The organism is Roseateles chitinivorans, assembly GCF_002761755.1.
GTDB classification, from domain to species: Bacteria; Pseudomonadota; Gammaproteobacteria; order Burkholderiales; family Burkholderiaceae_C; genus Roseateles; species Roseateles chitinivorans.
In genome coordinates this window covers 1-51,444 of record NZ_PEOG01000041.1, presented here as the reverse complement: position 1 = coordinate 51,444, position 51,444 = coordinate 1, and the positions used below count along the sequence as shown (strand labels likewise).

General features: G+C 68.8%; 39 protein-coding genes. 18 read left to right on the top strand and 21 right to left on the bottom strand.

Translation table 11 applies throughout. From position 1 onward, the window contains the following. The coding region (locus CS062_RS15610) for a glucokinase (protein WP_099862521.1) at positions 1-1,837 on the bottom strand (1,837 nt) is incomplete at its 3' end. A gap of 422 nt (positions 1,838-2,259) precedes the next feature. Between CS062_RS15610 and glk the strand changes: the two genes are divergently transcribed. Then, a complete protein-coding gene (gene glk / locus CS062_RS15605; RefSeq protein WP_233218084.1) occupies positions 2,260-3,270 on the top strand; it encodes a glucokinase in 1,011 nt (336 codons plus the stop codon). Positions 3,271-3,600: 330 nt separating this feature from the next. Further along, on the top strand, positions 3,601-6,396 hold the full coding sequence (locus CS062_RS15600) for a TonB-dependent receptor (protein ID WP_199174256.1): 2,796 nt from the start codon (positions 3,601-3,603) through the stop codon (positions 6,394-6,396). Between the two features lie 77 nt (positions 6,397-6,473). Here CS062_RS15600 and CS062_RS26225 read toward each other — a convergent pair whose 3' ends face one another. From CS062_RS26225 to CS062_RS15565, 8 genes are all read right to left on the bottom strand, one after another. Next, complete coding sequence (locus tag CS062_RS26225) at positions 6,474-6,623, bottom strand: hypothetical protein (RefSeq protein WP_158238805.1); 150 nt, start codon at positions 6,621-6,623, stop codon at positions 6,474-6,476. Between the two features lie 169 nt (positions 6,624-6,792). Further along, positions 6,793-7,455 carry an SEN1982 family lipoprotein gene (locus CS062_RS15595; protein WP_099862519.1) on the bottom strand — a complete coding sequence of 221 codons (663 nt, stop codon included), beginning with the start codon at positions 7,453-7,455 and terminating at the stop codon, positions 6,793-6,795. 61 nt (positions 7,456-7,516) lie between these two features. After that, positions 7,517-8,923: a cytochrome-c peroxidase gene (locus CS062_RS15590; protein ID WP_099862518.1), complete on the bottom strand. Its 1,407-nt coding sequence runs from the start codon at positions 8,921-8,923 to the stop codon at positions 7,517-7,519. A gap of 22 nt (positions 8,924-8,945) precedes the next feature. Further along, on the bottom strand, positions 8,946-11,243 hold the full coding sequence (locus CS062_RS15585) for a phosphoesterase (protein WP_099862517.1): 2,298 nt from the start codon (positions 11,241-11,243) through the stop codon (positions 8,946-8,948). Between the two features lie 407 nt (positions 11,244-11,650). Then, positions 11,651-12,541, bottom strand: a complete 891-nt coding sequence (malG, locus tag CS062_RS15580) for a maltose ABC transporter permease MalG (protein ID WP_099862516.1) — start codon at positions 12,539-12,541, stop codon at positions 11,651-11,653. Between the two features lie 10 nt (positions 12,542-12,551). Beyond that, positions 12,552-14,216, bottom strand: coding sequence for a maltose ABC transporter permease MalF (malF, locus tag CS062_RS15575; RefSeq protein WP_233218083.1), 1,665 nt, complete (start codon positions 14,214-14,216; stop codon positions 12,552-12,554). Beyond that, the gene (malE, locus tag CS062_RS15570) at positions 14,213-15,469 is read right to left on the bottom strand and encodes a maltose/maltodextrin ABC transporter substrate-binding protein MalE (RefSeq protein ID WP_233218082.1); all 1,257 of its coding nucleotides are present in this window, start codon (positions 15,467-15,469) and stop codon (positions 14,213-14,215) included. Before malE ends, malF begins: the two co-directional genes overlap by 4 nt. Beyond that, complete coding sequence (locus tag CS062_RS15565; protein WP_099862515.1) at positions 15,466-16,566, bottom strand: ABC transporter ATP-binding protein; 1,101 nt, start codon at positions 16,564-16,566, stop codon at positions 15,466-15,468. Before CS062_RS15565 ends, malE begins: the two co-directional genes overlap by 4 nt. A gap of 311 nt (positions 16,567-16,877) precedes the next feature. Here CS062_RS15565 and glgX point away from each other — a divergent pair, with 311 nt between their 5' ends. The 3 genes from glgX (at position 16,878) to CS062_RS15550 (ending at position 22,036) form a co-directional block, all read left to right on the top strand. Beyond that, the gene (gene glgX / locus CS062_RS15560) at positions 16,878-19,106 is read left to right on the top strand and encodes a glycogen debranching protein GlgX (protein WP_233218081.1); all 2,229 of its coding nucleotides are present in this window, start codon (positions 16,878-16,880) and stop codon (positions 19,104-19,106) included. 51 nt (positions 19,107-19,157) lie between these two features. Further along, positions 19,158-20,681 carry a 4-alpha-glucanotransferase gene (gene malQ / locus CS062_RS15555; protein ID WP_099862514.1) on the top strand — a complete coding sequence of 508 codons (1,524 nt, stop codon included), beginning with the start codon at positions 19,158-19,160 and terminating at the stop codon, positions 20,679-20,681. Between the two features lie 152 nt (positions 20,682-20,833). Continuing rightward, on the top strand, positions 20,834-22,036 hold the full coding sequence (locus CS062_RS15550; protein WP_099862513.1) for a cation:proton antiporter: 1,203 nt from the start codon (positions 20,834-20,836) through the stop codon (positions 22,034-22,036). Positions 22,037-22,099: 63 nt separating this feature from the next. On the opposite strand, the gene CS062_RS15545 is transcribed toward CS062_RS15550, so the two are convergent. The 5 genes from CS062_RS15545 to aat form a co-directional block, all read right to left on the bottom strand. Continuing rightward, on the bottom strand, positions 22,100-22,615 hold the full coding sequence (locus tag CS062_RS15545; RefSeq protein WP_099862512.1) for a hypothetical protein: 516 nt from the start codon (positions 22,613-22,615) through the stop codon (positions 22,100-22,102). A gap of 182 nt (positions 22,616-22,797) precedes the next feature. Then, positions 22,798-24,837, bottom strand: a complete 2,040-nt coding sequence (locus CS062_RS15540; protein WP_199174255.1) for a glycosyl hydrolase family 18 protein — start codon at positions 24,835-24,837, stop codon at positions 22,798-22,800. 44 nt (positions 24,838-24,881) lie between these two features. Further along, a complete protein-coding gene (locus tag CS062_RS15535; protein WP_099862511.1) occupies positions 24,882-27,488 on the bottom strand; it encodes a chitinase C-terminal domain-containing protein in 2,607 nt (868 codons plus the stop codon). 560 nt (positions 27,489-28,048) lie between these two features. After that, positions 28,049-28,774, bottom strand: coding sequence for an arginyltransferase (locus tag CS062_RS15530; RefSeq protein WP_099862510.1), 726 nt, complete (start codon positions 28,772-28,774; stop codon positions 28,049-28,051). 2 nt (positions 28,775-28,776) lie between these two features. Next, the gene (gene aat / locus CS062_RS15525) at positions 28,777-29,589 is read right to left on the bottom strand and encodes a leucyl/phenylalanyl-tRNA--protein transferase (protein ID WP_099862523.1); all 813 of its coding nucleotides are present in this window, start codon (positions 29,587-29,589) and stop codon (positions 28,777-28,779) included. Positions 29,590-29,647: 58 nt separating this feature from the next. Here aat and CS062_RS15520 point away from each other — a divergent pair, with 58 nt between their 5' ends. The 4 genes from CS062_RS15520 (at position 29,648) to CS062_RS15505 (ending at position 32,590) form a co-directional block, all read left to right on the top strand. Next, a complete protein-coding gene (locus tag CS062_RS15520) occupies positions 29,648-30,001 on the top strand; it encodes an ArsC family reductase (RefSeq protein ID WP_099862509.1) in 354 nt (117 codons plus the stop codon). Positions 30,002-30,014: 13 nt separating this feature from the next. After that, entirely contained in the window at positions 30,015-30,704 is a 690-nt protein-coding gene (locus CS062_RS15515) for a riboflavin synthase subunit alpha (protein ID WP_099862508.1), read from the top strand. Positions 30,705-31,150: 446 nt separating this feature from the next. Next, entirely contained in the window at positions 31,151-31,537 is a 387-nt protein-coding gene (locus CS062_RS15510; protein WP_099862507.1) for a hypothetical protein, read from the top strand. A 102-nt stretch (positions 31,538-31,639) separates the two neighbouring features. Beyond that, a complete protein-coding gene (locus tag CS062_RS15505) occupies positions 31,640-32,590 on the top strand; it encodes a CsgG/HfaB family protein (RefSeq protein WP_099862506.1) in 951 nt (316 codons plus the stop codon). 24 nt (positions 32,591-32,614) lie between these two features. Here CS062_RS15505 and CS062_RS15500 read toward each other — a convergent pair whose 3' ends face one another. Then, complete coding sequence (locus CS062_RS15500; RefSeq protein ID WP_099862505.1) at positions 32,615-33,037, bottom strand: YciI family protein; 423 nt, start codon at positions 33,035-33,037, stop codon at positions 32,615-32,617. Between the two features lie 156 nt (positions 33,038-33,193). Beyond that, a complete protein-coding gene (gene acnA, locus CS062_RS15495) occupies positions 33,194-35,917 on the bottom strand; it encodes an aconitate hydratase AcnA (RefSeq protein ID WP_099862504.1) in 2,724 nt (907 codons plus the stop codon). Positions 35,918-36,252: 335 nt separating this feature from the next. On the opposite strand from acnA, the gene CS062_RS15490 reads away from it, so the two are divergent. The 3 genes from CS062_RS15490 to CS062_RS15480 all read left to right on the top strand — a co-directional run bounded on the left by CS062_RS15490 (position 36,253) and on the right by CS062_RS15480 (position 39,161). After that, positions 36,253-37,593, top strand: coding sequence for a class I SAM-dependent methyltransferase (locus tag CS062_RS15490; protein WP_099862503.1), 1,341 nt, complete (start codon positions 36,253-36,255; stop codon positions 37,591-37,593). 171 nt (positions 37,594-37,764) lie between these two features. After that, the gene (locus CS062_RS15485; RefSeq protein ID WP_099862502.1) at positions 37,765-38,352 is read left to right on the top strand and encodes a PAS domain-containing protein; all 588 of its coding nucleotides are present in this window, start codon (positions 37,765-37,767) and stop codon (positions 38,350-38,352) included. Between the two features lie 71 nt (positions 38,353-38,423). After that, positions 38,424-39,161, top strand: a complete 738-nt coding sequence (locus tag CS062_RS15480) for a GntR family transcriptional regulator (protein WP_099862501.1) — start codon at positions 38,424-38,426, stop codon at positions 39,159-39,161. A gap of 47 nt (positions 39,162-39,208) precedes the next feature. On the opposite strand, the gene CS062_RS15475 is transcribed toward CS062_RS15480, so the two are convergent. After that, positions 39,209-39,952 carry an aspartate/glutamate racemase family protein gene (locus CS062_RS15475; protein ID WP_099862500.1) on the bottom strand — a complete coding sequence of 248 codons (744 nt, stop codon included), beginning with the start codon at positions 39,950-39,952 and terminating at the stop codon, positions 39,209-39,211. A gap of 104 nt (positions 39,953-40,056) precedes the next feature. Here CS062_RS15475 and CS062_RS15470 point away from each other — a divergent pair, with 104 nt between their 5' ends. The 4 genes from CS062_RS15470 (at position 40,057) to CS062_RS15455 (ending at position 44,183) form a co-directional block, all read left to right on the top strand. Further along, positions 40,057-41,085, top strand: a complete 1,029-nt coding sequence (locus CS062_RS15470) for an ABC transporter ATP-binding protein (protein WP_099862499.1) — start codon at positions 40,057-40,059, stop codon at positions 41,083-41,085. A gap of 81 nt (positions 41,086-41,166) precedes the next feature. After that, complete coding sequence (locus CS062_RS15465) at positions 41,167-42,420, top strand: ABC transporter substrate-binding protein (RefSeq protein ID WP_099862498.1); 1,254 nt, start codon at positions 41,167-41,169, stop codon at positions 42,418-42,420. A gap of 7 nt (positions 42,421-42,427) precedes the next feature. Beyond that, positions 42,428-43,297, top strand: a complete 870-nt coding sequence (locus CS062_RS15460) for an ABC transporter permease (RefSeq protein ID WP_099862497.1) — start codon at positions 42,428-42,430, stop codon at positions 43,295-43,297. A 1-nt stretch (position 43,298) separates the two neighbouring features. Beyond that, positions 43,299-44,183, top strand: coding sequence for an ABC transporter permease (locus tag CS062_RS15455; protein ID WP_099862496.1), 885 nt, complete (start codon positions 43,299-43,301; stop codon positions 44,181-44,183). Between the two features lie 15 nt (positions 44,184-44,198). Here the strand turns inward: CS062_RS15455 and garD are convergent, their stop codons facing one another. The 4 genes from garD to kdgD all read right to left on the bottom strand — a co-directional run bounded on the left by garD (position 44,199) and on the right by kdgD (position 49,804). Further along, a complete protein-coding gene (garD, locus tag CS062_RS15450) occupies positions 44,199-45,776 on the bottom strand; it encodes a galactarate dehydratase (protein WP_199174254.1) in 1,578 nt (525 codons plus the stop codon). A 33-nt stretch (positions 45,777-45,809) separates the two neighbouring features. Next, positions 45,810-47,174, bottom strand: a complete 1,365-nt coding sequence (locus CS062_RS15445; protein WP_099862495.1) for an MFS transporter — start codon at positions 47,172-47,174, stop codon at positions 45,810-45,812. A gap of 107 nt (positions 47,175-47,281) precedes the next feature. Then, entirely contained in the window at positions 47,282-48,721 is a 1,440-nt protein-coding gene (locus tag CS062_RS15440; RefSeq protein ID WP_099862494.1) for an aldehyde dehydrogenase family protein, read from the bottom strand. A gap of 168 nt (positions 48,722-48,889) precedes the next feature. Continuing rightward, on the bottom strand, positions 48,890-49,804 hold the full coding sequence (gene kdgD / locus CS062_RS15435) for a 5-dehydro-4-deoxyglucarate dehydratase (protein ID WP_099862493.1): 915 nt from the start codon (positions 49,802-49,804) through the stop codon (positions 48,890-48,892). Between the two features lie 356 nt (positions 49,805-50,160). Here kdgD and CS062_RS15430 point away from each other — a divergent pair, with 356 nt between their 5' ends. After that, positions 50,161-50,391, top strand: coding sequence for a hypothetical protein (locus tag CS062_RS15430; protein ID WP_099862492.1), 231 nt, complete (start codon positions 50,161-50,163; stop codon positions 50,389-50,391). A 4-nt stretch (positions 50,392-50,395) separates the two neighbouring features. Continuing rightward, positions 50,396-51,444: DUF6895 family protein (locus CS062_RS15425; RefSeq protein WP_199174253.1), on the top strand; the 1,049-nt coding region annotated here is incomplete at its 3' end.

The window sequence follows — 51,444 nt, the reverse complement described above, 5'->3', positions numbered from 1 at the left end:
GGCCGTCCTCGTCGGTCTCGTCCAGGTCCGGATGGGCGGCGCCGAGCACCGCGCCGGCCGGACCCGCCGGATCGCGCCGCATCGCCACGCCCACCGCCAGCATGTCGATCACCAGCAGGTGCAGGATGCGGCTGATCATCGGCAGGTGGGTCGCGACGTCCTCGACATGGTCGACGATCAGCGCCGCGTCGGCCTTCTTCGCCAGCGGCGACTGGCTGGCGGTGATCGCCACCACATGCGCGCCCCGTTCGCGCGCGGCGTCGGCCACTGCGATCAGCTCCGGCAGCTTGCCGCTGCTGCTGATCAGCACCGCCACGTCGCCCGGCTTGAGGGTCTGCGCGGCCAGCAGCTGCAGCCGCGGCTCCACATAGGCGTTGCAGGCCACGCCCAGGCGCAGGAACTTGAACTGCGCATCCTGCGCGACCACGCCGTAATGGCCGATCGCGAAGAACTCGATCCGCGAGGCCTTGAGCAGCAGCTCGATGCTGCGGTCGATCATGTCGCGGTTGAGCTGGCTGCGCACCTGCAGGATCGCCGACGCGGTGTTGCCCAGCACCTTCTCGCCGAGCTCCACCATCGAGTCGTCCTGCGTCACCTGCGTGTGGCTGACCGGCACGGTGCCGGTCAGGCCGGACGCCAGCCGCAGCTTGAAGTCGGACAGGCCCTCGCAGCCCAGCGAGCGGCAGAAGCGGATCACCGTCGGCTGGCTGACGTTGGCCGCCTTGGCGATCTCGGCGATCGGATCGTTCAGCACCTTGCGCGAGTGCGCCAGCACATGGTCCGCGACGCGCTGTTCAGCCGGCGACAGGCCGTCGCGGGCCCGCCGGATCTGGCCGACGATCGCCGACGCGCCGCCGCTGGTCTGCAGGCTCCGCAGCTGGGCCTCCAGGATCGCCGACGCGCCCTTGAAGGTCGCGTGCTCGGCGGTGATCACGAAGGTGGGGATCGCGGCGACGTAGTCCGAGAACCGGCCCTTGTCCTCGAAGCGGGCGCGGAAGCGCGAGCGGTCGAAGTACTCGCCCAGCCGCGGCACGATGCCGCCGCCGATGTAGATGCCGCCCAGCGCGCCCAGCGTCACCGCCAGGTTGGCCGCGGCCGTGCCCAGCAGGGTGCAGAAGAGTTCCAGCGTCTCCTCGCAGACGGGGTCGGTGGCCTCCAGCGCGCGGGCGGTGATCTCCGGCGCGCTCAGCGCTTCCGACGGGCGCTTCAGGTAATCCGCCATCGCGCGGTGCATCAACTCCAGGCCGGGCCCGGACAGCAGCCGCTCGAAGGAGACATGCTCGTACTCGTTCCAGGCGAAGCGTAGCAGCGCGATCTCGCGTTCGTCGCGCGGCGCGAAGTTGGTGTGGCCGCCTTCGGAGCCGAGCGAGATCCAGCCCTCGCCGGCCGGAATCAGGCCGGACACGCCCAGGCCCGAGCCCGAACCCAGCAGCCCGATCACGCTGTGGGCGCGCGGCTCGCCGCCGCCGATCTGGCGGATCTCGCCGCCGCGCAGCCGCGGCAGCGCCATCGCCAGCGCGGTGAAGTCGTTGACGACCACCAGCGTGTCCAGGCCGAGGCGCTGGCGGGCTTCCTCGATCGAGAACTGCCAGTGGTAGTTGGTCATCCGGACCTGGTCGCCCTCGACCGGGTTGGCGATCGCGATCGCCGCATGCGCCACTCGCAACTGGCGCGGCAACCGGTCCATGAAGGCCCGCACGGCGGCGTGGAAGTCGGCGTGCTCGGCGCAGCGCAGCAGCGCGATGTGCTCGAACTCTCCCGGGGAGGTCTCCAGGGCGAAGCGGGCGAAGGTGCCGCCGATGTCGGCGATCAGCCGGGGACTGTCGAATTCACGCATGAAGCAGGGGTGATGACCGGGGTCTCGAGCCGGGAGCTGAATCCGCACGGCGTCGAGGCGGCGAAGAAGCGGCGATTATGGCCCCGCCGCCCGGGGCGGCCGGAAGGGTTCGCCCTAGCGGCCGCAATGCGCCGGCAACCGCTGGGATCAAGGCCTCGGGCAGCGATGTACTGTAGTGCGACTACACCACTTTGCGTCGTCGTCAGCTGCGTTCTTAGAAAAGAAAAACCGAGCAATGACAAGCGCTTGCCAGCGGAACCGTAACGACCGCTTCACCACTCCAGACATGAAATCACCGACACGGGGACACTGCTCTTGTGCGATTGCTGTAGTTTTGCTACCTTGCGCCGATTCCGCCCTCGAGGCGGCCTCCGGCGCGCTTGCGGGCGCGCCTCAACAGCCGAACAAGCAGGACAAGCACAGTGCAAGCAGAACAGGGTGTGGCGACGACGGGCGCCGCGGGATATCCGTGGCTGGTGGCGGACATCGGGGGCAGCAATGCCCGCTTCGCATGGGTCGACGGCCCCGGCAAGTCGGTCGAGCACGTGCGCAAGCTGCCGGTCGCGCAGTACGAATCGCTGCGGGCGGCGGCCGAGGCCTATCTGAAGGAACTCGCCGAGCTCGGCGTGCGGGCGCGACCCCGCCGGGCCTCGCTCGCACTGGCCACCGCGATCAAGAGCGACCGCATCGAGCTGACCAACAGCCACTGGACCTTCTCCCGCAGCCAGTTGCAGGCGGACCTGGGTCTGGACGAACTGCGCTTGCTGAACGACTTCGAGGCGCTGGCGCTGTCGCTGCCGGGCCTGCGGCCGGACCAGGTGGCTGCCGTTCCCGGTCCGGCGTTGACGACGCCCCGCGGCACGCTGGCGGTGATCGGGCCTGGCACCGGTCTGGGCGTGGGCGGCGTGATCGAGACCTCGGGCGGCTGGATCGCGCTGCCGGGCGAGGGCGGCCACATGACGCTGGCCGCGACCAATGACTATGAGAGCGAACTGCTGGCCGTCGCGCGCCGCGAGTTCCCCCATGTCTCGGCCGAGCGCTTCCTGTCGGGCATCGGCCTGCCGACGCTCCATGCGGCGGTCGCCACCGTGGCCGGCCAGCCGCCGGCGCAGCGACTGACGGCGGAACAGATCGTCGAGCGGGCGCTCGGCGGCGACGAGATCTGCGCGCGGACGATGACGCAGTTCAGCGCCTTCCTCGGCAGCTTCGCCGGCAGCGTCGCGTTGGCGCTCGGCGCGCGGGGCGGTGTCTATATCGGCGGCGGCATCGTGCCGCGCCTGGGTGACCGCTTCTTCGAGTCGCCGTTCCGCGAGCGCTTCGAGGCCAAGGGGCGCTTCGCCTCCTACCTGGCGGCCGTTCCCTGCGTCTTGATCACCGACACGCTGACGGCGCTGGCCGGCGCGGCCTTCGCGCTGGAACAGTCGGTGCGCTGAGGGCGTTGCGCCCTGTAGTAGAGCTACATATTCAGCCTTCAACGGCGGCCCAGCTGGCCGCCGTTTTTCATTTCTGCCACCCATTTTGCGACTTTCTTGGTAGAAACCCGAGATAACTTCGTCGTTTTTACACCATGAATGGGCTAGTTCGATCGCGCCAGGGTTTGCGAGAGCTTGGTTGCGCATCTAGTTTTAGTACAGAATTCTTTCAAACAAGGGGTTCCGTGGTCCCTGCAACGTGAACCTCCCGGTCGCAGTGCCCCGCAGGGCGAGCCATAGCGAGCGCCACAAGACGCTCGAGCGCAGCCAAAGCTACAGGAGACAAACCCAATGAAGACATCGCACGCCCCTCGCGAGCTGTTCCGTGTGCAGCCGGTCGCCGCCGGCTGCCTGGTGACGCTGGCCTTGATGGCCGGCGCCGCCCACGCCCAGCAGGCGCAGACCGAAGCCGACAAGGAAGCGGCGGCCAAGGCCGCAGCCGACAAGACGCTGGAGACGGTGACCGTCACCGGCATCCGACGCGGCATCGAAGCGGCGATCTCGGTCAAGAAGAATGCCGACGCGATCGTCGAGGCGGTCTCCGCCGAGGACATCGGCAAGCTGCCCGATGTGTCGATCGCCGAGTCGATCGCCCGCCTGCCCGGCCTGTCGGCTCAGCGGGTGGCGGGACGGGCGCAGGTGATCTCGGTCCGCGGCCTGTCGCCCGACTTCGCGACCACGCTGCTCAATGGCCGCGAGCTGGTCTCCACCGGCGACAACCGCAGCGTCGAGTTCGACCAGTACCCATCCGAACTGCTCAGCGCCGTGGTGGTCTACAAGACGCCGGAAGCCGGGCTGGTTGGCCAGGGCCTGTCGGGCACGATCGACATGCAGACGGTCCGCCCGCTGAATTTCAGCGACCGCGTGGTGACGCTGAACGCCCGCGGCCAGCGCAACTCCCTGGGCAAGGCGGCCGACGCCAGCGCCACCGGCAACCGCCTGAGCGCCAGCTACATCGACCAATTCGCCAACCGCAGCGTCGGCGTGTCGCTGGGCTATGCGCACCAGGAGACGCCGGTCCAGGAAGAGCAGGTCGGCTTCTACGAGCCGTGGGACCAGACCGGCCGCACCGGCCTGCCGGCGGGCACCTACAACTCGGGCGGCATCAAGGCGCTGCGACGCACCGGCAAGAGCGAACGCGATGCGCTGATGGGCACGATCGAGTTCCGTCCGAGCCAGAACTGGACCAGCGTCGTCGACGGCTTCTGGACCAAGGCCAAGCAGGTCGACACCGCCAACCAGTTCGAGATGAACCTGGGCTGGAACGGCAACAACCCGCCGGCCGGGCTGAACTGGTCGAACCCCACGGTCAACGGCAACGGCACGCAGACTGGCGGCACGCTGCTGAACGCCTATCCGCTGGTCCGCGGCATGTACAACAAGCGCGACGACAAGATCGTCGCCGCGGGCTGGAACAACAAGCTGAAGTTCGAGAGCGGCCTGTCGCTGATGGCGGACGTGAACTACTCGCGCGCCACCCGCAATGAGCTGAGCCTGGAGAACAACACCCAGCTGGCGCGCGCCTCCGCCACCGACTGGCCCTTGGACAACGTGGGCCTGGCGTTCCGGACGGGCGACTTCTCGCAGATCGTGCCGGGGCTGCGCAGCTACTCGGATCCGACGAAGCTGCTGCTGCAGAACACGATCTACGGTTCCGGCTACGGCAAGGTGCCCAGCGTCAAGGACGAGCTGACGGGCTTCAAGCTGGTGGGCAACCTGCCGGCGCCTGATTTCGCCTCGGGCCTGTTCTCCGACTTCGAAGCGGGCCTGAACTACGCGGATCGTTCGAAGAAGAAGCGCCAGCCGGAAGGCAACATCAATGTCGGCGCGCAGGGCGACACCGCGATCGCGTCGGACCTGCAGTACAGCCCGGTGGACCTGAGCTTCGCCGGCCTGGGCCTGATCCCGGCGTGGAACGTGCCGGGCGCGGTCGGGCGCTACATGACCTTCGCGCCGACGGAGACGGCCAGCTACCTGATCCCCAAGGCCTGGCAGGTCAAGGAGAAGACGACGACCGCCTTCCTGAAGGGCAACCTCGACGCGACGACCTTCGGCGTGCCGATGCGCGGCAACATCGGCCTGCAGATCGTGCACACCGACCAGTCCTCGCAGTCCAACTACTGGGACGCCACGATCAATGGCGGCAATGGCGGGGTGAAGCCGATCGAGGGCGGCAAGACCTACACCGATTACCTGCCGTCGCTGAACCTGTCCTGGAGCCTTCCCGGCGATCAGACGGTGCGCTTCGCGCTGGCCAAGCAGATGGCGCGCCCCCGGGTGGAGCAGCTGAACGCCGGCATCGAGTTCGGCGTGGATGGCGCCACCGGCAAGCCGGGCGCGTCGGGCGGCAATCCGACCCTGAATCCGTGGCGCGCCAACGCGGTGGACCTGTCGTGGGAGAAGTACTTCGGCAACAAGGCCTACGTGGCGGCCGCCGCCTATTACAAGGACCTGCGCAGCTACATCTACAAGCAGACGGTCGACAACTACGACTTCTCGCGCTTCGTCGTCGACTACGTGCCGCAGCCGGGCCAGCCGCCGGCGCTGCTGACCGGCAACTTCACCGCGCCGTACAACGGCCAGGGTGGGCAGCTCAAGGGCCTGGAGCTGACGGCGTCGCTGCCGCTGAACCTGGTGAGCCCGATGCTGAACGGCTTCGGCATCGTCGCCAGCGCGACCTTCAACGACAGCAACATCACGATCCGGGATCCCGACAGCGCGAACAGCGTCGGCAGCGGCCCGATCTCGCTGCCGGGCCTGTCCAAGCGGGTCTACAACCTGACCGCCTACTACGAGGCCAACGGCTTCGAGTTCCGCATCAGCCAGCGCAAGCGCTCCGACTTCATCGGCGAGATCGGCAACTTCAACGGTTCGCGCACGCTGCGCTACGTGGTGGGCGAGAGCATCGTCGACGCGCAGATCGGCTACAACTTCACCGAAGGTCGGCTGAAGGGGCTGGGGCTGCTGGCGCAGGTCAACAACCTGACCGACGAGGCCTACCGCACCTATGCGCAGAGCAAGGATCGCCCGCTGGAATACATCAAGTGGGGCCGCACCTTCCTGATCGGCGCGACCTACAAGTTCTGAGCGCTCGGGGAATCGACCGGCGCAAGCCGGTCGACGAGACGCTGACCCTGGCTTGAAAAGAAGGACGACGCCCTGGATTACCAGGCGTCGTCCTTGTCGCGCTGGACCAGCTCGTCTTCGCTGAGCTTGCGATCCTGCTGCGCCGCGCGGCGCACGCTCAGCGCCAGCAGGCCGATCAAAACGGCGGCCGCGCCACCGGCCACGAGCCACTCACCCCATCCCGACATACGTCCATCCCTCGTCTTTTGTTCTGTATGCGAATGTAGCGGATGCGTGAGGGCGGCGTGATCGCCGACTCAGGGGGAGTCCATCTGTTTCCTGTCAAGAATTCACGTCGGATTCACGGCGGGACCGCCATGGGCACGGGGAAGCGCACGATGGTCGTCATGACGGCGCTCAGAGCAGGTCCACCGCGACCCAGCCGGTCGCGGTCCGCCGGAAGCGCTCCTGCAGCTCCGCGCTGCCGGCCCCCCGGATCACTTGGGCGACGACCGGGAAGACCCGCTGCAGTTCGGCGTCGGAGGTCCAGGGCGCGGCCTTCACCTGGTAGGTGTAGCTGACCGTCGCGAGCCGGTCCTGGCCGTCGCCGGTCAGTTCCCAATGGACGACCCGGTCCAGGCTCAACTTGGCCGCGCAGAAGTCGCGGACCGTCTGCCTGCCGCCGCTCGGCGTGGGCCTCTCCCGCGTCAGGTAGAACTGGCGGCCCGCCTCCGTCAGCGCATAGCGTCGGACCTTCATGGTGTGCGCGACCTCCTGGTCATCCCGGACTTCGACCTCGGCGACTGTCGAGCTCACCAGCCCCAATCGCTCCAGGACCGGCAACTGCAACGCGTTGCGCGCACCGATGTCGATCTCGTGCTGCGTCAGGTCGATGGGCCAGTCGGTCTTGGCCAGGCACAGGTCGCCGCGCTGGGCGAGGTAGTCGGTCAGCCCGGCGGCGAACTGGTCCGCGGAAGCTTCGGTCGAGCGGGCGCATCCGGCCAGCGCGGTGAGGGTGAGCGCGCTCGCGGCCAGGCCGGCGGCCATGGCGATGCGGCGGAAGGAGAAGGCGGGGTTCATGGGCGTGCGAAGCGTGAGCAGGCGAGGCAACGGAGCGCGAGGCGGCGCGAGTAGAGGCGCCTCACGACCTGCAGGCGCCCGGCCTGGGTGCCTCGGCCGGCTGGACGTCCTTGTCGTTGAGCGTGTTGAGGAAGCAGATCAGGTCGGCGATGTCCTGCTCGGACATCGGCGGCTTGCTGTGGGCGGGGCGGCCGTCCAGCGGCATCTGCGTGTCGATGTTCCCGACGAAGCGCGCGGGCAGGTCGTCGAACTTGCGCACCTGGCCGCCGATGTACTGCGTGGTGACCAGGCCATAGGTCGGGAAGTCCGGATCCGGCGAGGCCTTGGCCTGGCCGCCGACGGTCGGGTACCAGAGCTCCGGCATCGTGTCGCGGGTGTTGTAGAAGCGGATCGTCTGCTCCAGCGAATGGAAGACGCCGTTGTGGAAGAAGCTGCGTCGGGAGGCGACGTTGCGTAGCGTGGGCGACTTGAACATGCCGCAGAAGCGGTTGCCCGGGGTCGGCGGGTGATCGGTGCGGGCCGGGCCGCACAGGCCGAGGTCGATGAAGCTCGGGTCCGCATTCGCGGGGACGGCCGGGTTGCGAGGGACGCCGATGGCCTCGTAGGAAAAGTCGGTGAAGATCGCCGTGCTGCCGTTCAGGCCGGCGCCCTGGTAATGGCATGAGGCGCAGTTGCCGCCCTTCGGATCCGCGAAGACCTTCAGCCCCCGGGCCTCGGCCGGTGTGAGCACGCCGCCGATCTTGTTGCCGATGTAGAGGTCGTACTTGCTGGAGTAGGGATGGAAGCTGACGTCCTCGAGCTGGAAGGCCTGCAGCGCCTGTCCGGCGGCGGCGAAGGCGCGGTCCACATCGTCGAAGACCTGCGCGCCGAAGGCCTGGCGGAACAGCGCCGCATACGGCGCGGCCCGCAGCTGCTTCACGACGTCGGCGCGGCTGGCGTTGGCCATCTCGCGCGGATCGAGCAGCGGGAGGCCGGCCTGCTCGGCCAGCGTGGCCGCGCGGCCGTCCCAGGCGAAGCCGCCGCCGGGGCCCGGAACGCTGACGCCATCGGGGTTGTCGAGCAGGTCCGCATAGGGCGGCGTCGCGTCCTTGTAGCGCAGCGACGGCACCGCCCGCGTGCCGGCCAGGTTCATCGCCGGTCCGCCCAGCTGGACGGAGAGGTCGTTCGACGGCGCATAGGCGTGCTTCGGATCGTGGCAGGTGGCGCAGGCCATGCGACCGGAACCCGACAGCGTGGCGTCGAAGAACATCTTCTGCCCGACCTGCGCAGGCAGGCTCAGCGGGGTGGCCGGGTTGAGCGCGGTGCCGACGCTATCGGAGGCGGCCGCGGTCGCGCTGGCGAGAGGGCCGGCCGGCGCCGCCTCGCCGGACGGACCGCAGGCGGCGAGCAGCGCGCCAAGGCCCACGCAGGCGCCGGCGCCCACGAGGGCGACCAGCGAGAGACGTGGGAACGGGAAGAGCGGTCGCATGGGCATCGGCGCGCTGTCGGGCTTACTTCTTCAGCGCCCAGACATTGGTCTGGACCGCGTCCGGGCCGATCTGCGCCGGCGTGTTCACGTCGGCCGACTGCTTCTGCGTATAGCTCGCCGGTGCCTGCCAGGCGTGGTTGATGGCGCGCACCGCATCGAAGTGGGTGTCGGCGCTGCCGGCGTACTCGGGCAGGTTGAGGATGTTGGCCGCGATGAACTTCTCGGTGTACTTCGAGCGGTTCATGTAGGACGCATCCACCGCCGGGTCCGCCAGCTGGAACATGTCCTGCAGGGTGCGGACGAACGAGAAGTGGCTGTAGGCATCGCCATCGGAGACGCCCTTGGGCGCATCCGCCTGGTTGGTCAGGATGCCGAAGATGCTCTGGCCGTGACCGCGGTTGCCCTTGGTGTAGTTGTTGATGCTGGCGTCCACCGTCACCACGCCGGTCTTGGGGTCGACGATCAGCGGCTTGGACACCGCGCTGTTGGAGACGTTCCAGCCGCAGCAGGAGTTGAAGCCGGAGGTGGCGCTGCCTTCATCGAACATCAGCACGATCGCGACGCGCTTGGCCGGGTTCTTCCACAGCGGCGAGGCCTGGATCTTCTTCACCAGCGCGTCGACGTAGTTGTCGCCGCGCGTGATGATGTTGGCGGCCGAGCTCTGCGCCACGTTGTTGGCGACGCTGCCGCAGTCGCTGGCGGTGGCGGTGCCGCCGCCCGCCAGCTTGCCGATGACGCTGATGCCGTGCATGTCGTCGCACTGGTCGGGCACCAGGAAGTTCAGGGTGCCGACCTTGCCGCTGGCCAGGTCGGTGCCGAGCTGGTCGATGTCGTAGTTGGCCGGCATCGCATAGGCGCTGCTGTTCTTGAGGTTGGCATCCCACTGGCCGCCGCCCATGGTGCGGTTGCTGTACCGGAACTCCGGCGCGCTGCGCACGTTCTGGTAGGCCATGCCGGGGTGGTGCTTGGTCTTGTAGAGGCCGGCGGGCATGGGCAGGGTCAGGCCGGCGTTGCCCACGGCGACGGTGTTGCCGTTGAGCGTGCCCGGCGCATAGACGTTGTCGGCGGCGGTGACGGCGGCATCGGCGACGCTGTCGGTGCGGAAGTCCTGACCCGGGTTCATCGACTCGCTGTAGGTGCGCCAGGTCATGCCGGCCGCGGTGATCGCGTTGAACAGATTGGGTTTGCCGACGATGTTGTGATTGACCGCGGCGGCCTGGGTGCAGGTGGCGTTGAAGGGCGAGCTGGCCAGGCCGGGCTGGGTCTTGTCGGGCAGGGGCAGGTCCTGCACCGCGTTGGCGCCGGTGGCGTCGCAATTCCACTGGCTGTCGTCGGTGATGCCGAAGTCGTCGGCGCCGCCCAGCGCGGTGTAGTTGGGTTCGGACGGGTTGCCGGTGGCGTAGTAGCTGGTCAGCTGGTTGCCGCTGGCCAGCAGCGCATTGATCTTGGGCGCCCAGGGCGAGCCCTTGATCGACAGCGTCGCCTTGTTCTCCAGCATCACGATGAAGAGGTGGTCGTAGCGCGGGATGCCTTCGAGGTTGAAGGCTGCCTGCTGCGCCTGCGCGAAGGTGATCCTGGCGCGCGTGTCGGTCCCGGCGGGCGCGGTCGAGGCGGTGACGTTGGCGGCGCCGGCCAGGCGCGGATCGCCGCCGGGGACGGCGAGCGCATCGGGATAGAGGTCGCCGCGGTCGAGCTTGGTGATCGCGTAGGTGAAGCGGTTGTCCAGGGCCTTGGACTCGGCCAGCATGGCGGCCTGGTCGGCGCCGCTGACGGTGTTGACGTCGGCCAGCACCTTGTCGAGGGACACGCCGATGCGCGTGGCCACGGTCTGCTTCTCGATGGCGTAGCTGCTGCCGTTGGCTTCGACGAGACGCTGCACCTCCGAGGACAGCGGGCTGATGACGACCTGGCCGCCCTGGTCGAGGACCTGGTCCAGCGAGGCCCGCAGCACGTCGCGGCTGGCGACCTTGGCACCGGTGGCGGAGAGGGTGGCGTCGGTGCCGATGTCGGCGATCAGCGCGGCGTTTGCCGGGACGGTCAGCGAGAAGCGGCCCTGGGCGTCGGTGACGACCGGGTGCTCGCTGGCGTCGCAGACGCCGTTGCCGTCGGCGTCGACGCAGACCTTGGCGCCGACGTAGTAGGTGGGCGCCAGGGTGGGGTCGGTGGCGCTGCCCGGCGTGAAGCTGGCGGCGGTGACGACACCGCTGAGGGTGACGCTCGGCGTCGACGGGCGGTCGCTGTCGGAACCGCAGGCGGCCAGGATGGCGGCGGCGATCAGGGTGAGCGAGGCGTTCAGCGCGGTGGATTTGCTGGGTCGCATGGGGACGTCCTGGAGTGGTGGCGATGGCTGGGTTCGAGCGGCCCGGGAAGGGGGTGGCTCGAAACGCGGCGCACTCTAGGAATCGCGCATGACGGATCCGTGTCAGCGCGCGTCAAGGACGTGTGAGGACCCAGGCGGCACAGGGCCTGGCGCATTTCGCAAAGTTTGGTGAAGCGGCGGGCAAGGCCGTAATGGCTCGCGGAGCGCACGGGGCTTGGCGGGTGCGAAACACGTTGGACCGCGGCCCGAGGCCCTGTGTCAGCCCGTATCAGCCCAGATCGAGCACGCGGGGCGTTGCCTGCGATCCTGCTGCGCGTGGGGCGCGATGTTCACCATCCTGGACAGGACGCGCGTTCGATGTCCAGAACAGTGAACGAGAACCTGGCCCCCCTCTTGAGGAGAATTGGTCAGCCCTTCACCCCACCCGCCGTCAACCCGGACACGATCCAGCGCTGCGCCAGCAGGAACACCGCGGTGATCGGCAGGCCCGAGAGCACCGCCGCGGCGGCGAAGTCGCCCCACAGGAAGCGTTGGTCGTGCAGGTAGTACTTCGAGCCGACCGCCAGCGTGAGGTTGGATTCCTCGCGCAGCAGCACCGAGGCGACCGGGTATTCGATGATGCAGCCGATGAAGGCCAGCACGAACACCACCATCAGGATCGGCACCGCCATCGGCAGCAGCACCAGGCGGAAGGCCTGCCAGTGCGACGCGCCGTCGACCTTGGCGTTCTCCTCGATCTCGACCGGGATCGTCTCGAAGTAGCCCTTGATGGTCCAGATGTGCGTCGCCACGCCGCCCAGGTAGGCCACGATCACGCCCGCATGCGTCTCGATGCCCAGCCAGGGCACGAAGGTGCCGATGGTCTCGAAGATGGCGTAGATCGCCACCAGCGCCAGCACCGGCGGGAACATCTGCAGCAGCAGCATGCTGCTGAGGATCCCGCCCTTGAACGGGAAGCGCAGCCGCGCGAAGCCGTAGGCCGCCGTCGTCGAGATCGCCACGATCAGCAGCGCCGAGATCGTCGCCACCTTGATCGAGTTCCACAGCCAGGTCAGCACCGGGAACGGCGGCTGTACCAGCGAGCCGTCCGGCGCCTGGTACGGAATGCCCAGCGCCAGCTGCCAGTGCTCCAGGCTGATCGACGTCGGGATCAGGCTGCCGGTGGCGAAGTTGCCCGGCCGCAGCGAGATCGACACCACCGCCAGCAGCGGGAACAGCGTGACGGCCAGGAAGCCCCACAACATCGCATGCGCCGCCACCACGCGCCAGCGCGCCTGCTTGCCTCGAACGATCGCCATGGGATGCTCCTCAGCGGTTGGCGTTGCGCATCAGGCGCAGGTTGAGCAGCGACATGCCCGCCACCAGGATGAAGATCAGCGTGGAGATCGCCGCCGCCAGACCGAAGTCCGTGCCCGAGTCCCGGAACGCGATCCGGTAGGTGTAGCTCACCAGGATGTCGGTCTGCCCCGCCGGGATCTTGGTCGACAGGTAGTCCGGCCGACCGTCGGTCAGCAGCGCGATCAGCACGAAGTTGTTGAAGTTGAATGCGAAGGCCGACACCAGCAGCGGCGACAGCGGCTTGATGATCAGCGGCGCGGTGATCTTGAAGAAGTTGGTCAGCGGTCCCGCGCCCGCCAGCGCCGAGGCCTCGTACAGGTCCGATGGAATCGCCTTCAGCAGCCCGGTGCACAGGATCATGATGTACGGGTAGCCGAGCCACACGTTGACGATCAGCAGCATCGTGCGAGCCAGCGCGGGGTCCGCGAACCAGGCCGGCCGCACGCCGAAGAGCGCGTCCAGGATCGCGTTGATCTCACCGAAATTCTGGTTGAACAAGCCCTTGAACACGAGGATCGAGATGAAGCCGGGGACGGCGTAGGGCAGGAACAGCAGCGTGCGGTAGGTCGTGCGGTAGCGCAGGTCCTCCCAGTTCAGCAGCACTGCCAGCATCATCCCGATCGCGGTGGCGAAGACCACGGTCAGCAGCGAGAACACCACCGTCCAGCCGAAGATCGACAGGAAGGGGCCGCGGAACTCGGCGTCGAACAGCATGCGCCGGTAGTTCTGCGCGCCCACCATCACCTTGTAGCCAGGCGCCAGGTGCGTGCCCGCGGCGGCACCCTGGCCTTCGTAGTACCCGGTGCGTGCGTCCGGGCGGAACAGGGCGCCGTCGGCGACGCGCCGGATCGCGCCATCGGCCTGTTCCTCGAAGTGAGGGCGGATCGGGCCGAACTCGCGCAGGCCGAGGTAATGCAGCGTGGACGCCTCGCCGACGCCGCCGGTGGCCGCGGTGCCGCCGGCCCGGCCCGGCAGTCGCAGCCGCAACTGCGCCAGCGCCAGCCGGTGCTCGACGAGTTCCTTCAGCGTGAGCGCGGTGCCCAGCGTCGCGTCGGCCGGGCCGACCGCCTGCATCGCGACATCCACCGGCTTGCCGGTCTGCCGCAGCGCCAGCGGCGGCGAGACGAATTGGGCGGCACCGCTGGCCGGGTCGCGCAGCACGATCCGGAAGTCGCTGCCGGCGCCGTGCACGCTGTAGTCGCGCACCTCGTCCAGCACCGTGTCGTGCTGGTCCAGCAGGAACTCGCGCACGCGGTCCTGGCTCAGCAGGTGGGCCGAGGAGTAGTTGGTGAAGCCGATCTGCGTCGTGAACGCGAGCGGGAAGGCGATGAACAGCAGCATCCCGGCCACGCCGGGGAAGAGGTAGCGGTAGGCGAAGCCGGCCTTCGACAGGTAGACGGCGAAGCCGGTGCCGAACAGCAGCAGCACGCCGAGCGCCCAACTGGTCAGCCCCGCGGCATACAGCATGAACACGAGGTAGAGCGCCGCCAGCGCGACGACGGCGATCGTCGGCCAGTAGAGCGCGCGGCCCAGCCGCTCCAGCATGCCGGGCGGCTGGCGGGTGTAGGCCTCGGCCAGCGGCGAGCCGGGCAGGGCGGCGGACAGGGCCGCGGAGGAGGCGGTCGTGGCGTTCATTGCTTGAGCAGCATCCGGCCCGACGCGCCGTCCAGCGCGTCCCTGGGGCTTTGCAGGCCGTTGGTGATGGCTTCCAGCGCCGCGTCCATCGCGGTCCAGAAGCGGCCCACCTCGGGGATGTTGGGAATGGCCTCGCCGGCGCGGGCGTTCTCCATGCTGGCGCGGATCAGCGGGTTCACCGACAGCGCCTGGTAGAAGGCCTTGTTGGCCGGCACGCCGATCGGCACGTCGGCGTCGAGCACCCTGAGCGACTCGGGCCGCATCAGGTGGCGCTCGATGAACTCGCGCGCGAGGTCCTTGTGCCGGGACGGCGCCGAGATCATGCAGCCCAGCACGCCGACGAAGGGCTTGGAGGGCTTGCTCGGGATCACCGCCGGGATCGGCGCGACACCGATGTCGATGCCGGCCTTGCGCGCGTTCTCCCAGGCCCAGGGGCCGGAGATCATCATCGCGATCTCGCCGCGCGCGAAGCTCGATTCCATCTCGGAATAGCGCGCGCCGCGCGGCATCACGCCCTCCTGGATGAGGCGCTCCAGCATGCGGCCGGCGGCCAGCGCGCCTTCGTTGTTCACCGCCACCTGGCGTGGATCGAAGTCGCCCTGCGCATCACGGCCGAAGATCACGCCGCCGGCGCCGGCGAACATCGGCCAGCTGAAGAAGCTCTTGTTGTAGTCCCACAGGATCGCGTGCTTGCCGCGCTGGCGCAGCGTCTTGTCCAGCGCGATCAGCGCGTCCCAGGTCGCCGGCGGTTGCGACACCAGCGCCTTGTTGTAGATCAGCCCGGTGGTCTCGATCGCGATCGGATAGCCCCAGAGCCGGCCCTGGTAGCGGAAGGCCTGCCAGGCCGCGGGTTCGACTTCGTCGAAGAGCGGCTTGCGCGGCTGGATCGGCGTCAGCAGCCCCGCCTTGGCCCATTCGCCGACGCGGTCGTGGGGCCAGCAGAAGACATCCGGACCCTTGCCGGCGCCGGCCGCCTGGGTGTACTTCTCGGGCGCGTCGACCGGATGCTCGACGACGACCTTCACGCCGGACTCGCGCTCGAAGGCGTCGCCGACCTTCTGCAGCCCGTTGTAGGCCTTGTCGCCATTGATCCAGACCAGCAGCTTGGGCGCGGTCTGCGCCGCGGCGGTGCCGCCGGCGCCCAGCAGCAGCGCCGTCGCGAGCAGGCCCAGCGCGCGCCGCGTCGCACGCAGGGCCCGTGCGGGATTCGCGGAGCGCGGCGGCGCGGCCGACGCCATCGCGGTCGCCGTCATGCCGCCGCTCCGAGGCGCTTGAAGGCCAGGCCTTGCGCGTCGAAGAGATAGCAGAGGTCCGGCGGCAGGTGCAGTTGCAGGGTGTCGCCGGCGCGGACACGGGTCCGGCCGTCGAATTCGCAGGTCAGCGCGTCCTCGACGCCGGGATAGGCGCAGTAGGCATGGGTGACGCCGCCCAGAGACTCGACGAAGGTGACGGTGCTCGAGATCAGGTTGGCGTCGCCGCCGACCTCGAAGTGCTCCGGCCGCAGGCCCAGCGTGACCCGATCACCGGCGCAGGCGCGCGACGCGTCGACATGGGCGCGGATCGTCGCGCCATCGCTGAGCCGCAGCGCCGCATGATCGGACGCGGCGGCGACCACCTCGGCCTCGATGAAGTTCATCTTCGGGCTGCCGATGAAACCGGCGACGAAGAGGTTGTCCGGATGCTCGTACAGCTCCAGCGGCGTGCCGACCTGCTCGATGCGGCCGGCGCTCAGCACGACGATGCGGTCCGCCAGCGTCATCGCCTCGACCTGGTCGTGGGTGACGTAGACCATGGTGGTCTTCAGGTCCTCGTGCAGCTTGGCGAACTCGTAGCGCATGCGCACGCGCAGCGCGGCGTCCAGGTTGGACAGCGGCTCGTCGAAGAGGAAGACCTCGGGCTTGCGCACGATCGCCCGGCCGATGGCCACGCGCTGGCGTTGCCCGCCCGACAGGTCCTTGGGCTTGCGCTCGAGCAGGTGCTCGATGTGCAGGATGCGGGCGGCGTAGCGCACCGCACGGTCGATCTCGTCCTTGGGCACCTTGGCCAGCTTCAACCCGAACGCCATGTTGTCGTACAGGTTCATGTGGGGATAGAGCGCGTAGCTCTGGAACACCATCGCGATGCCGCGCTCGGCGGGCGGCACGTCGTTGACGAGGCGGCCGCCGATGCGCATCTCGCCGCCGGTGATGTCCTCCAGCCCGGCGATCGTGCGCAGCAGCGTCGACTTGCCGCAGCCCGACGGGCCGACGAAGACCATGAACTCGCCGTCCCGGATCTCCAGGTCGATGCCATGCAGGATCTTGGTCTCGCCATAGGCCTTGACCACGCTGTGCAGCTTCACGTCCGCCACTTGGGTACCTCCGCGCGCGCCGGGGGGAGGCGCCGCTTGTCTCGCTTGTTGGTGTCGATCGATCGTTCGGGGTCCGTGATCGCAGAGCGGCGATGGAGCGAACGATGTTTGTAGAGAATATACATGGCTGATTTCCGATTCACAACGCGGCTTCATCCGTAGATTCGGCGGTGACCTACCTGAAATCAACAACTTACGGTGCGTATCGGGATAACCCGATGTAGTGAAACTACAGAAATTGCAGGCGTCTGACGGATACTTCGCTCCATGGCGACCGCCTCCGTCGGCGCCGCTGCTTTCCGACGAATCGAATGAGCGCTTCTTCCGCCTTCTCCGCCGGCACCGGCCTGCCTGCGATGGCCGACGCGGTCGAGCCTGGCCGCCATGAGCCGCTGGGCGTCACCGTCCGCGATGGCGGCGTCAACATCGCCGTGTTCTCCGCCCATGCGACCCGCGTGGAGTTCTGCCTGTTCGACGAGAGCGGCACGCGGGAGCTGTCGCGCCATGCGCTGCAGGGGCCGGTGGACGGGCTGTGGACCGGCTTCCTGCCCGGTGTCGAGCCCGGCCGCCTCTACGGCCTGCGCGCCCACGGTCCGCATGCGCCCCGTGAGGGTCATCGCTTCAACGCCGCCAAGCTGCTGCTCGATCCCTATGCGCGGGAGATCGTCGGCGAGTTCCGCAACCTGCCCGAGGACCACGGCTATCCCTTCGGTCGTCCGGACGGCCCGCTGGCGCTGGACGAGCGCGACAACGGCCCGACCGCGCTGAAGGCCCGCGTGGCGGCGCCGCTGGTCGCGCCCGGTCCGCGCATCAACGCACCGCGGCACGCGCCGCGCGATGTCGTGCTCTACGAGGTGCATGTGAAGGGCTTCTCGATGCGGCATCCCGGCATTCCCGAGGCGCTGCGCGGCAGCTACGCCGCGCTCGCGCATCCGGTCGCCGTCGCCCACTTCAAGCGCCTGGGCGTGACGACGCTGTCGCTGCTGCCGGTGCAGTTCGCGGTCGACGAGCCGCACCTGTCCGGCACCGGCCTGCGCAACTACTGGGGCTACAACACGCTGGGCTTTTTCGCGCCGGATCCTCGGCTCGCCTCCGCCGCGGTGCGCCACGACCCGTCCGCCGTCGTGGCCGAGTTCCGCGCCATGGTCCATGCCTTGCACGAGGCCGGCCTGGAGGTGGTGCTCGACGTGGTCTACAACCACACGCCCGAGGGCAACGAGTGGGGACCGACGCTGTCGCTGCGCGGGCTGGACCAGAAGAGCTACTACCGGCTGCAGGCCGATGATCCGTCGCGGATGGAGAACCTGACCGCCTGCGGCAACACCGTCCAGGTCGAGCATCCGCGGGTGACGCAGCTGGTGCTGGACTCGCTGCGCTACTGGGTCGGCGAGATGGGCGTCGACGGCTTCCGTTTCGACCTCGCCCCGGTGCTGGGTCGCACGGCCGCGGGCCACGATCCTCGGTCGGCCTTCTACACCGCGCTGCGCCAGGATCCGCTGCTGGCGCAGGTCCACCTGATCGCCGAGCCTTGGGATGCGGGACCTCAGGGCTACCAGCTCGGCCGCTTCCCGGGTCGCTTCATGGAATGGAACGACAAGTTCCGCGACGCGGCCCGCGGCTTCTGGCTCGGCCATGGGCCGGAAGGCGGGCGCATCGGCCGCGGCGAATTCGCGCGGCGCTTCAGCGCGTCCGGCGACATCTTCGATCCGGCGCGACCGACGAATGGCGGCGGCGCGCGCTCGCCGCTGGCCTCGATCAACTTCCTGGCGGTGCACGACGGCTACACGCTGGCCGACCTCGTCAGCTACTCGCGCAAGCACAACCAGGCCAATGGCGAGGACAACCGCGACGGTCGCGACGGCGAGCTGTGCGGCAACTTCGGCGTGGAAGGTCCCACCGACGATCCCGCGATCCGCGACACCCGCGAACGTGCCCGCCGCGCGATGCTGGCGACGCTGCTGCTTTCGCAGGGGACGCCGATGCTGTACTCGGGCGACGAGTTCGGCAACGGGCAGGGCGGCAACAACAACGCCTACTGTCAGGACAATCCGATCGGCTGGCTGGACTGGCCCGCGGCCGATGACTCGCTGATCGCCTACACCGCCGAGCTGACGCGGCTGCGTCGCGATCATGCGCTGCTGCGCCACGCCCGGTGGTTCGCGTCGCCGGAAGGCGATGGGCACGACGGCGGCCGGGACAACGAAGCACCGGGCCAGCCGAGGCTGCGCTGGTTCGACCCGGCCGGCCATGAGATGCGCGAGCAGGACTGGCGAACCGATGGCCGGACGGCGCTGGCGGCGATGCTGAGCGATGGGGACGATCGACTGCTGCTGATGGTCAATCCGGACGCCACCCCGATGCATTTCCGGCTGCCGGAGGCCGTCGACGTCGATGGCGACGATGACGGTTGGATCGCGCTGCTGGACAGCAGCGGCGAGACGGCGCCCGGCCTTCGCGGCGAAGATCGCGTGACCGTGCCGGCCCGCGCGCTGATGTTGTGGGGGCGGCCACCAACGAATGGCGTGCCGGCGTCCCAATAGAACACCGACCCCGAATCATTCCAGGAACACTTTCCCGAGCGACACGACACCATGACGATCGACCTTCATCAACGCCAGTCCGGCGTCCTGCTGCACATCACCTCGCTGCCCGGCCCGAATGGTGTCGGCGACTTCGGTCCCGAGGCCTATCGCTTCGTCGACTGGCTGCAATCGGCGGGGCAGTCGATCTGGCAGTGGCTGCCGAGCACGCCGATCGGTCCGGGCGAGAGCCCGTACCAGGGCGTCTCCGCATTCGCGGGCAGCCCGTGGATGGTGGCGCTGGAGCCGCTGGTCGCGCGCGGCTGGCTGGCGCAGCCGGCGGCGCCGGAGGGTGGCTTCGACGACCGCCGTGTCGACTACGGCCGTGTGCTGCCCTGGCGCGAGCAGCAGCTGCGCGCGGCCGCGGCGGGCTTCTTCGCGCGGGCGTCGGCCGAGGACCGCGCCGCCTACGAAGGGTGGTGCGCCTCCCAGCGCGACTGGCTGGACGACTACGCGCTGTTCATGGCGACCCGCTCGTCGCGCGGCGGTCAGCCGTGGTGGGAATGGCCGCGCGACCTGGCGGCCCGCGAGCCGCACGCGTTGGCGGCGGCGCGCGAGCAGTATGCGGAGGAGGTCGGCTTCTGGCAGTTCGTGCAATGGTGTTTCGACACGCAGGTCGGCGCGCTCAAGGCCTATGCCAACGAGCGCGGCGTCCACATCATGGGCGACCTGCCGATCTTCGTCGCGCACGACAGCGCCGACTGCTGGGCGCGCCCCGACCTGTACGAGCTGGACGAGCATTTCCAGCCCACGGTGGTGGCCGGCGTGCCGCCGGATGCGATGTCGGTCACCGGCCAACGCTGGGGCAATCCGATGTACCGCTGGGACAGGATGGCCCACGAGCACTTCGCCTGGTGGACCGCACGCGTCAAGCGCATGCTGAGTTCGGCCGATGTCTTCCGCATCGACCACTTCCGCGGCTTCGCGGCCTATTACGAGATCCCGGCCGACAGCCCGGACGCCACCCGCGGCGTCTGGAAGACCGGTCCGGGCAAGGCGTTGTTCGATGCGATCGCCAGGTCGCTCGGCGAGCTGCCCATCGTCGCGGAGGACCTGGGCTTCATCACGCCGGACGTGCACGAGCTGCGCGACGCGTTGAACTACCCGGGCATGAAGATCCTGCAGTTCGGCTTCGGCGGCGACGGCGGTCACGAGTTCCTGCCGCACAACTGGCCGCGTGCGGCCGTCTGCTACACCGGGACGCACGACAACGACACGGTGCGCGGCTGGTGGAACCAGGCCAGCGCCCATGAGCGCGCCTATGCCGCCGCCTACCTCCCGGCCGGCGATCACGACATCCACTGGGCCATGATCCGCGCCTGCGCCAACTCGGTGGCCAATGTGGCGGTCTATCCGCTGCAGGACGTGCTGGGCCTGGACAGCGCCCATCGCATGAACATTCCCGGCACCCTCGGCGGCAACTGGGAATGGCGCTTCACCTGGGACATGGTGGGCGCCGAGCCGGGCCGCCTGCTGGCGCAGATCTCGGCGACCAGCGGGAGATCCCCGATTGCCGGCGCCCGGCTGCCCGAGTGAAATGATCTGAAACCGCTTTCATTGGGGAAACCACGGCGGTGATCCCGGGGCTCGCGCCCTAGGATCGGAATCGCACGGGACAACGTTGTCATCGACTGCCCGGTCCTGCGCACCGGACGGCGGACAGCGCGCGAGGACGCCAGGAGCCGCCGATGAGCACGACCGAGATCTTCCTGATCGCGATGGCGATCATCTTCACCGTCCCCTACCTGGTGTGGCGGCTGGGCGGGACGGACTATTTCGCGCCGCTGGTGGTGGTGCAGATCATCACCGGCATCCTGCTGGGCCCCGGCGTGCTGGGGCGCGCATTTCCCGACTACTACCAGTTCGTGTTCAGCGCCCCGGTGGTGCAGTCGCTCAATGGCGTCGCATGGTGGGCGGTGATGCTGTTCGTGTGGATCGCCGGCATCGAGCTCGACCTCAAGAAGGCCTGGGCGCACCGGGTCGAAAGCGGCATCACGGCCGGTCTGGCGCTCGGCGTGCCGATGGCGCTGGGCGCCGTGGCTGCCGCGCTGCTGCTGGGCATGGGCACGCAGTGGATGGGGCCTCGTGCGCTGACCTGGCAGTTCATCGTCGGCGTGGGCATGTCCTGCGCGGTGACCGCGCTGCCCATCTTGATCCTGCTGATGGAGAAGCTCGAGATCCTGCGCCAGCCGATCGGCCAGCGCATCCTGCGCTACGCCAGCCTGGACGACATCCTGATCTGGGGCGTGCTGGCGGTGATCCTGATGGACTGGTCGCGGGTGAGCAAGCAGGTGATCTTCCTGGCGCTCTTCGCCGTGGCGACGGTGCTGTTCCGTCGCCTGATGCGGGCGATCCCGGCGCGCGACCGCTGGTACGTCGGTTTGATCTGGCTGGCCGTGGCGGCCTTCGGCGCCGACTGGTCCGGCCTGCACTTCATGGTCGGCGCCTTCCTGGCCGGGGTCGTGATGGACGCGGACTGGTTCGAGCAGTCGCAGATGGACGCGCTGCGCCACCATGTGCTGCTGGTCGTCATGCCGGTCTTCTTCCTCAGCACCGGCTTGCGCACCCAATGGGGGATGCAGGGCGGGGCGGTGTTCGCCGCGGCCGGGCTGCTGCTCGCGGCCTCGGTGAGCGGCAAGCTGCTGGGCACCCATCTGGCCGGCCGGATCCTGCGCTGGGCGCCCGGCGAGGCCGGCATCATCGGCTGGCTGCTGCAGACCAAGGCGCTGATCATGATCATCTTCGCCAACGTGCTGCTGGACAAACAGATCATCACCAGCGAGACCTTCACCGCGCTGCTGCTGATGGCGGTCGGCTCGACGATGCTGACGGTGCCGATCGTGGCGCCGCGCCTCGCACGGATCAAGGAACTGGTGCTGCGCGCGAGCTGACCGGCGGCGCAGGCGGCCTCGGTCCGTTCCCCGTGTTGAAGGGCAGGCCCGTGCGCGGCATGTTCAGCGCGCGAAGGCGGCGGCGTGCGCCATCACCGGTGCCTGCGCGATCAGCGCGGCCGGCGCCACCAGCGCGGCCTGTGCCGCCGCGCTGACGACGACCGCCGCGGTCGCCGACCAGGGCAGCCCGACGCGCGCCTCCGACAGCAGCCGCGCCGGCAGCGGCAGGTCGTTGCTGGTGGGGACGATGGTCAGGAACTCGTCGGCGCGCGCCAGCTCGATCTCCTGCTCCGACATGCCGACGAACACATGGGCGAAGCCGCGCTCGACCGCGTCCAGGGCCGCCTCGGTCGCGCGGCGCCAGCGCTTGACGGCGGCCACGTCGGACCGGCTCGCGGTCTCGGGCACCGGCCAGCGCGGGTCGCCGCCGGTCACCGCCTGCGCGGCCTGGAAGGCGTCCACGACGCCTGCCGGCCCGCCGAGCCGCGCATCCAGCACCTGCGACGCGATCACCCGCGCGAGCTCGCGCTCGTGGTACGGGACCATGACTCTCTCCAGGATGACTTCATAGCGTCGCATGACGGTTCCTTCCACTCGGGCGCTTGCATTGGGGAGGAAGGAGAATACTGTATGCACATACAGTGTTCAAGGCAGGGTCTTGGGGGGTGCTGCCATCCGTTGGCAGGATGAAGGACGCCCCCGGGCGGCGGACCGCGCGGGGGCGTCATGAGGGTCGACCGGGCGGCTTCAGCCGCCGCGGATCACTTCAGGCCGGCGCCCATCGCCTTGGACAGCGAGGCGGTCGGATCGTCGCCGGAGAACTCCCAGAAGAAGGCGCCGCCGAAGCCCTTGGACTTCACATAGGCCATCTTGGTGGCGATCGTCGCCGGGGTGTCGAAGCTCCAGAAGGTCGTGCCGTTGTAGATCCACTGGGCCTTGCTGACGTCGTCGATCCGGCTGGTGTAGCCCTGCAGGTTCTTCAGGACCTTGTAGTCCTCGTTGCCCGCCTCGTAGGTGCCCGGGGCCGGCGTGCCGGTCTGGAACAGGCCGTTGTTGACGTTCGGGACATTGGTCCAGCCGCGGCCGTAGAAGCCGATGCCCACGTTGAGCTTCTTCGCCGGCACGCCCTTGTCGAGGAAGGCCTGCATCGCGTCGTTGGTGTTGTATTTGCGCACATCGCCGGTCGACGGATCGTTCGCCGGCGCGTACAGCGGCGAATGGAAGCCGGTGATCGTGTCCCAGCCGCCATGGAAGTCGTAGGTCATCACGTTGATGAAGTCCAGGTAGGGGTGCACCTTGTCCGGGTCGTAGGCGCGGACCTTGTCCACCCCGGCGCCGGAAGCGATCGTCAGCAGCAGGCCCGGCTTGACCGCGTCGAGCTGCTTGCGGAACTCCGCCAGCAGCGCGGTGAAGTTCTCCCGGTCCTCGGCCGCGCCGCAGGCCAGGCCGCAGGCGTTCGGGTACTCCCAGTCCAGGTCGATGCCGTCGAACACGCCCAGCGCCGCGCCCGGGCCGCCCGCACCGTCGCTCACCGGCAGGTTGCCCTTGATGTAGGCGTCCACGCAGCTCTGCACGAAGGCCACCCGGTTCTCCGGACGGGCCGCGCTCGAGAAGCCGCGCGACCAGGTCCAGCCGCCCAGCGAGATCAGCACCTTCAGCTTCGGGTACTTGGCCTTGAGCTTCTTGAGCTGGTTCCAGCTGCCGCGCAGCGGCTGGTCCCAGGTGTCGGCCTTGCCGTCCACGCTCAGGTCGGCACCGTAGGCCTTGCTGTAGTCGGCGAACGCGTCGCCGCCTTCCCCGGTGCTCTCATTGCTCGGGATGACCTTGCCCACCTCGCAGCGGTTGTTGCGGACGTTGCCGAAGGCGTAGTTGATGTGGGTGAGGTTGGCCGCCGAGCCGCTGGTGTCGATGTTCTTGACGTGGTAGTTGCGGCCGTAGATGCCCCACTGCGCGAAGTAGCCCAGCAGCACCTTCTCGCCGGCCGTCTGCGTGTCGGTCTTGACGGTGATCGGCGCCGACGGCTGCGAGCTGCCCGCCTGGTTGAACGCGCTGACGGTGAAGGTGTAGCTGGTGTCGGGCGTCAGGTTGGTGACGCTGGCGCTGGTGGCCGCGCCCTGCGCGACCTGCGTCGCGCCCTGGTTGACGCGGTACTGCACCGTGCAGTTCGGGCCCGCGGCGACGGCGTTCCAGGCCAGGTTCACGCTGGTGGCGCTCTTGGACGGCGCGCTCAGCCCGGCCGGCGTGGCCGGGGCCGCGGCGCAGTTGCCGCTGGCGGTGCCGGTCAGCAGCGCTGCGCTCAGCGCGGAGACATTGCCGGCCTTGTCCTTGGCGCGCACCTGGTAGCTGTAGGCGGTGCCGGCGCTCAGCCCGGTGTCGGTGTGGCTGGTGCCGGTGGGCGACGCGATCAGCGAACCGCCACGCAGCAGTTCGTAGTTGTTGACCCCGCTGCCGGCGTCGGTCGAGGCGGCCCAGCTCAGCGTGATGCTGCTGGTGCCGATGTTGCTGGCGCTCAGGCCGGACGGGACGCTCGGCGGCGTGGTGTCGGCGCCGCCGGTGTCGCAGGCGCCCAGCGATTTCCAGACGTCCCACTGGCCGGAGTTGGTCGCCGGCGGGTTGTTCTGCGTCCACCACTTCGCCTGGTAGGCGATGTTGTTCTGCTTGGCATAGCTGTTGGACGTGCCGGTGTAGATCGCCGACGCGGACCATTCGGGCACGTTGGTGCAGTCATAGGCCTGGGCGGTGCCGGCGGCCATCGCCGCGGCCAGCGCGATGCCGCCGAGGCGGATCATGCGGTTCTTCATGTCGAGCTCCTGGTGTCGAGGGGTTGGGTGGGGAGGTTCCGGGATCACTGGCGGGCGGCGGTCGAGGCCTTGACCGCCGCGGCGGCGGGCACCGCGCCGCGCCGCGCCTCCTGCGCCAGCGCATAGCTGCGGCCGCCGAACGTGACCGTCCAGTTGCTGGGCATGGGCATGGGCAGGTAGTAGTTGATGGTCAGCGTCACGCTGGCGCCGGGCGCCAGGCTCTGCCAGCCGGGCAGCTTGAAGCTGGCGCGGTGGAAGTCGTTCTTCAGGCCACCGACGTTGTGGCCGGCGGCGTTCGAGCCGTTGGCGATCACCGTCAGGCCGAAGCCGCTCTGGTCGGTCACCGTCGACGGGATCGCGGTGGGGACGTCGAACTGGAACTCGGTGCCGCCGGGCAGCGTGGTCGTGCTGTTGTTGGTCAGGGTGAGCTTGGGCGTGATCGGGTAGTTGCTGTCGCCCAGCGCGAAGCCGCCCAGCGCGTAGCCGATATCCAGCGTGTCCGCGGGCAGGCTCGCCGAGGTCAGCCGGTTGCCGTAGGCGCCGGCCGTCTTCAGCTTGTTGTAGAGCGTGCTGGTCAGCGTGTTGCCGATGAAGTACTCGTTGCGGGCGGTGTCGAAGGCGTAGTCGCCGGCGAACTCCCAGAACATCACGCCGCCGATGCCGCGATCGGCGATGTACTGCGCCTTGACGCCCAGGGACTGTTCGTCCTCGGTGCTGATGAAGACCTGCTTCTGCGCGTTCCACAGCCAGGGCGCCACCAGCGTCGCGTCGTAGTGGCGAACGTAGCTGCCGGTGAGCCGGTCGGCCGGATTCGTCGCCGGGTTCAGGCCATAGGCGGCGAGGTAGCTGCCCGGGCGGCCGGAGGCGAGGTTCATCGCATGCCACATCGGGTTGGAGCCGGCCGGGACTTCCTTGCTGGAGACGTCCAGGTCGTGCCACAGGTTGTCGATGCCCACCGCGCCGTTGCCGCACTTCTGCACCGTGCCGCCGCCGGTGCCGGCCGGGCACTTGCTCTGGTCGGGCAGGGCGGCCTGGCCCCACAGGCCGTTGGTGCCGCCGGTCACGCCCTGCCAGCCGCGGGTGTAGTACGGCACGCCGATGTTGATGCGGCCGGCCGGCATCGCGCCGCGGAAGTAGTGGTAGGCCCAGTCGGTGTTGAGGTAGCCGATGCGGGCGTACTGGCTGCTCGAGTAGTAGTTCCAGGCGGTGAGCTCGGCATCGCGGCCGTCGTCGTACAGCGCCGCGTTGGGGCCGACGAACTGGTTCCAGGCGCCGTGCAGGTCGTAGCTCATGATGTTCACGTAGTCCAGGTACTGGGTGACCTGGAAGGCTTCCATCCCGCGCAGCAGGTAGCCGGAGGAGGGCGCCGCGATCGTGAGCAGGTAGTGGCGCGCGTCGGCCTGGCTGGCCGCGTCCAGCTTGGCGCGCAGCGTGCGCATCAGCACCACGTAGTTCTTCATCAGCGCGCCGCGGCGGGCGTTGCTGATGGCGAAGTCCACCGGGTTGCCGGCGTTGTTCATGCTGGTCGGGTACTCGTAGTCGATGTCGACCCCATCGAAGCCGTACTGGCGCAGGAAGGCCACGGCCGAGTCCGCGAAGGCGTTGATGCCGGCGGTGTTGGTCGAGCCGTCGGCGTTGGTGGTCATCGTGTAGAAGCCGGTCGTCTCCGCCCAGCCGCCGACCGAGATCAGCGTCTTGACGTTCGGGTACTGCTTCTTGAGCTTGTTCAGCAGGTTGAAGTGGCCCTTGTAGGGATAGGCCGGGTCCATCTCCGCGCCGGCGATGCCGGGCCAGGTCAGGCCGGTGGCGGGATTGGCGGCATCGGCGGTGTTGCCGATGGACAGCTTGTTGGCCGCGTCCACGTGCGCGAACGCGTAGTTGATGTGCGTGACCTGCGCCCAGGGGATCTGGTGCGCGAGGAACGCCGGCTGGCCGGTCTTGCCGGTGCGCCAGCTGGTGAAGTAGCCGATGATGCGGCGCGGCTTGTCGGCGCCCATCTTCTCGCGGCCCTGGTCGTCGTAGACCTTGCAGTAGGCGGGCGCGGTGCCGGGCGTGGTGACCAGGCCCTCGGGCCGGCAGCGCTCGTCGCCGGTGACCTGGCCCTGCACGCTGATGCGCACGGCGGCGCTCTCGGTGGTGGCGCCCTTGTCGTCGGTGGCGCGGGCGGTGATGTCGGCGATGCCGGCGCGCGCGGTCCAGCCGATGCTGAAGGGCGCGGTGCTGTCCTCGGCGACCAGCGCGCCATTGACGTAGAAGCCGACCTTGGCGACGGTGCCGTCGCTGTCCGCGGCGGTCGCGGCGAGCGTCACCGTGTCGCCGGCGGTGGGCGAGGTACCGGCCGTCGGCGCGGTCAGCGCCACGGTGGGCGGCTTGTTCGTGCCGCCTCCGCCGCCGTCACAGGTGCCGAGCACCTTCCACACGTCCCACTGGCCGGAATTGCTCGCCGGCGGATTGTTCTGCGTCCACCACTTGGCCTGGTAGGCGGTGTTGTTCTGCTTGACGATCGCGTTGCCGCCGTAGGCGGTGGCCGCGTTCCAGTCCGCGACGCCGGTGCAGTCGTAGGCCATCGCGGAACTGCCGGCGAAGGCCAGCGCCACCGGCATCAGCCAGGGCAGCAGCGGGTGGGGACGGGCACAGGGATGAAGTCTCATCGGGGGCTCCTGAACGGTGTTGTCGTTGTCTTCGGGAACTGCAGGGATGAGCGCCGCCGCGCCGGGCGACTGCGGAGGCAGCGCGGCGGATACGGTCGGACTCGGAGAAAAGGCGCCGGTCGGTTCAACCGGCGAAGGCGGCGGTCGCTCGGGCGCGACCGCCGGCGACCGGCCTCAGGCCGGCCACTCGGGGGCAGAAGGGCGCGGGATCGGCGCCGCCGGGACGACGACGCGGTCAGCGGGGCGGGGGAAGGCGCGTGCAGGCATGGAAGTCACTCCTCGCGTTCGACGTGCAGTCCGCGGGCGACTGGCGTCCGCGGCGTCCAGGAGATCGATACCGCTGCTGATCTCATAGTGGTATGCAATGTAGATACCACTCGCATCCGAATCATTCAGGTTAACCCTTGAGGTCTGGGTAACTTGTCGTAATGATGTCGTCGAAACGGGGCCGTGGCGTCATTTTCCCGGACGAGAAGGGAAAACCGGTGCCGCAGAACGAAGTCGCTGGGAAAACCAGTGTGGGACCAATTTTTGCCGGAGCCCTCCCGGGCCGGACGGGGTCAGCGCTCGACGCGCTGCCACTGCCCTTCGCGCAGCAGCTCGTGCGGCAGGAAGCGGGCCTTGTAGGCCATCTTGTCGCTCTGCGCGATCCAGTAGCCCAGGTAGAGGTGAGGCAGGCTCAGGTCGCGGGTCTGGCGCAGTTGCCACAGCACGTTGTAGGTGCCGTAGCTGACGCCGGGCTCCGGCTCGTAGAAGGTGTAGACCGCCGACAGCCCGTCGCCCAGGATGTCCAGGATGGACACCATCTTCAGCGCGCCAGCCGGCTCGCGGAATTCCACCAGCCGCGAGTTGACGCGGCTCTGCAGCAGGAACTGGGTGTATTGGTCGACGCTGTCGTGGTCCATGCCGCCGCCGCTGTGCCGGCCGGCCTGGTAGCGCAGGTAGAGCTGGTAATGCTCGTCGCTGTAGCCGAGCCGCATGACGCGCGCCTGCAGGTGCTGATGCTGCGCCCAGGCGCGGCGCTGGCTGCGATTGGGATGGAAGTCCGCCACCGGGATGCGCATCGGCACGCAGGCCTTGCAGCCATCGCAGTAGGGCCGGTAAGTGAACATGCCGCTGCGCCGGAAGCCGGCGGCCACCAGGCTGGAGTAGGCGTCGGCGTGGATCAGGTGGCTGGGCGTGGCGACCTGCGAGCGGGCCTGGCGGTCGCTCAGGTAGCTGCAGGGGTAGGGCGCGGTCGCATAGAACTGCAGCTCGGCCAGCGGGAGTTCCTTGGGATGCGTCACGGTCAGGGCCTGTCGGACGTTGCGCGCGAGTCTTGCGGGGAGGGGATCGGCGGGGAGCCGGCGTCCGCGCGGTCGGCGTCGCCGAGGCCCAGGTGGGCCCACAGGCGCGGATGATAGGTCCAATCCCCGGGCGCCGGCAGGCCGACATGGGCGGCCAGATGGGCCTCGAAGGCCTCGCGCGTGACGGGTGCCGCACCGAGCGACGCGAGGTGCGCCGTCTGCTGCTGGCAGTCGATCCAGGGAATGCCGAACTCCCGGCACAGGCAGACCAGCGCGGCCAGCGCGATCTTCGAGGCGTCGGTCCTGCGCATGAACATCGACTCGCCGTAGAACATGCGGCCGAGGTTGACGCCATACAGCCCGCCGGCGAGCTCGCCGTCCATCCAGGTCTCGACGGTGTGCACCGTGCCCTCGCGGGCGAGCTGCAGGTAGGCCTGCTGCATCTCGGGGACGATCCAGGTGCCGTCCTGCCCGTCGCGGGGCGTGCTGGCGCAGGCCTTGAGCACGGTGGCGGCGGCGCTGTCGACGCGGATCTCGCAGCCGGGCGTGCGGATGAAGCGGGCCAGCGTCTTGCGCAGCGAGCGCGAGAGCTTGAAGTCGGCGGTGCGCAGGACCATGCGCGGGTCGGTGGTCCACCAGAGGATAGGCTGGCCCTCGCCATACCAGGGGAAGATGCCGCGTGCGTAGGCCGCGCGCAGCCGTCCCGGCCTCAGGTCGCCGCCGGCGGCGAGCAACCCCGGCGCGTCGCTGCGCGGCCCCAGCGCGCGGCGGGTCGGCGGGAAGTCCAGGGAGTCATCGTCGAGCCAGGGGATCATCCGCTTCATGGTAGCGTGCCGGCTTCTGTCGAAGACCTCCCGCGTCCCCCTCGTTCCCATGATCACCCTCTACGGCATCCCCAACTGCGACACCGTCAAGCGCGCCCGCGCCTGGCTCGACGAGCAGGGCCTGGCCTACCAGTTCCACGACTACAAGAAGCAGGGCGTGCCCGCGCAGCGGCTGCCGGGCTGGATGGCGGAACTGGGCTGGGACAAGGTGCTCAACCGCGCCGGCACCACCTGGCGCAAGCTGGACGACGCGACCAAGGCCGGCGTCACCGACGCGGCATCGGCGGCCGCGCTGATGGCGGCCCAGCCCAGCGTGATCAAGCGTCCGGTCGTCGAATGGGACGACGGTCGACTGAGCCTGGGCTTCTCGCCCGAGCTGTTCGCGTCGCACGCCCCGCGCTGATCGGAGGTTCCCCATGTTCACCGGCATCGTTCAAGGCATCGCGCAGGTCGCCCGGATCACCGACAAGGAAGGGCTGCGCAGCTTCACCCTGGACTTCCCCGACGGCTTCTGCCGCGACCTGGAGATCGGCGCGTCGGTCGCCTGCGACGGCGTCTGCCTGACCGTCACCGCGCTCGACGGCGATCACCGTGCCGATTTCGACGTGATGCTGCAGAGCCTGAACCTCACGACGCTGGGGCAACTGGACGTCGGCGGCCGGCTCAATGTCGAGCGGGCCGCCAAGGAAGGCGCCGAGATCGGCGGCCATCCGCTCTCCGGCCATGTCGATTTCATGGCCACCGTCGCGTCCATCCGCCAGCCGGCCAACAACCACGTGATCCGCATCGCGGTGCCCGCGCCCTGGATGCGCTACATCTTCCCGAAGGGCTACATCGCGGTGAACGGCGCCAGCCTGACCGTGGCGGAGGCCGGACGCCACCCCGACGGCTCGGGCTGGTTCGAGGTCTGGCTCATCCCCGAGACGCTGCGGATGACGACCTTCGCCGACAAGGGCGAGGGCGCGCCGGTCCATATCGAGATCGAGCGCCAGACCCAGGTGATGGTGGACACCATCCGCGACGCGGTGGCCGAGAAGATCGGCGCGCTGATGCCGGCGCTCAGGCTGTTCGCCCAGGAGCGGGGCCTGGACCTCGGCGCGGAATGAGGCCTGCGGGTTCCCCCGCATAGTCCATCGCCGCTGTTTCGCCATCCCTACAACACCAGATGACCTAAGTCATCGGCGCCACGCGATGCGCCCGCGCGCGGCGCCCACTTCACCGCGTGACGCGGACGCCTCGCGCCGGCCCGGCCGACGCGCCGGCGCGCCATTCACCGATGCCATCGGCCATCGCGCCGATCCTCGCCAGCCCGCGCCGATGCTGGCGCTCGCGGGGTCAGGCTTTGCCGGACACCGTCCGTCGAGCGGTTTCGTGCGCGCTGCGGATCGGAGCCGTCCCTGATCCACGCCGGCGCGTGTCCGCTCCCGTGGATCGGGTGGCACCCACCACGATGGGGGCCTCGCTTTTTGGGAACCTGCGCCTAACAATCCGCCACATTCGATCGCATCCATCGCGTCCATCGCGATCCGGACCACAGGCAAGGGGAAGACGAATGATGGCCAAAGGCCTGATGGCTGCCGGGCTGCTCGCCGCGTCGATCGCGGCGATCGCCCAGGTGCCTTACGTGTTCAGCTACAACCCGGGACCCACCCGCGGCACGAAATGGATGGCCAGGGCCTCCGACGGCAATGCCGAGGGATCGGCCTCGGTGGTCGCGTCGTCGCCGCGTCCGGTGTGGGCACGGATCTGCTACACGATCGGTCCGTCCGACAGCACCGTGTCGGTCTATGCGCAGACCCGCAACGAGGAGCCGCGCGCCTTCGAGATCGCCTGGGGCGGTTGCAGCGATGTCTTCGGCACCAGCATCTGGATCGGCAATCCGCATGGCCAGCCGGTCGGTGGCCATTACGGCGTCGCGCCCGCCACCCCGCTCGACTGATCACCCTGTTTCCCAGATCCGGCCGGTCGGGCCGACCGGGTCGTGTCCGTCGTTGTTGTTTTCGCTCGTCCTGAGATGTCCTTAGAAAAACTGGAGGATCCCATGCTCGCCACTCCCCGCTCCACTTCCATGTCCGGCTTCGCGCTGAAGTCGGCCCTGCTGCTGTCCCCGCTGCTGCTCGCGGGTTGCCTGGCCAGTGCGCCGACGATGGGCGAGAACAAGGGCACGGTCTCCGGCGCCGCCGGCGGCGCGACCGCCGAGAACCAGAACAGCAAGCTCGAGCATTGCGACGAGACGCTGGGCACGCTGGCGATCTTCGAGGACACCAACGCGCCGTGGTGGTCGCAGCTGCGCGACCGCCAGCTGGGCTCCACCGTGCCGGTGCTGCGCCTGATGGTCCAGCAGTCCAACTGCTTCGTGATCGTCGAACGCGGCAAGGCCTTCGCCAACATGGAGCGCGAGCGCGCGCTGATGCAATCGGGCGAGGTCCGTGCGGGCAGCAACTTCGGCCAGGGCCAGATGGTCGCCGCCGACTACACGATGAGCCCGGAGATCCAGTTCGCCGGCAAGACCGGCGGTGGTGGCGGTGGCATCGGCACCGGCGCCATCGGCCTGCTGACCGCGGTCGCGGCCAACGTCAGCCAGAACGAGGCGTCCACGACGCTGCTGCTGGTGGACAACCGCTCCGGCGTGCAGATCTCGGCCGCGGAAGGCACGGCCAAGAACTTCGACTTCGGTTTCGGCGGCGCCAGCTTCTTCAGCAACACCGCGATCGCTGGCGGCGCCTACGGCAAGACGCCGGCTGGCAAGGTCATCGTGACCGCCTTCGCGGACTCGTACAACCAGATGGTCAAGGCGCTGCGCAACTACAAGGCGCAGCAGGTCAAGGGCGGCCTGGGCACCGGTGGCCGACTGGGCGTGCAGGGCGGCTCGACCGCCGCGTCCAAGGAACTGGACCAGCCGGCCGCACCGAAGGCCGCGCCGAAGCCGGCCGCCAAGCCGGCGGCGAAGAAGCCGGCCACGTCGGGGACGACGGGGACGACCGGCAAGTAAGACACCGCGGGAGAGGGGCGCGCCTCAGCGCCTCTCGATCTCGGCGCGCAGGCGGTCTTCCTGCTCACGCAGCTCCGGCGTGAACGCCTCGCCGAAATCCTCGGCCTCGAAGATCTGTCGGATCTCGATATCCGAGTCTCCCGTCTGCGGATTGGGGCACTTCTTCACCCACTCGATCGCCTCCTCCAGCGAGGCGCATTCCCAGATCCAGAAGCCGGCGATCAGCTCCTTGGTCTCGGCGAACGGGCCGTCGGTGACGGTGCGGGACTCGCCGGAGAAGCGCACCCGCACGCCCTTGCGGCTGGGGTGCAGGCCTTCGCCGGACTTCATGATGCCGGCCTTGACCAGCGCCTCGTTGTAGGCGCCCATGGCGGCGAGCAGTTCGGTGCTGGGCATCTCGCCCGCTTCGCTGTGGCTGTCGGCCTTGACGATGACCATGAATCGCATGACATGCTCCTGAAAGGGTCCCGGCGGGACGCTGGAAGTAAATGAGGGTGGACGACCTCGGCCGTCTCACCCTCATGACGTCTGGCGCTGCCGGATTTCGACAGGCCTCGCGAAATTCCGCTGGCCCCGATCGGACCACCGGGCCGGTCCCGCCGCTCAGGCCGCCAGCAACTGGCGCAGCACGTAGGGCAGGATGCCGCCGTGGCGGTAGTACTCGACCTCGATCGGCGTGTCGATGCGCAGGATCAGCGGCACGCGGCGCTCGGCGGCGCCAGCGGCACGGATGATCAGCGTCGCTTCCGACTGTGGCCGGATCTCGTTGCCCAGCTCGATGTCGATGACTTCATCGCCCTTCAGGCCCAGCGATTCCCAGGAGTCGCCCGGACGGAACTGCAGCGGCAGCACCCCCATGCCGACCAGGTTGGAGCGGTGGATGCGCTCGAAGCTCTTGGCCACCACCGCCTTGATGCCGAGCAACTGCGTGCCTTTGGCCGCCCAGTCCCGGCTGGAGCCGGTGCCGTATTCCTCGCCGGCGAAGATCACCGTCGGGGTGCCGGCGGCGATGTAGCGCATCGCGGCGTCGTAGATGAACAGCTTCTCGCCGCCCGGCTGGAACAGCGTCAGGCCGCCTTCCTCGCGGGCACCATCCGGCTTGGCCGGGATCATCAGGTTCTTGATCCGCACGTTGGCGAAGGTGCCGCGCATCATGACTTCATGGTTGCCGCGGCGCGAGCCGTAGCTGTTGAAGTCCGCCTTGAGCACGCCTTGCTCCTTCAGGTAGCTGCCGGCGGGCGAGGCTTCCTTGATCGAGCCGGCGGGCGAGATGTGGTCGGTGGTGATCGAGTCCCCGAACAGCGCCATGATGCGCGCGCCCCGGACACCGATCTCCTGCGCCTGCGGGATCTGGGTGAAACCGCTGAAGAACGGCGGCTGCGCGATGTAGGTGCTGCGCGGCCAGCCATAGACCTGGCCGGTGCCGCCGGTGATCTTCTTCCAGAGCTCGCCCGGCTCGGCCTTGACCTTGCCGTAGTTGGCGCGGTACGCGTCCGGATTGAGCGCGAGCTTGAGCAGCGCATAGATCTCGTCGCTGGTGGGCCAGATGTCGCCCAGGTAGACCGCCCGGCCGTCGGTGCCATGGCCCACCGGCTCGGTCATCAGGTCGCGGGTCACGTTGCCGGCGATCGCGTAGGCCACCACCAGCGGCGGGCTGGCGAGGAAGTTGGCCTTGATGTTGGGATGGATGCGCGCCTCGAAGTTGCGGTTGCCCGACAGCACCGCGGCGCAGACCAGGTCGTTGCCGGTGATCGCCTCGTTGATCTCGGGCGTCAGGTCGCCGGCATTGCCGATGCAGGTGGTGCAGCCGTAGGCGGCGACGGTGAAGCCCAGCTGCTCCAGGTAGGGCAGCAGGCCGGCCTTCTCCAGGTACTCGGTGACGATGCGCGAGCCCGGCGCCAGCGAGGTCTTGATGTGCGGCTGCACCTTCAGGCCGGCCTCGACCGCCTTCTTGGCCAGCAGGCCGGCGGCAAGCAGCACGCTCGGGTTGGAGGTGTTGGTGCAGGAGGTGATCGCCGCGATCAGCACGTCGCCGTTGGCGATCGACAGCCCCTTCTGGGCGCCGCCCAGCGGGAAGCGCTGGTGGAGCTTCTCGGCCGGCTGGTTGAAGCCGTTGTCGGTCACCGGCTTGCTGAACAGCGAGGTGAAGGTCTTCGCCAGGTCGGTGATGACGATGCGGTCCTGCGGGCGCTTGGGGCCGGCCAGCGAGGGCACCACGCTGCCCAGGTCCAGCGAGACGACCTGGCTGAAGCGGATGTCGCCGGCCTTCGGGATGCCGAACAGGCCCTGCGCGCGGAAGTAGCTCTCGAAGGCCTCGATCTCCTCGGTCGTGCGGCCGGTGCCCTTGAAGTAGTCGATGGTGCGCTCGTCGACAGGGAAGAAGCCCATCGTCGCGCCGTACTCCGGCGCCATGTTGCCGATGGTGGCGCGGTCGGGCACGGACAGCGAGGCGGTGCCCTCGCCGAAGAACTCGACGAACTTGCCCACGACCTTGGCCTTGCGCAGGATTTCGGTGACGGTCAGCACCAGGTCGGTGGCGGTCACGCCCTCGCGCAGGCGGCCGGTCAGCTCGAAGCCGACCACGTCCGGCGTCAGGAAGTAGACCGGCTGGCCGAGCATGCCGGCCTCGGCCTCGATGCCGCCGACGCCCCAGCCGACGACGCCGATGCCGTTGATCATCGTCGTGTGGCTGTCGGTGCCGACCAGCGTGTCAGGGTAGTAGACGGTGCCGGCGCCGCTGCCGGCTTTGTGCACGCCGCGGGCGAGGTATTCCAGGTTGACCTGGTGGACGATGCCGAAGCCCGGCGGCACGACGCCGAAGGTATCGAAGGCCTGCATGCCCCACTTCATGAACTCGTAGCGCTCGCGATTGCGTTCGAACTCGAGCTTCATGTTCAGGTCCAGGGCCTGCTTGTCGCCGAAGTGGTCGATCATGACCGAGTGGTCCACCACCAGGTCCACCGGCACCAGCGGCTCGATCGTCTTCGGATTCTTGCCCTGCGCCTGCGCGACGTTGCGCATCGCGGCCAGGTCGGCCAGCAGCGGCACGCCGGTGAAGTCCTGCAGCACCACGCGGGCCACGACGAAAGGGATCTCCTCGTTACGCGGCGCATTGGGCTGCCAGTTGGCGAGCTGCTCGACATGCTCGGCCGTCACGCGCTTGCCATCGCAGTTGCGCAGCACCGACTCGAGCACCAGCCGGATCGACACCGGCAGCTGCTTCACATTGGGGAAGCGCTCGGCCAACCGGGGCAGCGAGTAGTACTTGCCGCTCTTGCCGGACGCGGTCTTGAAGCTGGCGACGGTGTTGGCGAATGCATGGGGCATGGCTCACTCCTTGGCTTTTGGTCCTGGCGCGGTCCTGGGACCCGGGGCCAGACGGGTTTCTCTCGGGCGATGGGGGCTGATTGTGGCCCTGGCCGGCGGGCTTGTGATGACTCCTTTGGGCGAGGGTGTGCGAGGGCGCAACGCGCTCGCGCGTGTCCCCCGCCAGAGGGCGGCGGGCATGCAGATTGCAGCAATGTCCCCAATCCGGGCGGGGGGTGTCGCTTTGGCTAACATCCCCCGACAACTCCTGGCCGCCAGCTCGCGAGGTGCGCAAGAACTGACCCCGCGGTGCTTCCGACCAACATGCTTTCGTGGTGTTTCGGACGAGGACTCGCATGGATCAGGAACTGTTGTCCCCCACGTCGGCCGCCGCCGCCCGCGCGGCCGAGGTCATCGCCGGCGTCTCGGGCGCGCCGCCGCTGCCGCCCGCCGGCCTGACCCTGCTGCAGCGCCTGTTCTCCGCCTACCCCGGCAGCATGGGGCTGCGCCTGGGGCATTGGGCCACGCGACTGGGCCGGCAGGCCCATCAGCCGCCCGAGTTCACCCTGGTCCTGAACGAGCCGACGGCGCTGCGCCGGCTGCTGCTGGGCCGCGATCCGCTGCGCTTCGCCGAGGCCTACTTCACCCAGCAGATCGACGTCGAGGGGGACTTCTTCGCCGCGCTGCAGCTCAAGGACCACCTGCCCGAGCTGACGCTGTCCTGGAGCGATCGCCTGCGCCTGGCGGTCCGCCTGCTGGCGCCGCCACCCGGCGCCGCCGACGCGGACCTGCGCGCCGACGGGGTGCGCCGCCACACCCGGGCCGAGAACAAGGCCGCGATCGCCTTCCATTACGACCTGTCCAACGATTTCTACGCGCTCTGGCTGGACCCGGCGATGGTCTATTCCTGCGCCTATTACGAGACCGAGGAGACGAGCCTCGCGCAGGCCCAGTGGGCCAAGCTGGACCACATCTGCCGCAAGCTGCGGCTGCAGCCCGGCGAGGAACTGCTGGACATCGGCTGCGGCTGGGGCGCGCTGGTGATGCATGCGGCGCGTCATTACGGCGTGAAGGCCACCGGCATCACGCTGTCGGAGCGGCAGCTTGCGCTCGCCCGCCAGCGCATCGAAGCGGCCGGCCTGCAGGGGCAGGTGGAAGTGCGCCTGTGCGACTACCGGGACATGAGCGGGCAATTCGACAAGGTCTCCAGCGTGGGCATGTTCGAGCACGTCGGACTCAAGAACCTGCCGACCTACTTCGGCAGCGTGCATCGGCTGCTCAAGCCCGGCGGGCTGTTCCTGAACCATGGCATCACCCATGAGGAGGACGGCTGGGGTCAGGCGCTGTCGTCGAAGTTCATCAACCGCTATGTCTTCCCGGACGGCGAGCTGGACCGGGCGAGCAACGTGATGCGGGTGATGGAGCAGCAGCAATTCGAACTCCATGACGTCGAGGGCCTGCGCATGCATTACGCGCGCACGCTGCGCGCCTGGGTGGCCAAGCTCGAGGAGGGGCATGAGCAGGCCCTGCAGCATGTCGACGAGGCGCATTACCGGATCTGGCGCCTCTACATGGCGGCCTCCGCGCTGGAATTCGAGACGGGCGAACTGGGCCTGTACCAGATCCTGGCCAGCAAGCGCGACGGCGGTCCCGCGCCAGTCCCGCTGACCCGGCGCTACATGTACGAGCCGAGATAGCGAGGTCGATCGCCGCCGCGGTCATGTCGCCGCCGAGTTGAAGGGCGACGGAGCGGTCCGCCGGGGCTGTCAAGCTGCCTGCCGGTCGCCTGTGGCGCCGCGGCACGGCTCCCCGCTTCGAGGGGAAGCTGCCGTTGACCCTGCCCGGCGTCGCGCGCAAGATGCCTCTCCATGGGGATCCGTCATGACGAAGTCAGGCGCTGGCGGACGGCGATCGAGCGTGGCGCCTTCGGTGTCTGGGACTTGAACCCGCCGCTGGAGCTGGTGCATTACTCGCCGCGCTGGAAGGAGCATCTGGGCTTTCCGCATCCGGAGCAGCCGGACAGCACCGCGTTCTGGCGCTGCCGCGTCCATCCGGAGGACCTCGAGCCGATGATGCTGGCGCTGCGCGCGCATTTCGACGGCTTCACCGACACCTATGAGCAGCGGTTCCGCCTGCGCAGCAATGGCTCGGGCTATCGGACGGTGCTGTCGCGGGGGAGGGTGGTCCAGCGCGATCACCGGGGCGATGTCGTGCGGATGCTAGGCACGATGATCGACCTGACCGAGCGACCGGTGACCCCCTACGACGATCGCTTCCTCGGCGAGCATCTGTCGCCCGCGGCGCTGGGCTGCACGCCGTTCCACGCGCTGCTCGGTGTGCCCGCGACCGACGCGGCGCCGTATGACCCGCAACGCGACGATGACGCGGTCCAGTTGCTGGATCAGGTGGCCGAGATCCTGGCGGTGTCGTTCAGGCAGGCGACCTGCGGCGCGTGAGCGGCCGCAAGGCTTTGTCGACAATCGGGCGCGCATAATCGCTGCCTTGTCTGCCCGCCGTTGCCGCCGCCATGCCGCTGACCAATCAGGAAATCTACGAGCGCATCTACACCGCCATCAGTGAACGGCGGCTGCTGCCAGGGACCAAGCTGAACGAGGAGCGCCTGGCCAGCGCCTTCCAGGCGAGTCGCACCCGCATCCGCGAAGTCCTGAACCGGCTGAGCCAGGAACTGGTGATCGACCTGCACCTGAACCGCGGCGCCTTCGTCGCCAGTCCGACCCCGCGCGATCTCAGCGACGTCTTCGCGATGCGCCGCGCCGTGGAGCGCGCCATCGCCGCCCAGTTGAGCGCCGAGCTGGCCGGGTCCGCTGGCCAGTCCCAGCTCGCCGCGATGCGGCAGCACCTCAAGCATGAGGCCGATGCCCGCGCCGCCGGCGATCGCGCCGCGCTGGCGCAACTGACCGGCGCCTTCCACCTCCGACTGGCGGAATGCACCGAGAACCGCCTGTTCATCGACACCGTCCGGCGTCTGGTGGCGCTCACCGGTCTGGCGATCGCGCAGTACGACGCGCTGGCCTCCAGTGCCTGCCCCGATCACGAGCACGACGACATCGTGGCCGCCATCGAGGCTGGCGACCCCCGCCGCGCGGAGCGGCTCATGCTCGAGCACCTGACGCACGTGGAGCAGGGCATTCGTCCTCCCGCTGAAACGGCCGGCGAAATGGACTTCCGCCAGATCTTCCAACTAGAGCCCGAAACGCCGCCCCGCGGGACCAAGCAGCGCCGCAAGCCGGCCGCCAAGGCGTGATCCGGCTTGAACGCGGGCCGCGATGCCCATGCCGTGACGTCTGAGGTCTATGCCGTGACGTCGCGGCCGAAACCTGCGGCCCATCCGGTCCAGCGCTTGCTCAACGGCGGCGCGTAGTCGCCGCGCTTGGCCGTCCTGAGCCGCAGTGCCGACAGGGCCTCGGCCAGCTTCACGGCCACTGCCAGCCCGTCGATCACCGGCACATCCAGGCGCCGCTGCAACTCCTCGCACAGCGCGGCCATCCCGGCGCAGCCGAGCACGATGGCCTCGCTGCGATCGCGCGCCAACGCCACGCGCGAGGCCGCTTCGATCCGTGCCAGCGTGGCCTCGTCGCACGACTCCAGCGACAACACCTCGATGTCCGTGCCGTGGATGCCGCGGCACGTCGACTCGCATCCATAGCGACTCACCAGCCGCTCGGCGATCACGCAGGTGCGCGTCATCGTCGTCACGACCGAGAACCCCGTCGCCACGATGGACGCCGCGCGGAAGGCGGCCTCCGCAATGCCGAGCACCGGTCCGGGCAGCGCCTCGCGTGCCGCGTCCAGTCCGGGGTCGCCGAAGCAGGCGATCACCGTCGCGTCAAAGCCCTCCCGCGCCGCCACCATCGCCTGCTCCGCCACGCCCGCGGCCCCGAAGGCATCGTCCAGGTGTCCCTCGATCGACACCGGCCCGAACGTGGGGCAGCGGGCCACGATCTCGGTGCCCGGCGCGGCCACCGCGCTCGCGGCTTCCGCAATGCTCCGCGTCATCGGCAGCGAGGTGTTGGGGTTGATCAGCAGTAGCTTCATTGGGGCTCCATGCACCTGCCAGGTGCCTTGTGCACACGACTGGTGTGACATCCAGTAGACAGCGCGGTCGATGATATGGCACAGCTTATGCATACAAAAAGACCATGACGACTGCGCGCAACGATCTGGAGCTGATTGGGCTGACCAAGCGATACGGCGATGCCACCGCGGTGGCGGGCATCGAGTTGCGCATCGCGGGGGGCAGCTACTGCTGCCTGCTCGGGCCGTCGGGCTGCGGGAAGACCAGCACCTTGCGGATGATCGCGGGCCATGAGGTGCCCACCGAGGGCCACGTCGTGCTGTCAGGCCGTGAGATCACTCACCTGTCGCCCGCGGAGCGCGGCACCGCGATGATGTTCCAGAGCTATGCGTTGTTCCCGCACCTGAGCGTGCTGGACAACGTGGCCTTCAGTGCGCGCATGAAAGGGCAGCCCAAGGCCCAGCGGGACGCCCGCGCCCGCGAGCTGCTCGAGCTGGTCCACATGACGCCTTATGCGGCGCGTCTGCCCGCCGCGCTCTCGGGCGGTCAGCAACAGCGCGTCGCGCTGGCTCGCGCGCTGATGATGCAGCCGCGCGTGCTGCTGCTGGACGAGCCGCTGTCGGCGCTCGATCCCTTCCTGCGCGTCCGGATGCGCGCCGAGCTCAAGCGCTGGCATCGCGAACTCGGCATGAGCTTCGTGCATGTCACCCACTCCCAGGAGGAAGCCATGGCACTGGCGGACCTCGTCGTCGTCATGAACCAGGGCCGCATCGAGCAGGCTGGCGCGCCGCGAGAGGTGTTCGAGCGGCCCCGCACCGAATTCGTCGCCCGCTTCATCGGCGCCCACAACGTGATGGAGACGCCGGCCGGCAAGGTCGCGGTGCGATGCGACCGGGTCCTCGTCGGGCGCTCCGAGGGGACCAGCGCGACAGGAGGATCCGCCATGCCGGCCACCGTGATCGACGTCGAGTACCAGGGCAGCCAGGTGCTGGTCCACCTGGGCGCAGACACCGGCAGTGAACTCGACGACGCGGCCGGCCCCGACTGGACTGCCGCCATGAGCGATAGCCAGTTCCATGCGAGTCCGCTGAGCCCGGGCGACCGCGCCACGATGCAATGGCGCGAAGCGGACGTCCATGTGCTCGAGGCCTGACTTCCCGATCTCCCATCCTGATTTCTCTCATTCCCGATTTCTCATCCCTGATCCCAGCCACCCTTCTCGAGGAGACGCTTGATGACCACCCGCCGCCAATTGCTGAAGACCGCCGGCGCTGCCACCGTCGCCGGTGTGGGCACGATGGGCTTTCCGTTCGTGCATGCCCAGGCCAAGCCCGTCCTGCGCTACCTCGGCACCGCGGTGAACCAGGACAAGGCGATTGCCGAGAAGTTCGAGGCCGACACCGGCATCAAGATCCAGTACATCGCCGTGACGACGGATGACGTGTCCAAACGCGCGGTCACCGCGCCGAACAGCTTCGACCTGATCGACACCGAGTACTTCAGCCTCAAGAAGATCCTGCCGACGGGCAACCTGCAGGGCATCGACACCCGGCGGATCAAGAACGCCGACCGGATCACGCCGCTCTTCACCCGCGGCGAGGTCGGCGGCAAGAAGGTCGGCGACCAGGGCACGGCGCCGAAGAAGGTCATGTACGTCGAGAAGCCCGACGCGAAGGCCTTCGCCGCCGCGCCGACGCAGTACATGACGCTGATCCCCACTGTCTACAACGCCGACACGCTGGGCATCCGGCCCGACCTGATCAAGCGTCCGATCGAGAGCTGGAAGGAACTGCTCAATCCTGAGTTCAAGGGCAAGGCAGCGATCCTGAACATCCCGTCGATCGGCATCATGGACGCCGCGATGGTGGTCGAGGCGGCGGGCCTCTACAAGTACCCGGACAAGGGCAACATGACCCGCAAGGAGATCGACCTCACGATCAAGACGCTGATCGAGGCGAAGCGTGCCGGCCAGTTCCGCGCGCTGTGGAAGGACTTCAACGAGAGCGTCAACCTGATGGCTTCAGGCGAGGTGGTGATCCAGTCGATGTGGAGTCCTGCGGTCACCGCCGTGCGCACGAAGGGCATCGCCTGCAACTTCCAGCCGCTGAAGGAAGGCTATCGCGCGTGGGCCGCCGGCTTCGGCGTGCCACGGACGCTCAAGGGCCGGCAACTGGACGCCGCCTACGAGTTCATCAACTGGTTCCTCGACGGCTGGGCCGGGGCCTACCTGAATCGCCAGGGCTACTACAGCGCTGTGCTGGACACCGCCAAGGCCCAGATGGCGCCCTACGAGTGGGCGTACTGGATGGAGGGCAAGGCGGCCGAGAAGGACATCAAGAGCCCCGGTGGCGATCTGCTGGCCAAGGCCGGCGAAAAGCGCGACGGCGGCAGCTACGAGCAGCGCATGAGCGGCATCGCCTGCTGGAACGCGATCATGGACGAGAACGCGTACATGGTGCAGAAGTGGAACGAGTTCGTTGCGGCGTGACGGGGCGATGAGGCCACAGACCTCCGCGTGGCTGCAGGCCGGCCCCCTGGCGGCCGTCTTCGCGCTGTTCTTCGTCGTGCCGCTGGCGCTGGTGGTGGTCGTGAGCTTCTGGCAGGCGACCGACTACGAGCTGATTCCGGCCTTCACGACGCAGGCCTATGCCGATGTGTTCCGCGGCTGCGCGGACACGTCGGCGCTGTGCGTCACGCTGAAGACCTATCTCTCGACGCTGAAGTTCGCGGTCCTGACCTGGGCCTTGACGCTGGCGATCGGCTTCACGATCGCCTATTTCCTGGCTTTCCATGTCCGCACGACGCTGATGCAGACGGTGCTCTTCCTCGTCTGCACCGTGCCGTTCTGGACCAGCAACGTGATCCGGATGATCTCGTGGATTCCGCTGCTGGGGCGCAACGGCCTGGTCAACCAGACGCTGCTCGCGACCGGTGCGGTGGACCGGCCGGTGGAGTGGCTGTTGTTCTCGGACTTCTCCGTCGTGCTGGCGTTCGTCCACCTCTACACGATGTTCATGATCGTGCCGATCTTCAACTCGATGATGCGCATTGACCGTGCGCTGCTCGAGGCGGCGCGCGACTCGGGCGCGAGCGCGTGGCAGACCATCCGCCATGTCGTGATGCCGCTGTCCCGGACCGGCGTCCTGATCGGCTCGATCTTCATCCTGGCGCTGGTCATGGGCGACTTCGTGACGGTGGGCGTGATGGGTGGACAGCAGATCGCCTCGGTCGGCAAGACGATCCAGGTGCAGGCGGGCTATCTGCAGTTCCCGGCCGCAGCGGCCAACGCCGTGGTGCTGCTGGCCGTGGTCATGCTGATGATCGCGGCGCTGATGCGGCTGGTCGACCTGAGACGGGAGCTCTGAGATGAGCGATGCCACGACGCGGCGCCCCGGCGCCTTCTTCGCGCTCGCCGCCTTCTTCGGACTCTTCGTGCTGTTCCTCTACGGGCCGATGATCGCGATCGTCGCGCTGAGCTTCCAGGGCCCCGAGGGCGGCTTGACCTTCCCGCTGCGCGGATGGTCGCTGCACTGGTTCGCGAAGCTGTGGGAAGGGATCGGCGTAGTCGACATCGGCGCCGCGTTCCGCCGGTCGCTGGCGCTGGGTGGCGTCGTGATGGCGCTGACGGTGCTGCTGTCGTTGCTGGCCGGGCTCGCCTACCGCAAGCGGTTGCCGGGCGGGACGGTGCTGTTCTATGGGGTGGTGGCCAGCCTGATCATGCCGTCGATCATCGTGTCGCTCGGCATCGGGCTGGCCTTCCGGCTGCTCGATGGCGGCATCAAGGCGGTGCTGGAGGGCATGGGCTCGTCCTGGGCCGATGACTACGGCACTGCGCTGGGCCTGTTCACATCGGGGCTGGGCGCGCAGCTGACGTGGACGTTGCCGTTCGGGCTGCTGATCATGTTCGCGGTGTTCAACCGCTTCGACCGCGCCTACGAGGAAGCGGCGCGTGACCTGGGCGCGACGCGGTGGCAGACCTTGCGCCATGTCGTGCTGCCGCTGATCGGCCCGAGCCTGGTGGGTGTGGGCATGTTCGGCTTCACCCTGAGCTGGGACGAGATCGCGCGCTCGTCGCAGACGATGGGGGACCTGAACACGCTGCCGATGGAGCTGCAAGGCCTGACGACGACGGTGACGACGCCGGTCATCTATGCCCTGGGCACGGTGACGACCCTGGTGTCCTTCGCGGTGATCGGGCTGGCGCTCGCGGGGGTGTGGCTGATGCGGCGGCGGAGCGCCCGGCGTGCGTGAACCGCCGGAGCGGCTTCAAGTCACCGGCGCCGGATTGAACAGCACCAGCGCATTCGCCAGCTGGTGCCGTTCCGCCCAGGTCTTCCTGCCCGAGGCGACGTCCAGCATCATCCGGAACATCTCCCAGCCCATCTCCTCGATCGACTTCTCGCCATCGGCGATCTGCCCGGCATTGATGTCCATCAGGTCATGCCAGCGGCGCGCCAGATCGCTGCGCGTGGCGACCTTGATCACCGGGCATTCCGCCAGGCCGTAGGGCGTGCCGCGGCCGGTCGTGAACACATGCAGGTTCATGCCCGCGGCCAGCTGCAGCGTGCCGCAGATGAAGTCGCTGGCCGGCGTCGCCGCGTAGATCAGCCCGCGCTGGTGCCGCGCGAGCTTGTCGCCCGGCGACAGCACGCCGGAGATCGCCGAGCTGCCGCTCTTCACGATCGATCCCATCGCCTTCTCGACGATGTTGGAGAGACCGCCCTTCTTGTTGCCCGGCGTCGTGTTGGCGCTGCGGTCGACGCGGCCGCGCTGCAGGTAGGCGTCGTACCACGCCATCTCGCGCACCATCGCCTCGGCCACCTCGGGGCTGCTCGCGCGCGCGGTCAGCTGCGCGATGCCGTCACGCACCTCGGTGTTCTCGCTGAACATCACCGTCGCGCCGGCGCGCACCAGCAGGTCGGCACAAAAGCCCACCGCCGGATTGGCCGTCACGCCGGAGAACGCATCGCTGCCGCCGCATTGCACGCCGACCACCAGCTCCGATGCGGGCACGGTCTCGCGGCGGCGCGAGTTCAGTCGTTCCAGATGCACCTTCGCCTGCGTCATGACCGAGTCGATCATCGACATGAAGCCCACATGCTGCGTGTCCTGCAGGCACACCACATCGAGCGGATCGCCCTGGGCGTCGGCCGCGCCGGCGTCGCGCCGGTCGGCGATCGGGATCACGCCGGGCGGCATCAGCCGCTCGGGCTGCAGCTTCTCGCAGCCCAGGCTCACGACCATCACCTCGCCGCCGAAGTTGGGATTGAGGCTGATGTTGCGCACCGTGCGGATCGGGATGACCGCATCGGGCGCGTCGATCGCGACACCGCAGCCATAGGTGTGCGCCAAGCCGACGACGTCGTCGACGTGCGGGTACTTCGGCAGCAGCTCGCGCTTGATGCGCTCGACCGCGAACTCGACGACGCCGGCGACGCATTGCACCGTCTGCGTGATCGCCAGGATGTTGCGCGTGCCCACCGATCCGTCGGCATTGCGGTAGCCCTGGAAGGTGTAGCCGGTCAGCGGCTCCCGCGCCGGGGCCGGCACCGTGGCCATCGGCAGACCTTCCAGCTCGCGCGCCGGCGGCATGCGCAGCAGCCGTTCGTGCACCCAGCTGCCGGCGGGAATGTCCTGCAGCGCGTAGCCGATCGGCACGTGGTAGCGGAGCACGGCCGTGTCGGCGGGCAGGTCCACCAGCGCGACCTTGTGGCCCTGCGGCACGTGGTCGCGCAGCACCAGGCCGGAAGGCAGCACCGTGCCCTCGGGCAATCCGCCGTCGTTGGCGACGATGGCGACGTTGTCGGCCTCGTGCATCTGGATGGTCAGCGGGGAGGTGATCATGGGAGTTCCTGGGTCAGGTCTGCCTGGAAAGGCTCAAACGGGCTTGAGTTCGACGCGCTTGATCTCGCCGACGACGAGCAGGTAGCTCAGCACCGCGATCAGCGCATGGGCGCCGACGAAGACCAGCGCGCCGTTGAACGAGTGCGTCGTCTGCACGATGTAGCCGATCACGATCGGCGTGACGATGCCGGCGACGTTGCCGAAGGTATTGAAGAGCGCGCCCGACAGGCCGGCGATCTCCTTGGGCGAGGTGTCCGACACCACCGCCCAGCCCAGCGCGCCCAGGCCCTTGCCGAAGAAGGCCAGCGCCATGATGCCGACGACGACCGCCTCGATGCCGACGTAGTTGCACGCGATCATCGAGGTGGACAGCAGCATGCCGACCACGATCGGCAGCTTGCGGGCGAAGGTCAGCGAGTGACCTCGGCGCAGCAGCCAGTCCGAGATCACGCCGCCGAGCACGCCGCCGGCGAAGCCGCAGATCGCCGGCAGCGCCGCGACGACACCCGCGTTGAGCAGGGACATGCCGCGTTCCTTGACCAGGTAGATCGGGAACCAGGTCAGGAAGAAGTAGGTGAGCACGTTGACGCAGTACTGCGCGAGGTAGACGCCCATCAGCATGCGGTTGGCCAGCAGCTGCTTCAGGTAGCCGAGCCGGGGACCCGCGACCCGCGCGGCCCGCGAGGTCTTGTTCGAGCCCGACAGAAGCGCGCCGCCGGCCTCGATGTATTCGCGCTCCGCGGCGCTGATGGACGGATGATCGGCCGGACTGTTGTGCATCGTGCGCATCCACAGGACGCTCATCAGGATGCCCAGGCCGCCCATGAAGTAGAAGACCTCAGACCAGCCGATCGCATGCACGATCCACGCCATGATCGGCGCGAACAGCACGGTGGCGAAGTACTGCGCGGAGTTGAAGATCGCCGACGCGGTGCCGCGCTCCTTCACCGGGAACCAGGCCGCGACCATGCGGCCGTTGGCCGGGAAGGAGGGCGACTCCGACAGGCCGACCATGAGCCGCATCAGGAACAGCGCCGAGACCGCCAGCGGCAGCCCGAACAGCATCTGGTCCATGCCCATGTGGTGCACGCTGCCCTGCAGCATCGTGAACAGCGACCAGAGCAGGATGCTCCAGGCGTAGACCTGCTTGGCGCCGAACTTGTCCAGCAGCCAGCCGCCGGGCAGTTGGCCCAGCACGTAGGACCAGCTGAAGGCCGAGAAGATGAAGCCCATCTGCACCGCGTCGATGCCGAGCTCCTTGGACAGGACCGGGCCGGCGACACCGACGGTGGCGCGGTCCGCGTAGTTCAGGACCGTCACGACGAAGATCATCGCCAGCACGCCGAAGCGCGCGCGGCCGATGCCGCTCGCGGCGGCAGAGGAGAGGGATAACTGCATGTTGTCTCCGGATCGTATCGAGGGCCGGTCTGCGCCGGCTTGCGTCATGCCATCGGGCGCGCGGGCCTGGACCCCGCGCCGCCCCTCATGCCTGCATCACACGTGGATCACGCTTGCGTGTACGCGGTCTTCACCGTCGTGTAGAACTCGGCGGCGTACTTGCCCTGCTCGCGCGGGCCGTGGCTGGAGGCCTTCCGGCCGCCGAAGGGCACGTGGTAATCGACGCCCGCGGTCGGCAGGTTGACCATCACCATGCCGGCCTGCGCGTGGCGCTTGAAATGGGTCGCGTGCTTGAGCGAGGTGGTGGCGATGCCGGTGGCCAGGCCGAACGGCGTGTCGTTGGCCAGGGCCAGCGCCTCGTCGTAGTCCTTGGCCTTGATGACGCTCACCACCGGGCCGAAGACCTCTTCCTGGTTGATGCGCATCGCAGGCGAGGTGCCGGTGAACAGCGCCGGCGTCAGGTAGAAGCCGGGCGCGCCCGCGCTGCTGGCGGGCAGCGCCTCGCCGCCGACCGCGAGGGTCGCGCCCTCGGCCCTGGCGATGGCGATGTATTCGAGGTCCTGCGCCAGCTGGCGCTCGTCCACGACCGGGCCGATGTCGGTGCCGGCCTGACGGGCGTCGTCGACCCGCAGCGATGTCATCCGGTCGACCATCGCCGCGACGAAGCGGTCGTGGATGCCTTCGGTGACGATCAGCCTCGAGGACGCCGTGCAGCGCTGGCCGGTCGAGAAGAAGCCGCTGTTGACCGCGGCGGCGACCGCCACGTCGAGGTCGGCGTCGTCCAGCACGACGAACGGGTTCTTGCCGCCCATCTCCAACTGGAACTTCGCCCCCCGCGCGACGCAGGCCGCGGCGACGCGCTGGCCGGTGGCGACGCTGCCGGTGAAGCTGATCGCGTCGACCTGACGGTTCTCGAGCAGCTCGGCACCGACTTCGGAGCCGCGCCCCATCACCAGGTTGAAGACGCCGTCGGGCAGGCCCGCGCGCTTCAGGATGTCCGCGAGCTGCCAGGCCGAACCCGGCACCAGGTCCGCGGGCTTGAGCACGACGCTGTTGCCGAAGGCCAGCGCGGGCGCGATCTTCCAGGCGGGAATCGCGATCGGGAAGTTCCACGGCGTGATCAGGCCGACCACGCCGACCGGCTCGCGCGTGACCTCGACGCCGACGCCCGGACGCACCGAGGGGATCACCTCGCCGCCGACGCGCAGCGCCTCGCCGGCGAAGAACTTGAAGATGTTGCCGGCGCGCACGACTTCGCCGATCGCTTCCGGCAGCGTCTTGCCTTCCTCGCGGGCGAGCAGGTCGCCGAGTTCGGCGCGGCGCGCCAGGATCTCCGCGCCGGCGGCGTCGAGCACGTCGAAGCGCCGCTGCGGCGTCGCCAGGCTCCATGCGCCGAAGGCCGCCCGCGCGGCGGCGATGGCGGCGCGCGTCTGGGCGACGTCGGCCTGCGCGTACTCGCCGACCAGATCGCGGGTATCGCTCGGGTTGATGTTGCGGGAGGCGCGAGGGCCGTCGACCCATTCGCCGTTGATGAGGTTCTTGAACATGAGGGACTGCTCGTTGCCGGTCGCGACGGGCGCGCGGCCAGAGGATGGACGGAAAGGCCGCAGGCGCGGAGGGCGCGAGCGACGCGAAGGACGCAAAGGACGCGAAGGACGCGAAGGACGCGAACGACGCGCGCCGGCCCGAGCCGGGCGCCGCGTCCCGCGGCGCGCTTACTGCGGACCGAGCCGGGAGATCAGCGCGCCCAGCTCGTCGACCTCGGCGGGCTTGAGGTCGGACAGCGGCGGACGCACCGGACCGGCCGAGTGGCCGACCAGCGTGGCGCCGGCCTTCACGATGGACACCGCATAGCCATGGCCCTTGTTGCGCAGCGCGATGTAGGGCAGGAAGAACTCGCGGATCAGGCGGTCGGTGGTGGCGGTGTCGCCCGCGGCATGGGCGTTGTAGAAGTCGATCGCGGTCTTCGGAATGAAGTTGAAGACGGCCGACGAATACACCGGGCAGCCCATGGCGCGGTAGGCGCCGGCGAAGACTTCGGCGGTGGGCAGGCCGCCCAGGTAGCTGAAGCGGTCGCCGAGCTGCTGCCGGATCGAGACGAAGGACTCGATGTCGCCGATGCCGTCCTTGAAGCCGATCAGGTTCGGGCAGCTGTCGGCCAGCTTGAGCAGGGACTCGGGCGTCAGGCGGCAGGCGCCGCGGTTGTAGACGATCACGCCGAACTTGACGCTCCGGCAGACGGCCTGCACATGCGCCACCAGGCCCTCCTGCGAGGCTTCGGTGAGGTAGTGCGGCAGCAGCAGGATGCCCTGGGCGCCCAGGCGCTCGGCCTCCTGCGCGTACTGGATGGCGACCCGGGTGGGGCCGCCGGCGCCCGCGATGATGGGCATCCGGCCCTGGCAGGTCTGGACGGCGACCCGGATCACCTCGCTGTATTCCTTGGGCTCGAGCGAGAAGAACTCGCCGGTGCCGCCGGCGGCGAACAGGGCGGTGGCGCCATAGGGCATCAGCCATTCGAGGCGCTCGGCATAGGGCTTGGGCGCGAAGTTCAGCTGGGCGTCGAAGTCGGTCAGCGGGAACGACAGCAGGCCGTCGGAAATGGTGGCCTTGAGGTCTTGGGGCGAGGTCATGAGCGGCTTGTCTCCGTGGCTACAACAGCGCTGGAGCCGTCATCGCACCCTGTCTGGGCTGACTTGGTACCGGTACCAGCTTGAGCGAATGGTAGCGATACCACTCGCGTCGTTCAAGGGGATGTCGGACAACTGCGGGTAATCACCTAATCGGCGATCGCGTGGGGCGGCGGAGGGCGTCTGCAGCGGCTCCCCCGTTCAGGGAACCTGTTTGAGGCTGCCTCTTTGGAGGGGCCACTTCAGAGGGGGGCGTGCTAGGGGTAGTGGGGGCCGGTGGGGCCATCTACAACCGGTAGGCGATCGAGGGGGAGGCAGTCCGCTTCATCTCCGACGCGAAATCCTTCAAGGAGGCTGTCATGAGATCTGAAGCGAGAACCGCATTCCAGCAGCAAGTCATCGAGGCCCTGGTGGAAAGCAAGGCGATCAACGTCGACGCCGTCGGCGCGACCTTCGCCAAGTTCGGCGAACGGGCCCTGCTGCAGGGCGAGGCGCTGGTCACCATCATCAACCGCAACGCGATCTGGAACTGCGGCTGGCCCGGGCCGGAGCTGGACATCGTGCGCGACGCCCGCCAGCTGCGCGAGTGACGCGATGAGCGCGGTCGTCCCGATGCCGGTGGTCCGGCCGATGGTGGGCAGGCGGTCGGTCGCCACCCGGCGCCGGGAGGATTTGCTGGGTCGCGTGCATCTGGCGGTGCGCATGGCCCGGCGGAGCCTGAAGCGCGCGCTGGCCGAGGAGGAGGGGCCTGCGATCGGGATCTCGGGACGGCCCGACCAGCCGGCGCCGCTGGTGCTGGCGAAGGTCATCGGCGAGGCGGCGATGCTGCTGCGCATGGCGGCGAGCCTGCGCGGCGAGGACGAGACGCTGGACGTCGAATCGCGGTTGCTCGCGGTGCAGCTCGTCGCGCCGGCACGCGGCGCGCGAGTGAAGGCGCGGCTCTGCCACGACACCGGCCGCGCACTGGAACATGCGTCTGCGCATCTGTTCCTCGGCGACGCGGGGTATCCGGACGAGGCCTTCGACCGCCTGCTCGACGAACTCCTCGAGGGAGAGCTGCCGGGCGGCGCCGAACGGTTGCCGAATCACCAGCTGGAATGCGAATGGCTGGACCAGATCCGGCGCGGTCGGGTCGAGGTCGAGCCGATCGACGCCGAACTGCTGGCCGCCACCTGCATCGGTTGGCCGCTCGACGTGCTGGCGTGCTCGACGCTCGACCTCTACATGTTCACCCACGTCGTCCTGTATGCGTCCGACATGGGCCGGCGGCCGGTCCGCCTCCCGCGATCGGTGGACGAGGTGCTGGCCGAGGCGGAGGCGGCACTGGCCGCGGCGCTCGATGCGGACAACTTCGACCTCGCGGCGGAACTGCTGTGGACCTGGCCGATGCTGGACCGGCCGTGGAGCCCGGCGGCCGTGTTCGCTTTCGACCTGCTGTCGAAGGTCCAGGATGAACTCGGCTTCCTGCCGGGCCCGGATCATGCGCGGTGGACCGCCGCGCCCGCGCCGGGCCTCGCGCCGGACGAGGTGGTGCTGCGCACCTCCTATCACGCCACGCTGGTGATGGGCATGCTGTGCGCGGCGGCCCTGCGGCCCGGCGCCGCTCTGCCGGCATCGCCCGTGTCGCCCGCATCGCCCGCATC

Bases quoted from the DNA above. Each gene is read 5' to 3' on its own strand.
- CS062_RS15480 (WP_099862501.1), top strand. From the start codon at position 38,424: ATGCCGCTGACCAATCAGGAAATCTACGAGCGCATCTACACCGCCATC.
- CS062_RS15590 (WP_099862518.1), bottom strand. From the start codon at position 8,923: ATGCGACCGCTCTTCCCGTTCCCACGTCTCTCGCTGGTCGCCCTCGTG.
- malF (WP_233218083.1), bottom strand. From the start codon at position 14,216: ATGAACGCCACGACCGCCTCCTCCGCGGCCCTGTCCGCCGCCCTGCCC.
- CS062_RS15500 (WP_099862505.1), bottom strand. From the start codon at position 33,037: ATGCGATTCATGGTCATCGTCAAGGCCGACAGCCACAGCGAAGCGGGC.
- CS062_RS15430 (WP_099862492.1), top strand. From the start codon at position 50,161: ATGAGATCTGAAGCGAGAACCGCATTCCAGCAGCAAGTCATCGAGGCC.
- CS062_RS15470 (WP_099862499.1), top strand. From the start codon at position 40,057: ATGACGACTGCGCGCAACGATCTGGAGCTGATTGGGCTGACCAAGCGA.
- acnA (WP_099862504.1), bottom strand. From the start codon at position 35,917: ATGCCCCATGCATTCGCCAACACCGTCGCCAGCTTCAAGACCGCGTCC.
- kdgD (WP_099862493.1), bottom strand. From the start codon at position 49,804: ATGACCTCGCCCCAAGACCTCAAGGCCACCATTTCCGACGGCCTGCTG.
- CS062_RS15585 (WP_099862517.1), bottom strand. From the start codon at position 11,243: ATGCGACCCAGCAAATCCACCGCGCTGAACGCCTCGCTCACCCTGATC.
- glgX (WP_233218081.1), top strand. From the start codon at position 16,878: ATGAGCGCTTCTTCCGCCTTCTCCGCCGGCACCGGCCTGCCTGCGATG.
- CS062_RS15485 (WP_099862502.1), top strand. From the start codon at position 37,765: ATGGGGATCCGTCATGACGAAGTCAGGCGCTGGCGGACGGCGATCGAG.
- garD (WP_199174254.1), bottom strand. From the start codon at position 45,776: ATGATCACCTCCCCGCTGACCATCCAGATGCACGAGGCCGACAACGTC.
- aat (WP_099862523.1), bottom strand. From the start codon at position 29,589: ATGATCCCCTGGCTCGACGATGACTCCCTGGACTTCCCGCCGACCCGC.
- CS062_RS15550 (WP_099862513.1), top strand. From the start codon at position 20,834: ATGAGCACGACCGAGATCTTCCTGATCGCGATGGCGATCATCTTCACC.
- CS062_RS15510 (WP_099862507.1), top strand. From the start codon at position 31,151: ATGATGGCCAAAGGCCTGATGGCTGCCGGGCTGCTCGCCGCGTCGATC.
- malG (WP_099862516.1), bottom strand. From the start codon at position 12,541: ATGGCGATCGTTCGAGGCAAGCAGGCGCGCTGGCGCGTGGTGGCGGCG.
- CS062_RS26225 (WP_158238805.1), bottom strand. From the start codon at position 6,623: ATGTCGGGATGGGGTGAGTGGCTCGTGGCCGGTGGCGCGGCCGCCGTT.
- CS062_RS15515 (WP_099862508.1), top strand. From the start codon at position 30,015: ATGTTCACCGGCATCGTTCAAGGCATCGCGCAGGTCGCCCGGATCACC.
- CS062_RS15490 (WP_099862503.1), top strand. From the start codon at position 36,253: ATGGATCAGGAACTGTTGTCCCCCACGTCGGCCGCCGCCGCCCGCGCG.
- CS062_RS15460 (WP_099862497.1), top strand. From the start codon at position 42,428: ATGAGGCCACAGACCTCCGCGTGGCTGCAGGCCGGCCCCCTGGCGGCC.
- CS062_RS15465 (WP_099862498.1), top strand. From the start codon at position 41,167: ATGACCACCCGCCGCCAATTGCTGAAGACCGCCGGCGCTGCCACCGTC.
- CS062_RS15600 (WP_199174256.1), top strand. From the start codon at position 3,601: ATGAAGACATCGCACGCCCCTCGCGAGCTGTTCCGTGTGCAGCCGGTC.
- malQ (WP_099862514.1), top strand. From the start codon at position 19,158: ATGACGATCGACCTTCATCAACGCCAGTCCGGCGTCCTGCTGCACATC.
- CS062_RS15440 (WP_099862494.1), bottom strand. From the start codon at position 48,721: ATGTTCAAGAACCTCATCAACGGCGAATGGGTCGACGGCCCTCGCGCC.
- CS062_RS15475 (WP_099862500.1), bottom strand. From the start codon at position 39,952: ATGAAGCTACTGCTGATCAACCCCAACACCTCGCTGCCGATGACGCGG.
- CS062_RS15595 (WP_099862519.1), bottom strand. From the start codon at position 7,455: ATGAACCCCGCCTTCTCCTTCCGCCGCATCGCCATGGCCGCCGGCCTG.
- CS062_RS15540 (WP_199174255.1), bottom strand. From the start codon at position 24,837: ATGAAGAACCGCATGATCCGCCTCGGCGGCATCGCGCTGGCCGCGGCG.
- CS062_RS15505 (WP_099862506.1), top strand. From the start codon at position 31,640: ATGCTCGCCACTCCCCGCTCCACTTCCATGTCCGGCTTCGCGCTGAAG.
- CS062_RS15445 (WP_099862495.1), bottom strand. From the start codon at position 47,174: ATGCAGTTATCCCTCTCCTCTGCCGCCGCGAGCGGCATCGGCCGCGCG.
- CS062_RS15545 (WP_099862512.1), bottom strand. From the start codon at position 22,615: ATGCGACGCTATGAAGTCATCCTGGAGAGAGTCATGGTCCCGTACCAC.
- CS062_RS15520 (WP_099862509.1), top strand. From the start codon at position 29,648: ATGATCACCCTCTACGGCATCCCCAACTGCGACACCGTCAAGCGCGCC.
- CS062_RS15455 (WP_099862496.1), top strand. From the start codon at position 43,299: ATGAGCGATGCCACGACGCGGCGCCCCGGCGCCTTCTTCGCGCTCGCC.
- malE (WP_233218082.1), bottom strand. From the start codon at position 15,469: ATGACGGCGACCGCGATGGCGTCGGCCGCGCCGCCGCGCTCCGCGAAT.
- CS062_RS15535 (WP_099862511.1), bottom strand. From the start codon at position 27,488: ATGAGACTTCATCCCTGTGCCCGTCCCCACCCGCTGCTGCCCTGGCTG.